Source organism: Pseudoalteromonas sp. P1-26, from assembly GCF_001401795.1.
Classification (GTDB): domain Bacteria; phylum Pseudomonadota; class Gammaproteobacteria; order Enterobacterales; family Alteromonadaceae; genus Pseudoalteromonas.
Genome location: NZ_LKDX01000002.1, coordinates 1 through 57,671 on the forward strand (window position 1 = coordinate 1; position 57,671 = coordinate 57,671).

Sequence of the window (57,671 nt, forward strand, 5' to 3'; positions counted from 1 at the left end):
CTGACCCCATGCCGAACTCAGTAGTGAAACGAAACAGCGCCGATGATAGTGTAGCAGCTGCTATGTGAAAGTAGGTCATCGCCAGGATCCTATTAAAGAAAGCCCGATTCGAAAGAGTCGGGCTTTTTTGCGTCTGGGAGCTGTCAGCTTTCAGCCGTCAGACGTCATCTGAAGCACAGAGATATCAGAGGTTAGATGTCAGTTGAACTGTGTGGTTGTTTAGTACCGAGACTCCCTCAGCAACATCCCCGTAGGAGGCACTTCAGTGCCGAATTAATAAAGCAAAACATTCATGGCTAAAGCCATTCCTACAAGTACACTTTACCTAAAACCTAAAACCTAAAACCTAAAACCTAAAACCTAAAACCTAAAACCTAGAGCCTAGAGCCTAGAGCCTAGAGCCTAGAGCCTAGAGCCTCCGGCAGAGGAAGACGCAGAACCAAACACCCACACCGCGCGGCTGATCGCTGACGGCTGAAAGCTGATAGCTCTGTGTTGGGTTTCGCTGCGCTCTACCCAACCTACGGCAGACCCTCAAACTTTACTCTTTCTAACTCGTATCTTTCCCCTTTCTTACTTACAACTTTACTCTCGCAAACTTGCTTCCCTAACCTTGTTATGCGATAAAGCGTTTTATATTTGTAATACAATTAAGGTGTGCTGTGTCTCGTAAGAAAACGACCAAGTCAAAAGGCTCTTCAGGTTTAAATCGTAAAAATAGTGAAGCATTTATTGCTAAGTTCTCTTCGCATCCAGATACACATCTATGCCCGTCGGGTTTAATGTATAAAGTGATTGATGATGTTGAAGGAGAACGCATATCAGAATTCGATACAGTGGTTATTAACCAACGTATTATGCTTGCTGATGGCAATGTGATTGCCGACAGTTATAAAGCCGGTATGCCCGAAGTGTTCGCTTTATCTGAAGCTATAGAAGGGTTAAGAGAAGGTTTATTATTAATGAATATCGGTTCTCGCTATGAATTTGTGATCCCTCCAGAGCTTGCTTGGGGTAAAAAAGGTAACGGTGGCAAGATTGGCGCAAATGCAGTGCTACATTTTGACGTTCGTTTAATGCGTCTAGCTTAACTCTCTTCGGATGAGTACTTTAGCATAAGTCGACAGGCTACTTAAAACGCGTTAACGTTCACTATTGGTTTACTGAGGAACATTATGGACGCATTTACTTCACGAGTTTACTTTCTTCGCCATGGTGAAATCGCTACGCCTGGAATTCTTTCTGGGCAAATCGATGTTGGTTTATCTGAGCAAGGCCTTGAACAAATGCGCCAAGCCTCTGCCGAGCTCATACATTTAAATGCCATATATAGTTCACCGCTAAAGCGTTGCTCAGTCCACGCTGATTATTTAGCAAATCAACACTCACTGCATGTACACTATTATAACGCGCTAAAAGAGTTTAATTTTGGTGATTGGGATGGCCAAGATTACCAACAGCTTTGGCAGCAAACGAGTAAGCCTCATATTGGTGATTTTTGGCAACACCCTTGGCAAGTAAAAGTGCCCAATGGTGAATCTATGGCTGATTTTTACGCTCGGGTAGAGGCATGGTGGCACACGTTTTTGCAATCATTGTGTGAATCTAAGCATGAACAGTCATTGGTAATAAGTCATGCAGGTGTGATTAAACAAATTCTCGCTATTGTATGTCAGATGCCAAAACAATCAGCCACGCATTTAAATGTTTTTCACCTTCCTTATGCGGGGCTTATTACACTCGATGTATATATAGATGAACAAGGACAAGCTTGGCCTAAAATTGTTTTTTAGCCATCTAGAGCGATATTCATTGAATTATTTACTTAGCCCGCCATAATACTCATATGCTATGGAATGGAGTGAAATTCTCCAGCTGTTCCCGCAACTGTAATCCATCTAAATAATGGTCAGCCAGATACTTAGCACTAACAATTAATCATCGAGCGGGTCAACTCACATCATTTTCTGGTACTTACCAGTGCTTTCTTGTGCGTTGCGATTACTCGCCAAGAGAGAATAAGCTTGCAACAAAATAGCCTTAGCGCTGCGCCATTAATATCAGTGTCTGATTTAAGTTGGGGTACTGCGAATAAAACGATACTTAAATCAATTAACCTTGAGTTAAAAGCAGGGCAGTTTATCGGTCTACTCGGCCCCAATGGGGCAGGTAAATCAAGCCTACTGCGTTGTCTTTATCGTTACTTGAAACCTCAGCAAGGGGTTGTGCTGCTGAGCGGTCAAGATATTTGGCAAATCAGTGCTGATGAATATGCAAAGCAGGTTGCAGTTGTTTTACAAGAGTCTCCATCGCAGTTTAATTTGTCTTTGTTCGATGTAGTGAGTTTAGGCTTAACACCTCATAAGCGGCTTTTCAGCGCCACGTCTGCCAATGATAAGCTGCGAATATATCAAGCGATAGAGCAGGTAGGTTTGTCTCATCATAGTGAGCAAGCATTTGATTCGCTCTCAGGTGGCGAAAAGCAAAGAGCTCTTATTGCACGCTCTATCGTACAACAACCTAAGTTGCTCATCATGGATGAGCCTACCAGTCACCTTGATGTTAAATACCAAATTCAAATAATGGAATTAGCAAAGTCCCTCGATGTGACAGTGCTTGCCTCTTTCCATGATTTAAATCTCGCAGCGAGTTTATGTGATGAATTATTGGTGATTGATGAAGGGCGTTTGGTTTGTCAGGGGCAACCAAAAGCGGTGCTTACTGAGCAGCTGTTGAGTGATGTATTTGGTGTCTGCGCAGCGGTATCTGCTCACCCGCAATCAAGCTCTGATAAGTTTATTCCGCACATCACTTATTTTTATGGCTATCAGACACAGGAGCATCAAAATGACTGATGCAATGCGTTTAAGTATCTGTGTTGTCGTAGGGCTTATTAGTTGTATTTTAGCATTGAGCTTTGGTGCTGCAAATACGCCACTGAGTGATGTTTTTAATGGTTTGTTTAGCCAAGATAGCGATGAATTTGTGCAGCGTATTATTTGGCAGCTGCGTATGCCAAGAACGGTGCTGGCATTTTTAGCAGGCTCAGGGCTTGCTCTGGCAGGACTAATTTTGCAGACCGTAACCCGAAACCCGCTTGCTGACCCTTACTTGTTTGGTATTTCTTCTGGGGCTTCATTTGGTGTGGTGTGCTTTATAGCCCTAACCGGTGTGAGTTTTGGCTTTAGTATGTCAGTTGCAGCATTTGCCGGAAGCTTACTTTCTATGCTGTTGCTTATTGCTATTGCAGGGCGTCGCCATGTTGGTCAAGTTGAAGCCATGTTACTCGCTGGTGTTGCTTTATCTTTTTTATTTAGTGCTCTGACTAGTCTGCTGCTTTATTTTAGCGACCCTCAAGCTATAACCGCTATTTTGTTTTGGACGATGGGCAGTTTTTCTCGTGCACAGTGGGACACTCTTTGGCTGCCGTTTACAGTAATTATTGCCTGTATGACGCTGATGATTGCATTTCGTCGTCAGCTTAATGCAATGCTGCTTGGTGATGAAAGTGCTGCAACCTTGGGGATTCATGTGCAACGCTTTCGGATCATGATGCTGCTGCTAAGTTCATTAATTACAGCTGTGCTTGTTGCTATGTGCGGTGGCGTTGGTTTTGTCGGCCTGATGATCCCACATATTGTGCGCTACTTTTCACCGCAAGGCAGCAGCCATAACTTAGTTATGACCTCCTTGGTCGGAGGTATTTTTATGGTGTGGGTAGATGTGTTATGCCGAACCCTATTGAATAACCAAGAACTACCCGTAGGTGTGATCACAGCCGCTATTGGTAGCGTGTTCTTTTTATTCTTACTTTATTTTCGTAAACAGAGCAGGTAGCTAATGTTTAATATCATGCCTATTAATCAGCGATTTTCAGCTGTAATTCAACAAAAAATAGACCTCAAAACAAAGCCGTTAGGAGCTTTGGGTCAGCTTGAAAGTTGTGCTAAACAATTAACGCTTATTTTTTCAAAGCAACTTGATAGTGAGCAGGCGCTAGTTGCCTTTAAACCTGTTATTTCAAACCCTTCTCTAGTTGTATTTGCGGGTGATCATGGTGTGGCAAGCCAAGGTGTGTCGATTGCTCCTAGATGCGTTACATCTCAAATGGTGGCAAACTTTGCAGCAGGAAGTGCAGCGATTAATGTATTTTGTCGCCAGCTTGGCTGGCAGCTAGAAGTTGTAGACGCTGGAACACTCAGTACTTCACACAATAAAAGTGTGCATAACCAGCGTTTAGGTGAAATCACTGCACCACTAAATACTGAAATGGCCATGTCACTTAGCCAGGTTGAAAAAGGGTTTGCATTAGCCAAACAGCGAGTTCATTCACTCTATGAGCAAGGTTGTAATACCATCGCCTTTGGTGAGATGGGTATTGGCAATACCACAAGTGCTGCGGCATTAATGGCTGCCTTGTTGTCGTTACCTGCTAGCCAATGTGTTGGTAAAGGCACAGGTGTGAGCGACGAGGTTGTTGCTAAAAAAATTAAAGTTGTTGAGCAAGCCCTTCAATTACACCAAGCTCATTTTAGCGATCCGCTAATGACGCTTGCGGCATTAGGTGGTTTTGAAATTGTACAGATCACCGGTGCTATTTTAGCTGCTGCGGAGCTTGGCATGGCAGTGATCGTGGATGGCTTTATTTGTACTGCTGCAGCGCTTGTTGTAACTCACATTAATGCAAACGCTCGTGATTACATGTTATTTGCTCATGCCTCTGATGAACAAGGGCACAAAGCAATGCTCAATGCCTTGCACGCATCACCTTTATTGCAGCTTGATTTAAGGTTAGGAGAGGGCACTGGGGCTGCGCTTGCCTTACCTTTACTGCAAGCATCTTTGGCGTTTTACAATGACATGGCAAGTTTTGCCGATGCCAATGTTGAGCAAGTTGTCTGATATGAGCGCTGAACAACACACTTCTGACTCTACCCCAAGTCAGTTTCAACTATTTTTACTGGCGCTTAGTTTTTTAACGCGTATACCCGTTAAGTTAAACTTTGCAGTATCGAGTCAGGCACTCAATCAGGCCAGCCGTTATTTTGCATTGGTCGGCGTGATTTTAGGTGTAGTTTTAGCGCTGAGTTTTTTACTGCTAAGTTGGTTATTCCCCGCAGCCATTTCAGTTGCCTTAGTTATGGCGTTTAGCTTGATAATCACAGGGGCATTTCATGAAGATGGCCTTGCTGATGTCTGGGATGGCTTTGGTGGTGGTTGGCACGTTGCAGATAAGCTGAGCATTATGAAAGATAGTCGCTTAGGTACCTATGGTGCAGCGGCGCTTGTGATGGCCTTATTAATTAAATACCAAACACTCGTTGCACTTAGTGAAGTAACCAGTACTGTGATTATTGCACTTGTTTTAGGGCAAAGCTTAAGTCGGGTTGTAGCAACAAGTTTAATTGCAGGTATGGACTATGTAAGTCAGGACGCCACATCTAAAGTAAAGCCAATTGCGATGCATTTAAGCACGCAAAGTTATCAAATACTGCTAGCAACTGGCGGTGCGGTGTTAGCAATTGCATGGTTGTTTTTTGGCTTTACTTTAGGGCAATTATTAATCCTCATCAGTGTGCTTTTTGTTACTCGTTTACTATTAAAGCGCTGGTTTGAAAAACAGTTATCTGGCTACACCGGCGATTGCTTAGGAGCAGCCCAGCAAGTATCTGAGCTTGTTACCTACCTTTGCTTGGTGAGTTTATTATGAGCCAGCAAAATACTTTAATTTTAGGTGGTGCTCGCAGCGGTAAAAGCCGTTTTGCTGAGCAGCTGGCAACAAATTCAAACAAGCCGCTTATCTACATCGCCACAGCCAATGCGGGTGATGAAGAAATGACAGCCCGAATTAATAGGCATCAAGCTGAGCGGGCTAAGCATTGGCAACTTGTTGAAGAGCCTTTGTATTTGGCTAAAGCACTACAACAACATAGCCAAGCTGAAAACTGTATTTTAGTGGACTGTTTAACGCTGTGGTTGAGTAATTGCCTATGCCAGCAGGGTGAAGCATTTTGGCTTGAGCAAAAAGCGTCCTTACTCGATGTGTTATCGCAATTGCCGGGTGAGGTTATTTTTGTCAGCAATGAAGTGGGTCATGGCATTGTGCCGCTCGGTGAATTAAGCCGTCAGTTTGTTGATCATTCAGGTTGGTTGCATCAAGCCTTAGCACAGCAAGTTGCACGTGTTGAGTTTGTGATTGCAGGTCTTGCACAAACCTTAAAAAGAGAACAATGATGAAAACAATAATGGTGCAAGGCACGACCTCAGATGCAGGTAAAAGTACTCTTGTAGCAGCACTTTGCCGGATCTTTGCTGAGCGAGGCATAAAGGTTGCGCCCTTTAAGCCACAAAATATGGCGTTAAATAGCGCTGTAACCGCAGATGGTGGCGAGATAGGTCGCGCACAAGCTTTGCAAGCTGTAGCGGCAAAAGTCCCCGCAGAAGTCGATTTTAACCCTATCTTATTAAAACCTAACAGTGATACTGGGGCGCAGGTAATCGTTCATGGTAAAGCGCTGTCGAATATGGAAGCAGGCAGTTATCACGACTACAAAAAAGTGGCGATGGATGCAGTTCTTACTTCGCAGCAGCGCTTAAGTGAGCGTTTTGAATTACTGGTTGTTGAAGGTGCTGGGAGCCCTGCAGAAATTAACCTGCGCGAAAACGATATTGCCAATATGGGTTACGCCGAGGCGGTAGATTGCCCAGTGATCATTATTGCCGATATTGACAAAGGCGGTGTGTTTGCTCATTTAGTCGGAACGTTAGCCTTGTTGTCAGAATCAGAGCAAGCACGAGTAAAAGGCTTTGTGATTAATCGTTTTCGGGGCGATATTGCGTTATTGCAAGGTGGCCTTGATTGGTTAGAGCAATACACCAATAAGCCAGTACTTGGGGTATTACCTTATTTACATGACTTAGCACTAGATGCTGAAGATGCCGTTGCTATAACTAATCAGGTCGATAAACCGCAATTATGCATAGCAGTGCTGCTACTTCCTCATATTAGTAATCACACAGACTTTGATGCACTGCGACTACAACCAGAAATCGATTTACAGTATGTACGTCATACTCAGGCTATTCCAAGTGTTGATCTGATTATTATACCGGGCAGTAAAAATGTACTCAGCGATTTAGCGTTTTTAAAAAATGAAGGTTGGCATAAACAAATAACACGTCATTTACGCTATGGCGGTAAAGTGCTTGGAGTATGCGGTGGGCTGCAGATGTTAGGTAACTACCTTGCTGATCCACATGCAGTGGAGTCTAATTTAGGCAGCGCAGTAGGGCTTGGGCTTGCTGACTTTGAAACGCAATTAGGGCAACAAAAAATACTAAGCCAAGTCTCTGGCATACTTCATTTAAACAATAGCGATAAAGCAATATCTGGTTATGAAATTCACGCCGGGATCAGCCAAGGGCCAGCACTTGAAAAGCCATTTTTGAGCTTTAATGATCACCCAAGTGGATTCAAAGTAGATGGTTTTATTAGTGATGATAACCAAATAGCAGGTACTTACTTACATGGCTTGTTCGATACCCCTGAGGGCGTATCTGAGCTAATAACTTGGCTTGCAACAAATAACCAAATTAAACCAATTGATATTAATTTAAACCGTGAACAGCAGTTAAGCCGTTTAGCAAACGTGGTAGCAGAGAATCTCGATATTGAACAAATCATCAATATTTATGAGAACTTCAATTTAGAGACATAAGGAACAACAATGAGCGAACAGAATCAAGATAAGCACCAACAACGCCAGCAAAAAGTAAAAGAAAAAGTCGACGAACGGATTGCTGCTGCACAAAAAGAGCAGGGTATTTTTCAGGTTATAACTGGCAACGGTAAAGGGAAATCGACTTCTGGGTTTGGTACTGTTGCACGTGCGGTAGGTCACGGAATGAAAGCAGCTGTGTGCCAGTTTATTAAAGGCACATGGGAGTGTGGTGAACGCAACCTACTCGAAAAAGCAGGGGTTGAATTTGTTATAATGAACACCGGTTTTACTTGGGAAACACAAAATAAAGAGTCAGATACTGCTGCTGCGCAAGTGACATGGCAAGAAGCGAAAAGAATGCTGAAAGATGAGTCGATTAACCTCGTTATGCTCGACGAAATAACCTATATGATCACCTACGGCTATATTGATTTAGACGAAGTGCTAGAAGCAGTTAGCTCTCGTCCTGCTATGCAATCGGTGATAATTACAGGTCGTGGTGCGCACCGTAAACTGACCGACTTAGCTGATACAGTCAGTGAAGTCAGAAACGTAAAACACGCTTTTGATGCAGGGATCAAAGCACAAAAAGGGTTCGATTTTTAATATGAGAACCATCAAGTTTGCACTCTTAGGGGTTTTATTTTATTTACCTGCATTGGCTCAGGCTCATGAAATTAAAGAGCCGCAGCGTATCGTTGCCTTAGCACCGCACATCGTTGAAAACCTATTTGCGATTGGAGCAGGAGAGCGCATTGTCGGTACCGTTGACTATGCAGATTTTCCTCAGCAAGCGAATGATATCGAACGGGTCGGCGGCTATTACGGCATTAACATGGAAAAACTGTTGTCGTTAAAACCAGACCTAGTTCTGGCTTGGAAAACGGGTAACAAAGCCGAAGATCTCGCTTACATTGAAAAATTAGGTATTCCGGTAGCGTACAGCAATCCAAATCAGGTTGATAATGTGGCTGATGAACTACGTAAACTAGGCACGCTTACGCATTTGCAAACCAAGGCAAATAAAGTAGCTAAAGAGTTTGAAACTAAACTCGAAGCTATTCGTACAGCGCAAGAAGGCAAACCGAAAGTGTCGGTGTTTTATCAATTATGGCCTGAGCCGATGATGACAGTTGGTGGAAATACTTGGATCAATCAGCTATTAACTATTTGTCATGCGGATAATGTGTTTGCTAATAGCGATACAGACTACCCGCGCATTAGTATTGAAAATGTATTGGTTGCCAATCCAGAGGTAGTGATTATTCCAGATGAAAAATCGAAAAAGCCTCAGCCTAAAATTGATTGGCGACAATGGCCTGAATTACCAGCGGTACAGCATAACCAGTTTATTAGTGTAAACGCAGACTTATTGCACCGTTTTACAACCCGTATGCTTGATGGTTTAACTGATATGTGTGGTAAAATAGATGTTTCTCGTCAGCAAATACAGGCTTCAAAATGATCGATTGGCAAACATTTCTAGATACCGAGCTTGCTAAGCCCTACATGCAAGAAACCTTGCAATATGTGGCCGATAGACGCGCAGCAGGCGTTACCGTTTATCCGAAAGACGAACAGGTATTTTCAGCTTTTGATGCTACACCTTTAAATGAAGTTAAGGTGGTTATTTTAGGCCAAGATCCTTACCACGGAGAAGGGCAAGCCCATGGTTTGTGCTTTTCGGTATTACCAGAGGTTAAAAAATTACCACCGTCTTTGAAGAATATGTACAAAGAGCTGGCAACTGATATCGATGGTTTTGAGATCCCTCATCATGGCTATTTGCAAAGCTGGGCTGAGCAAGGCGTGTTCTTACTCAACACGGTATTAACTGTTGAGCAAGGGCAAGCTCATTCTCATAAGCACCTTGGTTGGGAAAAATTTACTGATACAGTAATTGCGCTTATTAATCAGCACTGTGACGGTGTGGTGTTTGTGTTATGGGGGGCACATGCTCAGAAAAAAGGTAAACACATTGATACCTCGCGTCATCATGTGATCCAAGGCCCGCATCCATCACCGCTTTCTGCACATCGTGGCTTTTTTGGTTGTCAGCATTTTTCAAAGACAAACCAGCTACTTACTGATCAAAATAAAGCGCCAGTAAATTGGTCGTTGCCGCAAATGCAAAAGGCCCTTGCGGGCCTTTAATTAAAAGTCTAATTCATCAAGCTCAATGCTGTCTGTGAAATAGTCTAACTCCTGTAGTTCTTTGCGAAGTCTATGCTTGTCTTTCAAAGCTTCGATTTCGCGCCATTTTCTCTTTTTATTTTTTGTAGAGGTCTTTTTTGTTTTACTAGGACCTTCTAATATTTCTAAAATATCGTCTAGGCTATCCATGAACTTCTCCTATTGATTTTTTGAACCTCGGAAATACCTATACCACAGGCTGCTCAAAAATAGAATAAAAAAGTGACAATACTGTTACAGAAGTGTGATTGATAGATGAATAGATCAAAGGATTAGTTATTTTAGAAACAAAAACGCCACCTAGCGGTGGCGTTTAAAAAATGCTGTAATTTGAATTACATTGCTTTAAAGCGTGCTTCTAATTCAAGCTGTGCTTGTGCAAAAGAGCGAATACCCTCAGCAAGTTTTTCTGTCGCCATAGCATCTTGGTTATGTAACCAACGGAACTGGCTTTCAGTTAGTGGTGCTGGTTTTTCTTCAACAGTAAAGTCGCTCTCTAGTAGGTACTCTTGTGCATCCGTTAATTGGCCTAACTCCTCTAAAAGACCTGGGCTAATCGTTAACTTATCACAGCCAGTAAGTGCGATGATCTCGCCTGTGTTACGGAAGCTTGCGCCCATAACAACTGTTTTGTAATCGTGGCGTTTGTAGAATTCGTAAATGCTACGTACAGATTGCACGCCTGGATCGTTTAGCGGATCAGTTGGTTTTTCCATACCGTTAGCAACGTGCCAGTCTAAGATACGGCCAACGAATGGTGAAATTAAAAATACATTTGCATCGGCACATGCGCGTGCTTGTGCTTCAGAGAATAACAGCGTTAAGTTACACTTAGTGCCTTCTTTTTCAAGCTGCTCAGCGGCTTTGATACCTTCCCACGTTGATGCAACTTTGATTAGGATTTTATCTTTGCTAACACCTTCTTTTTCGTAAAGGCTTAGTAAAGTGTGGGCTTTATCGATAGTCGCTTGGGTATCAAATGATAAACGTGCGTCTACCTCTGTTGAGATATAGCCCGGTACGATTTCGCTAATTTCTTTACCAATTAATACAGCAAAGTAATCACATGCTAACTCAAGTTGTTTAGCTGCATCTTGCTCGGTTTCTTTGGCATATTGCCACGCTTTATCTAAATAAGGCTTATACGCTTCAATTTCACTGGCTTTTAAAAGTAGAGATGGGTTTGTTGTTGCATCTTCTGGTTGGTGCTTTTTGATAGCTTCGATATCACCTGTATCTGCAACAATAGATGAATGCTGTTTAAGCCTTTGTAGTGCTGAAGTCATTTGCTTTCCTCATTCCAAGCAAGTTAAAAGAAAATCCATTATAGCGGCCTTTATGCTGCAACACTATGACAGTGTTTAATAGGTCAAATGTCCTTAATACAGAAAACTAGAACATTATGTATGAAAAGAACAGCGGATAAAGGCAGGACGAAACAAAACGTGCATTTTGATTCAATTAATGTTGAAATTGACATCAAACAAATTACAAGTCAATAGCTAAGTATGATCACTGTTATTTCACCTGCAAAAAATTTAGATTACGAAACACCAGCCACGACCGATAAATTCACTCAACCTGAATTACTCGAGCACAGCGAAGAGTTAATGTCAGTTTGCCGTGATTTAACACCAGCGCAAATTGGTAGCCTAATGAAAATCAGCGATAAACTAGCTGGTTTGAATGCGGCACGCTTCGCCGAGTGGTCACAGCCATTTACCCAAGACAATGCAAAACAAGCCGTGCTAGCCTTTAATGGTGATGTATACGGTGGCTTAGATGCGCAAACTCTAAGCGGTGCTGATCTTGATTATGCACAGTCGCACTTACGTATTTTGTCTGGCCTTTATGGTGTGCTTAAACCATTAGATTTAATGCAAGCTTACCGCCTTGAAATGGGCACTAAGTTAGAAAACCCACGTGGTAAAAACTTATATGAGTTTTGGGGCAGTGTTATCGCCGAAAAGCTAAATACAGTGCTTGCTGAGCAAGATAGCAAATACTTGGTAAACCTTGCTTCGAATGAGTATTTTAAAGCGGTTGATAAAAAAGCATTAAACGCACAAATCATCACTCCACATTTTAAAGACTGTAAAAACGGTCAATATAAAGTGATTAGCTTTTATGCGAAAAAAGCTCGCGGCATGATGGCACGTTACATCATTGAAAATAAAATCACCCAATTAAGTGATTTAAAAGATTTCACTGTGGCGGGTTATTACTTTAGTAGCGATGCAACAACAAAAGAATTAGAGCCTGTTTTCTTACGAGAAGAGCAGAACTAATTTTTTAGTAAAATGAATTAGAAGAGCCGTGCTTAGCACGGCTTTTTTATGGTTTTAATACTCTAAATTAGAAATGGCGTTCATCTTGCTAAGTACTTTGTTGAGCAATTAATTCAACAAGGTACAAAAATGTTAAAAATTCCGACAGTAAGTGAAGCCGAAAAGCTGATAGAAGAAAAACTCGGTGGCTGGGTTGATATCATCATAAGCCATATTCCAAACTTTATTGTCGCAGTAATTATTACTATCGTGTTTTCATTGCTGGCGCGTATCGTTGGGTCAATGCTCAGAAAGCTATTACGCCGCTCGTTAGAGTCATCGCAAATAGCAGACTTAATGTCATCGATAGTAAAAGTCATCGTGTTATGCGTAGGCTTATTTGTAGCCCTTGATTTCTTGGGTCTTAGAGGCACTGTCACCTCATTACTTGCTGGTGCTGGTATCGTAGGTCTTGCAATTGGTTTTGCCTTTCAGGACATGACAGAGAACCTTATAGCGGGTATTGCCATGGGTATTCGCAAACCATTTAAAACAGGTGATGTAATCCGCACCGAAAGCGTGTTTGGTACCGTTAAGGCGATTAACCTTAGAAATACCCTCATTGAGAACTTTTATGGGCAACTTATCTTAGTGCCTAATAAGATTCTATTTAGAAATATACTCAGTAACTACAGTACCTTAGGTGTGCGTCGTATCGAAGTGCCTGTAGGTATTTCGTATGCTGACGATCCAGAACAAGCCGCTGAGGTGATTGTTAAAAAAATCAATGAGTTTGATTTTGTGATTAAACAAGAAGAAACCGCCGTTTACGCCGAAAGCTTTGGTGATAGCAGCGTTAACTTACTAGTTTGGTTTTGGATTAAATACCCCGGCGAAGCAGATTTCATGACCGTTCGCCACAAGGCTGTTGTGGCAGTTAGAAACGCTCTAAGCGAAGCTGACATGACCATCCCATTCCCAATCCGCACGTTAGATTTTGGCATCAAAGGCGGCGAGAAATTAAATGCCATGATAAGCGAAAAACAGCAAGATAAAGACGCTGAGGCACCGCAAACCGATGAGTAAAATTTACTGACTCATCGGCGTGATTTACACAGGGAAGTGTTTGAGGGGTGGGGGAGAGTTTATTTTTGACTAGATAAAGTGAATGGTTTTTGCCTCTAAAAACTTTTTGTCCAAATACAAGCTTGCTCTCACTTTTACTGTTTATTAGAAATGATTGGCGTTTTATTTGTTAGAAATTAACCCTCGCGCGAAATAAATTTCACGCCTACGGTGAGCTATTTTTGACTTAGAGCTTAAAATTTACGGTTTAAAGCTGGGTTCCCGTGTTAGGTTTCGCTACACTCAAACCAACCTACGGGCTTAAAGTTTTTGTCCTACAAAAAAGCGCAAGCAGTTTAACTGTTTGCGCTTTTTATTTATTTGTTATATCAAAGATTAGTGAAGGATACGTGCTCTGATTGTACCTTCAACAGCACTTAGCTCTTTAAGAGCGACTTCAGATTGGTCTGTATCGACATCAATTACAACGTAACCAATTGATTCGTCAGTTTGTAAGTACTGGGCTGCGATATTAATGCCGTGCTGTGCAAACGCTTGGTTAATTTGCGTTAGAACACCTGGGCGGTTGTGGTGCACGTGTAATAAGCGGCTGCGGTTTGCAAGCTCTGGCAGTGATACTTCAGGGAAGTTAACTGCAGTAATAGTTGAACCATTATCTGAGTACTTAGCAAGTTTGCCTGCTACTTCAATACCGATATTTTCTTGTGCTTCTTGTGTTGAACCACCAATATGCGGAGTCAAAATCACGTTATCGAACTCGCGCAGCGGTGATACGAACTCTTCATCATTTGATTTTGGTTCTACAGGGAACACGTCGATTGCAGCGCCGCTCAGCTTTTTATCTCGAAGTGATTCTGCTAATGCATCGATATCAACAACAGTGCCGCGAGAAGCATTGATCAAGATGGCGCCTTGCTTCATTACTTCAAGCTCAGCCATACCAATTAGGTTCTTCGTTTGCGGTGTTTCTGGTACGTGTAAGCTAATAACGTCAGCACGTTGTAGTAACTGAGTTAGGTTATGAACTTGTGTTGCATTACCCAGCGTTAGCTTGTCTTCGATATCGTAAAACTCAACGTTCATACCGATATTTTCAGCCATGATACCTAGCTGTGTACCAATGTGGCCGTAACCAATAATACCTAACGTTTTACCACGTGCTTCAAATGAGCCGTTGGCAGATTTTAACCAACCACCGCGGTGTGCTAGGGCATTACGCTCTGGAATACCACGAAGTAATAATAAGATTTCACCAAGTACTAATTCTGCTACAGAGCGTGTGTTTGAGAATGGTGCGTTAAATACCGCAATACCACGTTCACGCGCACCTTGTAGATCGACTTGGTTAGTACCGATACAGAAGCAGCCGATTGCGACTAGCTTTTCAGCTGATTCTAATACCGCTTCATTAATATGAGTGCGAGAACGAAGGCCTACAAAGTGCACATCTTTAATGCGCTCAATGAGCTCGTCTTCAGGTAAGGATGTTTTTACGTAATCAATATTACTGTAGCCATTACGCTTAAGCGTTTCTACAGCACTTTGGTGCACGCCTTCCAGCAAGAGAATTTTAATTTTGTCTTTTGCTAACGATACCTTACTCATATCCTCATTCCTATTTACTTTATTTGCGGCCCATTTTTGGTGCCGATGATGACTTTATCTGCGCCGCGATGGGCAAATAAGCCGTTTGTTACTACACCAACAATCTGGTTGATTGTTAGTTCTAATTCTTTGGCGTTGCTGATATCTAAATTGTGCACGTCTAAAATGACGTTTCCGTTATCTGTTACAACACCTTCGCGGTAAACAGGGTCACCGCCTAGTTTTACTAGTTCACGAGCTACATAGCTGCGTGCCATTGGGATCACTTCAACCGGCAGTGGAAATGCGCCTAATGTTGTAACTTCTTTAGATTCATCAACAATACAAACAAATTGTTTTGCTACCGCTGAAACGATTTTCTCGCGTGTCAGGGCTGCACCACCGCCTTTGATCATCTCATTGTGTGGGTTGATTTCGTCTGCGCCATCAACATACACATCTAGGCTTGATACATCGTTTAGTTCGAATACTTCAATCCCCAGTGCTTTTAACTTTTCAGTTGAAGCCTCAGAGCTTGAAACCGCACCAGTAATGGTGTCTTTTACTGTATCAAGTGCATCAATAAAGTGATTCACTGTAGAGCCTGTACCTACACCAACAATGGTATTTTCGTTTACAAACTCTAGGGCTGCCCAGGCAGCGGCTTTTTTTAATTCATCTTGCGTCATAATTATGTGCTCAGTTAGCTGTCAGAGAGGGCCTATAGTATACAAACAGTTTGCTTACCATTGGTAGATTTTCTCTGGGGTTATAATGTGTTTTAACGGTACATCCCACGATTCAATTGGCAATGCTGAAACATGCTGACATTGATGGGCAAGGCCTATCAAAATCGGTTTTTGCCAGTTTTCTTGGTAATACCGAGCCAACGTTTTGTCATAAAACCCACCGCCCATTCCTAAACGGTTACCTTGATCATCAAATGCCACTAATGGCATAAGTAAAATATCAAGCTTGTCTAAAGGGCATATTTGACTGCAATTTAACTTGGGCTCCAAGATACCATAGCGGTTTGCAGTCATGGGTGAATTTTCTTCATACCTCTGAAAGTATAAAGTTGTGCCATTGAAGGGGTGGATAATAGGCAGATATAAATGCTGCTCTTGCATCCATAATTCTTTAATTAACAATGAAGTGTCTAATTCGCCATCATTGCTGAAATAAATGCCAATATGGGCGTTTTTAGGTGTTTTTAGCGATTTTAAGTGTTGAGTAAAATTCACTTTTAGCGCAATTGCTGCATTTTTTTGTTGTTCAACAGTCAGTGAATTGCGCTTTTTTCGAATAGATTGTCTGATTTCTGCTCGTGTGTTGCTCATGTCAATATTAGTGTTAACTTTCTAAAAAGGAGAAAAGTTCAGGGAAAAGCTCCACTACACCCAAAATGATCAATAACACAATGACCATTGCAATAAGCGAATAGAGTAGGGTATTTGAGCGTTTTTTAACAGGCTCTGTTAATTCGTCTTCAAGTAGCAAGTCATCTTCTTGCCAGCTATCGTCGCTATCAGCAACGCTGTTATTTTCAAGCTCAGGTAAACGCTGCTCTAAGTCATCAAGTTTTTCTTCTAGCCGAATAAGACTACTGGTGATGTAATCGAGGGCATCAAAAATACGTTCTTCACGCTCTTTGGCCTGTGCAGCTGTATTGTCTGATTGGCTGCTGGTGGCTGCTTGGTTAATCGGTTGGAGCTTGGCTTTAATGCCAACACTGGCGAGTAACTTTGCTTGTTTTAGTGCTTTATCTTGCTCGCTTGGTGCAAATAATGGCTTATGCTCAAACAGGGTCGCAACTTTGTCTTTTGTTGTTTTTAGTTTTGAAGCTAGTTGTTCTGTTGCTTGTACTTGGTCGACACCGGCTTCAAGCCCTGCAAACATTACGCGAAATTTTTCTGCCATTTGCTGATTATCCAAATCCTTAAATCAATGACTTGAGTATATACCCAAAAAGATTAGTGGAAAAACAAAAGCCCGTATAAAACGGGCTTTTTCTATTATGGTTTTGCAAATACGCTGTTTAGTATTTTGCTGCTTTGCCTTCGGCTGGTAGTGATTTCAGGATGAAATCACGTAAGTCATTATTTGATGACTCTAAATCTGCATGACGTAAATACATCATGTGACCACTGCGATAGCCTTTAAAGCTTAAACGATCTTTCATTTTGCCACTTGGATCTAACTGCCACATTGTGTATTTAGCATCAAAGTAGTTTGTTGCACCGTCGTAGTAGCCAGATTGAATCATCACGTTTAAGTATGGGTTTTGTGCCATTGCTAAACGTAAGTTTTCACCTGTGTTGTTGCCTGAGCGATCCCAAGGGTGAACATTACCAAATAGGTTATATTTGATATCGGTTTTGTAGTTAAGCTCTTCACGTAGGTAATAGTTAATCGCTGGCGTGAATGAGTGTAACCATGAAGTAAGCTCAGCCCAGTAATCAGGTGACTCACCTGCATCACGTTTGTCGATACCTAGGTAACGAGAATCTAAACGGCCCACAGTTTGGCCGCGCTCGCGTAATAGCTCTTTCCAGAAGAAGTTATTTGGAATATCAAGGTTATTTTGCTCAACAAACTTTTCAGATAAACCTGCGTATTTTGCTGCTTGCTTAATGATTGCACGTTTTTCATCAGCAGGTAAGAAACCACCTTTAGCAATTGCAGGTAAGAACTTATTAACGGTGAACTGTTCAACTTCAGGTAATAACTCGTCTAAGTCTTTTGCTTGTAAGTCTGCGTTAAGGGCTTTGTGGTACCAAGCGGTTGCTGCAAAGTAAGGTAGGCGGTTAGCAGCTTCTACAGGGCCTTCACGTTTAATACCAATTTCAGTTGGTGATACTAGAATAACGCCGTTGATATACATCCATTGGCGATTTTGTAATTCGTGAGCAAGACCAGAAACACGAGTCGTACCATAGCTCTCACCAATTAAGAACTTAGGTGAACGCCAGCGCTCGTTGCGAGAAACAAAGGTGTTTAACCATTCAGCTAAGTATTTGATGTCAGCGTTAACACCAAAGAACATTTTTTGTTGGTCTGACTTACTTGGCAACTCACCTTTTTCGTTTTCAAGAACGCGCGAGTAACCGGTGTTAACTGGGTTGATATAAACAATATCAGCCACGTCTAAAATTGAGTAAGGGTTATCTTTTACGCCATAAGGTTGAACAGGGTAACCTTCGTCATCAATTTTTAATACACGTGGTCCAGTATAGGCAAGGTGCATCCATACTGACGCAGAACCTGGGCCACCATTAAACGAAAAGACTAAAGGACGTTTTGTTCTATCGTCTACTTTATCGCGGGTATAATAAGTATATTGCAGCGTTGCAACGGCATCGCCTTGCTCATTCCAAACCGGTTGTGTACCTGTGGTTGCGGTATATGAAAAACGCTCACCATTAATGCGGGCTTTGTGCTCTGTTACCACTTTGCTGTCAACGTCAATACGACGTCCGTTATCAGCAAAGCTTGGAGTACTGAAGGTCAGTGTTAGTGCTGTCACTGACAAGCCAATAAAACTAACTAGTTTCATGTTGATTCCTTATTATTCGAATTGCAGCTATTAAAAAGTAAAGCAAACTCGATGACAAACTAATGAGACTAGTGACCAATATTAGCTGTTAAACAGAAAAATAACTGAAAATGCTGAGCTGGTTACAAAAAAGTGCATTTTTTTAGCAAAGATATTTTGCTTAATTATTTAGCTAGATTAAAAAATGGCGTATATTTAGCGTTTTTATAATCTGTGTACACGTGCTTAAGAAAGAGAAGTTGCAATGCAAAGAGTATTAGTAGTTGAAGACAGTAAAGTAGTACAGCAAGTGTTACGTCACCTCGCTGCTCACTATTTAGATGTGGCTGTCGACTTTGCGTGGTCTTTAAAAGAGGGCGTCTCTTTAATTTCCGAGCACGATTACACCTTGGCTTTAGTCGATTTAACGCTACCTGATGCGATGAATGGCGAAGTAGCTAAATACACCTTATCAAAAAACATCCCGACCGTTGTTCTAACATCAAAAATTGATGAATACATTCGCCAGCAAATGTTAGAGCTTGGTGTGGTTGATTACGTGGTTAAAGATAACCGCGACTCATACCATTATGCGATCAAACTTGTTGCACAATTACTTAGAAACGATGGTAGCAAAGCGCTGGTGGCTGATGACTCAGTACTAAGTCGCACTTTGATGAAGCAAATGCTCGAAAAGCAGTTGTTTGATGTACGCGATGCTCAAGATGGTGAACAAGCACTACAAATGCTTAAAGACGATCCTGAAATCAAGCTGCTTCTTACGGACTATGCAATGCCAACAATGGATGGTTTTGAGCTCGTTAAAGCGGTGCGTAATTTCCGCGGCCGTGATGATTTAGCTATTATCGGTTTATCAGGTGCCGGTAAGCATGGTTTATCGGCGCGTTTTATTAAATACGGCGCTAACGACTTTTTAACTAAGCCGTTTATGAATGAAGAGTTTCATTGCCGTGTTATGCAAACCATGGAGCAGCTTGCTTTAATAGCCGATATAAAAGAAAGCGCATACCGCGACCATTTAACTGGCTTGTATAATCGTCGTTATTTTTATCAATACGCAGAAAAACTGCTTAAAAATGTTGAGCAAGAAAACGTATTGGCTTTGCTTGATATCGACTTTTTTAAAAATGTGAACGACCAGTTTGGTCACGAGGCGGGTGATCAGGCGCTAAAACAAGTGTCTTCATTTTTAAAGACTAAGTTTGATGACTTTACTATTGCGAGAATTGGTGGCGAAGAATTTGCCGTGGTACTGCATAATATGGACTTAGCTAAGGCCGAATCGAGACTCAATACCTTTAGAGAGCAGTTAGCAAGCCATGCCTTTTCAATTAACGGTGAGCCTTACTCATTAACCATGAGTATTGGTATGACTCAATTCCAAAAAGTATCGCTTACAGCTGCGATGCGCATTGCTGACAAGGCCTTATATCAAGCCAAACAGCAAGATCGGAACTGCTTAGTTAAACTATAGTTGTGCTAATTGCACCAGCGCTGGTTAATTGTTAAAAAAATGCACCAATAGGGTGCATTTTTTTTGTGCAAAAACCAATTTTTATTTTTAAGTTATTGAAAATAAGCAATAAAAAATAGTGGCACAAAGGTTGGATTGTATAAGCCAACAGGATAACAATAAGCGTCCGAAGGGGGCCACTATGAAAATGATTAGTGCAATAATAAAGCCATTCAAACTTGATGATGTACGTGAAGCATTGGCTGATTTAGGCATTGAGGGGATGACAGTTGTCGACGTTAAAGGCTTTGGCCGTCAACGTGGTCATACTGAGCTATATCGTGGAGCTGAATACCAAGTCGATTTTATTCCAAAAATCAAACTTGAAATTGCAACTCGTAGCGAAAATTGTCAACGCGTTGTTGAAACCATCACAAAAATTGCTTCAACAGGCAAAATTGGTGACGGCAAAATTTTTGTTTACGACTTAGACCAAATCGTTCGTATCCGTACGGGCGAACTTGATGAAGAAGCAATTTAAGGGGGAATTATGGAAAACACTATCGTAGAGTTGAAGTTCTCACTCGACACTTTTTACTTTTTAATGTCGGGTGTTTTAGTAATGTGGATGGCGGCTGGTTTCGCTATGCTTGAAGCAGGTTTAGTTCGTGCAAAAAATACAACAGAAATCCTAACTAAAAACGTTGCACTATTTTCTATTGCCTGCACTATGTTCTTATTAGTGGGTTACAACATCATGTATGTTGATAACGCAGAAGGTGGTTTCATCCCTTCATTTGGCGCATTAATCGGCACTCAAGCTGCTGATGCGGATCACTCTTTAGAGTCTGATTTCTTCTTCCAAGTTGTGTTCGTAGCAACAGCTATGTCAATCGTATCTGGTGCGGTTGCTGAGCGTATGAAGTTATGGGCATTCTTAATTTTCACTGTTGTTTTAACTGGTTTCATCTACCCAATCGAAGGTTACTGGACTTGGGGCGCAGGTTTCTTATCTGAAATGGGCTTTGTTGACTTCGCTGGTTCTGCAATCGTTCACGGTGCAGGTGCTGCGGCAGCGCTAGCTGGTGTACTTTTCCTAGGTGCTCGTAAGGGGAAATACGGTAAAAACGGTGAAATCTACCCAATTCCTGGTTCTAACTTACCGTTAGCAACTCTAGGTACATTAATCCTTTGGATGGGTTGGTTCGGCTTTAACGGTGGTTCACAGCTACTTGTTTCTGACGCTGAAAACGCAACAGCGGTTGGTAAAATCTTCTTAAACACTAACGCAGCAGCAGCGTGTGGCGCAATTGCAGCACTATTCGTATGTAAAGTGTTATGGGGTAAAGCTGATTTAACTATGGTTCTTAATGGTGCACTAGCAGGTCTAGTAACGATTACTGCAGAGCCTGCATCTCCAACGCCATTACTTGCTTGTTTACTTGGTCTATTAGGTGGTTCACTGGTTGTATTTAGCATCGTTGCTCTTGATAAAGCGAAAATCGATGACCCTGTAGGTGCTATCTCTGTACACGGTGTGTGTGGTGCACTAGGTATCATGTTAGTACCACTTTCAAATTCTGATGCAACCTTTGTTAATCAATTAATTGGCTTAGTATGTATCTTAGGATTTGTGTTCATCGCGTCATCAATCGTATGGGCAATCCTGAAAAATACCATGGGTATCCGTGTTACCGAAGAAGAAGAACTAAACGGTATGGATCAACATGATTGTGGTATTGATGCTTACCCTGAGTTTGTATCAGTTCGCAGTAACTAATCTTGGTGCGTGCAAATAGCACGCCCATAACAATATCATTGTGTGTTCAAAACAAAGCTCTACTTAGGTAGGGCTTTTTTGCGTTTAAATAAGTCTTTTCTGATAGGCGAAATCGCTATTTTTTGACTATGCTTAATGTTCATTTCTAACAAGGAAAAACGATGGATAACAAACTCTTGCTTATAATTATTTCGCTATTTTTACCGCCTGTTGCGGTATTCTTAAAAGCGGGCGCAGGTAAAGACTTAGTGATTAACATTATTCTATGCTTTATCTTCTTTATACCTGCTGTGATCCACTCACTCTGGTTGTGTACACGCTAAACGAGTTTAAGTGACTGTTAATTTTACAGGTGTTAATATTGCGCTGTTCAAGGCGTAATCCTGTAAAATTAACTGACCAATAGCGAACTCAATGGCTGATAAAAAAACTCCTGCAAAAAAATCGTCTAGTAAACCGAAGGCGACATCAAAAAAAACTACCGCTAAGCGCTCACGCGCACCTCAAGGGCCAGCTAAAGCTAGTGTATTAAGAAAACTTTGGTCAATTTTTTGGAAGCTTTCACTTGCTGTGATTGTTGCCATGGTGCTGTATCTAATTTATTTAGATGCAAAAATTACTCGCCAATTTGAAGGCAATAAATGGCAGTTACCTGCACAAGTGTATGCTCGTGCAATGAGCTTTTATCCTGGGCAGTATTTGTCTCAGCAAGAGGTTATTTGGGAGTTAAACCGTTTAAATTACTCATCTGTAAACAAGCTAAGCCGAACTGGCCAGTATGTTAAATCAGCTAACAGTATTAAAGTGTACCGCCGTGAATTTGAATTTTATGATGGCCTTGAAGATTCACAAGTGATTGAGCTGCGTTTTTCAGGGCAGAAATTAGCAACTATCAAAGATAAATTTGGTCGTCGTTTAAACAGCGCTCGATTAGAGCCAGTTCAAATAGCTCGCATTGGTAATGATTCAAAACAAGACCGCGAGTTTGTGCCGCTAGATAAATTTCCGCCGATGCTAAAAGACACTTTACTAGTGGTTGAAGATCGTAATTTTTATCAACACCATGGCGTATCTGTGTGGTCAATTATGCGCGCTTTATACAGCAATATTAAAGCCGGACGTACAGTGCAAGGGGGCAGTACCTTAACCCAGCAATTAGCAAAGAATATATACCTTACCCGTGAGCGTTCTCTGGTGCGTAAGTTTAATGAAGCGCTTATCGCCTTGATATTGGATTACCGCTACAGCAAAGATGACATTTTAGAAGCTTACCTCAATGAAGTGTATTTAGGTCAGTCTTACAATCAAGGCGTTCATGGTATGGGCCTTGCCGCTGAGTTTTATTTCTCAAAGCCTGTGGATGAGCTTGAATACGACCAAATTGCGCTTTTAGTGGCTATGGTGAAAGGTCCATCGTATTACAACCCACGTCGTTATAGTGAGCGCGCAATGGAGCGTCGTGATCTAGTACTGCGCTTAATGGTTGAAAATAAATTGATTGATACCCGTGAATATCGTGCGGCATTAAAGCGACCAATTGATATTGCACCAATGAAAGACAGTCTGCAAAAGTCGTATCCGGGTTACTTAGAATTAGTTAATCGAGAATTAAAGCGCCTGCTACCTGATCAGCAAGTGTTAGATGCCGGGGTGCGTGTATTCACCTATTTTGACTTACAAAAGCAAACGGCCATGGAAGAGTCGATTGAGGCAAGTTTACCTTATCTAGAAAGACGCCCTAAAACAGAAGAGCTTGAAGCGGCGATGATCTCTGTTAACGTTGAAAAGGGTGGGGTGTCGGCATTAGTTGCGGGCCGTGACGTACGTTATTTTGGTTTTAACCGTGTGCTTGATACCAAGCGTAATATTGGCTCACTCGTTAAGCCTGCCGTTTATTTAACGGCATTTGAAAGTGGTCAGTTTAATGTTGCTACGTTGGTGGATGACTCACCGCTGCAAGTGACTAATGAGCAGGGGAAAGTATGGCAACCAGAGAACTTCGACAAGCAGTTTCGCGGCCCTATGCCACTATACAAAGCATTTAGTAACAGTATAAATATTCCTGCGGTTAACACGGGCCTTGATGTTGGGGTTGATAAAGTAGCTGATACCTTGAAGCGTTTAGGTGTAGAAGGGCGAATTGATCAATATCCATCATTGTTATTAGGCGCTCTTGAGCTTTCAAGCTTTGAGGTAGCGCAGCTTTATACAACCCTTGCTGCTGATGGTCAGTACCGCGAATTAACGTCTATTTCAGCACTGACAGACTCAGTAGGTAAGGTGCTTTATAAACATGATGTCAGCTCACAAAAACGTTTTGATGATGCATCAATCTACATGACTAAGTATGCAATGAAGCGCGTGACTAAAGATGGCACGGCTAAACGCCTAAATGCTCATTTCCCATCAATTCAGCTTGCTGGTAAAACAGGCACCAGTAATGACTTACGCGATAGTTGGTTTGCAGGTTTTGACCAAAACACCGTGACTGTTGCATGGATTGGTCGCGACGATAACAAGAGCACAGGTTTAACAGGAAGTGTTGGCGCACTAGAAGCTTACATTCGTTACCTTAAGCCACTCAACCCTGAAGCCATAGCGGATACTCGCCCTGCTTCTATTCGTTGGGCCTTTATTAACGAAGAGACTGGTCTGCAAGCGCCTCCGGGTTGCGGCAAAGTAGTGCAGCTACCTATACGTGCCAGTGAGTTTGAGCCTAGACCAACTTGCGTTAGAGATTAATAACACCAACTCGCATTAATACTTAAATAAACGAATTGGCAAAGAATAAAAAAAGCCCCAGCATTGAAAAATGCTGGGGCTTTTTATTAACTTGCTTAACGCTTATTAAAGCTTCGCGAATGCGCGCTCTGCGGCAGCAATGGTGTCGTTGATCTCTTTTTCAGAGTGCTCAGCGCACACAAAGCCTGCTTCAAACGCCGAAGGAGCTAGGTAAACACCTTCTTCTAGCATTAAGTGGAAGAACTTCTTGAAGCGCTCTAAATCACACTCAGTCGCTTGTTGGTAGCTAGTTACTTTTTCTTTATCAGTAAAGAAGAAGCCGTACATACCACCTGCGTAGTTTGTTGTAAGTGCAATGCCTGCTTTTTTCGCAGCGGCTTCAAAGCCTTCACAAATTGCTTTGCTCTTTGCTTCAAGTTCATCGTGCAGGCCTTCAGCACTTAATAGCTCTAAAGACTTTAAGCCAGCAGCCATGGCAATTGGGTTACCTGATAATGTACCTGCTTGATAAACTGGGCCAACAGGTGCGATGTAATCCATGATTTCTTTCTTACCACCAAATGCACCCACTGGCATACCGCCACCGATCACTTTACCTAAACACGTTAGGTCTGGCTTGATGTTGTAGTAAGCTTGTGCGCCGCCTAAAGCAACACGGAAACCTGTCATTACTTCATCAAAAATAAGCACAGATTTGTATTCATCACACACCTCACGTAAACCTTCTAAGAAGCCAGGTACAGGTGGAATACAGTTCATGTTGCCAGCAACTGGTTCAACGATGATACAAGCGATTTCGTCAGCGTATTTTGCGAAAATTGCTTTTACTTCATCAAGGTTGTTAAACGACACAGTTAATGTGTGCTTAGCAAAGTCTTCAGGAATACCCGGTGAGTTTGGTACACCCATAGTCAGTGCGCCTGAGCCTGCTTTTACTAGTAGTGAGTCAGCATGACCGTGGTAACAGCCTTCAAACTTTAAGATTTTGTCACGGCCAGTGAAACCACGTGCTAAGCGAATTGCACTCATTGTTGCTTCAGTACCTGAGCTTACCATACGTACTTTTTCGATTGATGGTACTAGCTCTTTTACTTTTTCGGCCATTAAGATTTCAGTTTCGGTTGGTGCACCATAACTTAAGCCATTTTCAACGGCTTCTAATACCGCTTGCTTAATAGCTGGGTGGTTATGACCCATGATCATTGGTCCCCATGAACCAACGTAATCGATATAACGGTTACCATCAGCATCAAAGGTAAAAGGGCCTTCAGCTTTAGTGATGAATAAAGGAGTACCGCCAACGCCATTGAAGGCACGAACTGGTGAGTTAACACCGCCTGGGATTGATTCTTGCGCGCGATTAAAAAGATCTTGGCTAATTGTCATGAATAGTCCTATTGGGTTGTCACGTTAAATGAGTTGGTTTGCAAGGGCTCAAAGAGCCCAAACGAAGTAGCTTAGCTATTACGTTTACGGCTAAACCAAGGCACGTCGACTTCATATTGCTCAACTTTGTCGGCAACATCTAAGGTTAGAGCAAACAACGCCATGCGAATTAACACGCCATTTTGCACTTGGCGGAAAATCGCTAGGTTGTCGTTGCTATTTAAATCGTTATCTAGCTCGTTTGCTTCTAAACGGCTATCACGAGGAAGTGGGTGCATCAGTACTGAGTTAGGCTTACAGTGTGCGTTGTAAATTGCCTGACTGATACGGAAACCACCACGGTATTTGTTAGCTTCTTCTTGTGAAGGAAAGCGCTCTTCTTGGATACGGGTTTGATAAACAATATCGGCGGCCAAGTTGCCTTCCATTTTATCTACTACTTGAATTTTATGACCTGCGTTATCAACAGCATCTAAAATGTAGTCTGGCATTTGTAAGCCATCAGGTGCCACCATAGAGAATTTAACGTCTTTATAATGACAAAGTAATTTAGATAAAGAGTGCACAGTACGGCCGTATTTTAAATCACCTACTAGGGCAATATGCATACCGTCGATACTTTGGTTGAAACGACCTAGCTCACGTTCAATCGTTAGTAAGTCTAGTAAGGCTTGTGTTGGGTGCTCATTCGGGCCGTCACCGCCATTAATCACTGGCACGTCACACCCGGTGGCAAACTCGGCAACAGAGCCTGCGTCAGGGTGGCGCATTGCGACTGCATCTGCATACGCTGAGATCACGCGTGCGGTATCATACAAAGATTCACCTTTTGCAAGCGCTGAGCTTTGCATGCCCGTTGTTTCACGAACTAAACCACCTAGTAAGTTAAATGCAGTACCAAAACTTACGCGAGTACGCGTGCTTGGTTCAAAGAACAAGTTCGCTAAAATTGCGCCCTCTAAAACATTGGTGCGCTTTTGCTTTTTAGCATAAGGCTCCATTTTCTTAGCAACTGCAAAAATACGTTCAATACAATCTCGATCAAGCTGATTGACCGACAGGATATTTTCACCTTGGAAACTTAGCATGGGGTTTGTTCCTAATCACATTTATAGGGCGCTGGCACTCGGTATGGGAGGCCGCATAAATTTGCGCAGTACTATAGCAAATTTTTAGCGTTCACAGCAGCAAATTATAAGTTAGGTTTAATAATTGCCAGTGCCACTATAGCTAAAAGGATGAGTACCGGAACTTCATTAAAAATACGGTAAAAGCGATCGCTACGTGTATTGCGATCATGCTTAAAGTCAGCCAGTAATTTAAAGCAATAGCCGTGGTAGATATAGAGAATAATCACTAACACCAGTTTGTAGTGCAGCCACATGCTGTATCTAAACCAGTCTCGACCATATTCAAAAATGGTCAGTACGCCAAATACCAATGTTAAGACAGCAAACGGTGTCACAAAAAACAGTAAGCGGCGTTCCATTACTTTCAGCATTGAGTTACAGGCTTTTTCTTCACTCATTGCGTGGTAAACAAAAAGACGTGGCAGGTAAAAAATACCGGCAAACCAAGCAATCATAAAGAATACGTGGAAGGTTTTATAAACTAATAGCGCAGTCATTTAAGCATCCATTTTAATTGTTATAACAAACTGTTGCGAATGGTAAGGATATGTCTGATTTGGTCCCAACGCAAAAGGCCCATAATCTGTTGGTTATCAAGCAGGTTGTAAATATATACCGCACCGCTGCGTTTATCTTTTAATAAGTCAAAAGCATCGGCTAATGTTGCTTGGCTACTAAGGCCGGCAAGGCTGACATATTTGATATTACTTTCTTGGTCAGACATCAGGCTTAAATCATATTCTGCAAGACGATAGCCATTCTCTTCATCATGAACAATCAGCGGGGTTTGGCTATCAAGGGCATCGAGCGACTCTTTAATTTGTTGTTTGTCGTCACTGTAAAGCAGCTTGAATTGCTCATCCATTTCATCCATCACACCTACTTTTTGTAATGCTTCGGTAGCTGGTGATATTTGATATTCAAGCCCTTGGAAATCAAGTTGTTGCATGAAAATAGAGCGGTTACCAAAAAACTGCAACGCCGTGACATAAGCCGTTGAGATCACCAACATGGCTGGCACAATGATCTCGGGGCTTGAGGTCAATTCCATAACCGTAGTGAGAGCTGCCAGTGGTGCGTGTAATGTTGCTGCCAATAACCCTGCCATGCCAAGCATGCTATAGGTACCTGTGATATCAACACCCGGACTAATAAACTGCGCGAAAAAGGCCATTAAGGTGCCCATTAATACCCCAAGTCCAATAACAGGGCCGATGATCCCACCTGGAATACCTAAACCAATGGCAAATAAGGTGGCGAGTAATTTAGCAATCAAGATGGTAGTTAAAAACTGCACATCATCTGGTGATTCAATAGCAATAGTGATAGCACTCATACCAGAGCCCATTGCATGAGGAACCATATAAGCAATTAAACCAGCTATTAATCCTGCTAGTAATAGACGAGGGAACATACTTAGTGGTTTGAAGGTACGGATTATAAGCATCAAGTTTTGGTTAAATGCATAAGCAACAGCGCCAAGTGCCATACCAAAAATGATTAAAAATGGGTAATGCCAACCACTCAATGGGTTCATGGTGATAAGTGCAAGCTCTGAAGCGTCACCAAAGACAAATTGAGTGGCTAATGCGCCGGTAACCGCTGCGAGCATAATGGGCACGAAAATATGCACCTTATACTCCCTCAGTACCACCTCCATGACAAAGATAACGGCTGCAAGTGGGGTGTTAAATGAAGCAGCAATACCAGCTGCAACACCACAACCGGTGAGGGTACGCATTGCATTGTGCGGAAGGTGTAGTTTATCGGCCAGTAAACTGGCACCCGTTGCACCCATATGTACTGAGGGGCCTTCTCGACCGACCGAAAAGCCACTAATAAGGGCTAATGCACCGCCGACAAATTGGTTTACCGTGTTGTAAAGCGGCATATGGCCATAATGTTTTTTAATACGGTGAATTACAAATGGAATGCCAAGACGATAATGCTTAAAGCCTGTTAGGGCGGCGAATAAGGCAATTAGTAAGGCTGCACCAACTGGCAGTATCATCCGCTCATAGGTTGGTAAAGTGGTGAAGTCATCAGGCTTATCTAAAAATAAGCTTTGAAAAAACATGATTGTGAGGCGAAAAAGTATGATCAACACTGCCGCAATTAACCCTGCACTTACACCAAGTAAGCACAATTGCACAGATGTTTTAGGCTTTGCTAGGCGACGTCTTAGTCTCTCAAGCCACATGCATATTTCCTCACAGCACTTTTGAGCCGCAGTTTAGCAAATCAAATTAACTAAGTCGTTGGGATTTTATAATTTTATCTGCATTTTGGGTAAATCTAGCTAATCTTTGCTGTCGTTATTAATTCGCTGCGTTAATTCAGGTAAGCGAGCTGTAATGGCTTTTGATATTTCATCTACCAACGGGGCATGTTTTTTATGAATAACCGTGTTGATAGCCATTTGCCTTAGTACAATTACAGAAAAATCTTTTTTAAAGGTAGTTATATCGTTATTGAGCGCAGGATAAAGTGCATAATCGACACGACCTTTTTTTAGCATAGTAAGCGTATGGCTCAAGTCTTCGTTATGAATGATCTCGGCTTTAATATCAAACTCATTAAGAATTTCGATATCACCAATCGAGCTCATAATTCGGTTGTTTGGGTTGTATAAATTATCTCTATCGCATGGCAGCGCTTTTCGACATAGAAGCACTAAGTTAATAACGCCAAGGCTAGGTTCTACGACAGTAATATTCTCGAATTTACGCATATTACTTTGTGAGCGCACAATATCGCCGTCAACGATGCCTGCATTTAATAACAATACGCCTCTTCGAGATGGTGTTGCTTGCATCTGGACTTTGATATTTAAATCATTATAAACATCACTCATTAACGCTTTAAATGGTGCTACACGCGGAATATCTATATAGGTTAACAACAGCTTTTTTGGCCGAGAGTAATTTGTTGCAGAGGGCTTTGCGTCAGTAAATAAATCATTGAGTAAGGCTATTTTAGCTTTGTTTTCAGCGTCATTGCGTATGCCAATCACTAATGGGGAGTCGGTAAACTGAGTTACTATTTTTGGCTCAGATAGGTTTTGTTGCTCAGCAAAATAGTTAAGCACTTTTGGTGCAGTAATCGCAAAATTAATCTGCTTAGTTTGCAATAAGTGAAATAGTTCTTCATCGTTTGCTGTTTGCACTATGCTGTCAGCATAGGATTGAATTACTTTTTCGACCACACCCGGGTAAATATAAGGCTCAACAACGCCAACTTTGTGCTCATTAAAAAGCTGTTCAAGGTTTTCAAAATCTTGTGGATTAGACTGAGTGGTAATGACAGCTAGTTGAGAATTTAAAATAGTGGCTGAAGCAACAAAGCCGGGCATCATTTCAGATGGCCAAGCAGGGTAATAACCCAGGTAGCCGGTTAACTGGGCTTTTTTTATTGCATTTTGCCAAGGTAAATATTCAACTTCTAGGTTTATCGATTTTTTGGCAAGCGTGTCTCTTAATAGTGCAATAGCATCACCGCCATTTTCCATTTTACTACTTGCATACGGCGGGGCTTCTAAAGAGGTGATTTCCCATGTTTCTTGGTACGTGCTATCAGCAGCTGCAAGCGAGCTAAAAACAAGTACCATAAAATAATAAAAGCGAGAAAGCATGGAAAAAGAATCATTATTAATTGTTCAATAAGTATACGTCTAAATTAGACTTTTTAGCATTATTAATTTGCTTATTTGCAGTTCATAACATTACAACTAAAGCAGTGATGTTTTTGGTCATACATACGCTTATCGGCCATGCTAAGTAATTCGTCAAATGATTGCGCATCGTCAGGATATAATGCAAAGCCAACACTCGCCTCAACGAGCAAGTCACCATACTCTGATTTTATCGGCGCCTTAATCGCACAGATCAATCGTGATAGTGCACGGTTTATTTGTACTTGGTTTTCTATGTCGGTAACAATAACTACAAACTCATCACCACCAATGCGTGCAGCACAATCGGTTTTGCGAGCAGTATCTTGTAAGCGTTTAGCAACTTCTACCAGTACTTTATCTCCCACTGCATGGCCATGGGTGTCGTTAATCGGCTTAAACTTATCAAGATCAAAATACAGACAACCTACCTTAGAGCCTGTGCGCTCAACACGGGCAAATTCTTGCTTGATGAATCGCTCAAGCGCACTACGATTTGCTAAACCAGTAAGGTAGTCTGTTTGTGCTAATTGCCTAATTTTCTTCTCTGCCATGACGCGTTTCGTGATATCGAAGTTAACGCCAATCATGCGGTTGCCGTATATTCTTCCATCTGCATTGATATAGCGTGTTTTGCCAGAGGGTAGAACAATCTGAAACTCTGCGTGAAACTCTTCGCCATTTAAAATTGCGAGTTTTAGCTTGTTAGTCACGTCTTCATATTCATCTGGATGCAAGCTATTTGCCCATGCTGAATAGTCCCCTTTGAATTCTGATTTTGGAATTTCAAATAAGGTATGCATCCAGTCATCCCAAATCAGTTCATTAGTGTCAAAATTCCACTCCCATATACCAATATGAGCAGCATCTGCAGCCATAGACATGCGTTGGTGTAAGCTTTCAAGCTCGGTTTTTGCTTGTTTTAATTCAGTAACATCTTCAGAAACGTCCAATAAATATTGCGCTTTACCATTACTGTCTTTAATTGTGAGTTTCCGTGTTCTTAAATAATGAGTATTGTCATCAATAGTAACCGGCTTTTCCTCTATAGTTAGAGTGTCATCACTTTTCAATACATCCCGATCGGTTTGCACGAAACTGACTGCTTGTTCATTACTGAAAATATCAAAGTCATTTAAACCGATTAGTTGGTCTTTATTTTTACCAAGTAGTTGCTCACCCGCTTTATTTACATGGCTAAATGTAAGATGCTCAGCTTCTTTTACAAACAACATGATGGGTAAATTATCGAAAATAGTTTGTGTAAAGGCTTCTTGGTTTCGAATATCAGAGAGATCTTTTATTGTCGCCACATAAGGACCTGACTCTTTTTTACCAATTGAGCTGATTGTTAATGTAATGGGAAATCGTTTTTTATTGGCTCGTTGTCCTTTTAAGAGCCGACTGCTACTTTTACCCGCCGTTTTTTTACTGAGCTGTGAATCTCTGAGGATTTCATCAAGTTCTAACGATCTTTCGGGGATCAGGGTACGAATATGTTTGCCTATTAAATCATGCGGCTGATAGCCAAAAACTTGGTTAACAGCCGGGTTTGCAAATTCAATTTTTCCTTCATTATTAAAGCTAATTACCACATCTTGTACGGTATTAAGTACTGCTTTTAGTTTTGCTGATAATAAGCTCCTTGCTCTGAGCTCAACAGCACCCAATACAAACAGACTTAATGCCACCAGAATAAAAATAATAAGTTGTGCTAACGTCGAGTAGTCGTGGGTTGTAACATAGGTGGTGTATTCAGTTTCAAAAACAGACATCGAAATCATGCCGATGTAATGCATTCCCGAAATTGCACTGCCCATTATCAAAGCCACCACCAAGTTCATCCGTGTTTGATGAACCCCTTTAGCAAGTCGAAAATCATTAATTTTTAATGCGATACCTGACAGTACAATAGCGACGATAATAGATAAAGAGAACAACCAAGGCTCATAAGCCATTTTTGCAGGCATCACCATCGCCATCATGCCAACAAAATGCATCGAGCCAATCCCAGCACCCATTAGCACACTTCTAAATAGTAGCCCTTTGTCGGTTTGTAGTGCTGGTGATAGTACGATGTAACTGGCAAACACACTTGGCAAAATTGATATCAAGGTAATGCTAATGTTGTATTCAATAGGGATGGGCAAGTTGTAGGCAAGCATACCCACAAAGTGCATACCCCAAATACCTATACCTAAAAAACACGAAGCCATGATGGTCCATATCTGACTTTCATTCTTTAGATAAGAGTGTTTGATACGAGCTGATAATAAAAAAGAGATATACGAAGCAAATACGGCTGTGAGGATTGAAGCAAAAGCAAGGAGTAAATCGTATTCAGCTGGAATGACTTGCGCACTGCTTAAATTATCAGTTATAAAATGCAGCTTGAAATGCTCTATCACAATTATCTTCCCTCAGTGCAAACTCATGCCAGCCCAAATGTAGTACAAATTAACTTTAGTCCAAGTCGAATGGCTTAGCCAGTTGCCCTCACCATAATTGAGATGCTCTTCTGGTGATACTTGATTAAAACACTCGGGTATTAGATAATTGCGGCCAATATAGGTTTTGAGGGTTTTGGTATGTCAGATGAGTTGCCAATCAAGTTCAGCGATGCAGCAGCTGTTCGTGTTAAACAGTTAATCGAAGAAGAAGAGAATCCAGATCTTAAACTACGTGTTTATGTAACAGGTGGTGGTTGCTCAGGTTTCCAATATGGTTTTACTTTTGATGAAAAAGCTAACCCTGGCGATTTAGAAATTGTTAAAAATGGTGTAACGCTTGTTATCGACCCTATGAGTATTCAGTATTTGGTCGATGGTACCGTTGACTATACTGAAGGGCTTGAAGGCGCACGCTTTTTTGTTAATAACCCGAATGCAACAACAACCTGTGGTTGCGGAGCCAGCTTCAGCGTTTAACGAATTATTTAAAAAAGCCACTTTATGTGGCTTTTTTATTGCTTTAATTTCTCATAATATCTTGCCTCTGCTAAATTTTACGCATTATTAGAAGGAATTTTGCGTTGCCAAATATAACTACAACAATAGAAAAGAAACCCTATATTTTAGCTATCGCCATTGTTTTGGTGATTGTACTGTGGATGCTGTCTGGGGATAGCAAAGCAGATCAAAAAGCACAGCAAAGTGATGAGCAAGTTCAAGAGCGCTTGCCTAAAGTGCAAGTGATGCCGTTGGTCGCTAAGAATATTAATAAAAACCTAACTTTTTATGGAAAGTCAGAGCCTGACAAAATCGCGAACATTAGCGCTAGGCAAGCAGGGCAAGTACTCGAAATTTTGGTTGAAGAAGGTCAGTTTGTAAAACAAGATCAGGTTATTTTACGTCTCGATAAATCTGATTTAGCCGCCCAAATCACATCAGCAGAAGCCTTAGTTGCCCAGTATCAAACTGAATACGAAGGCGCGCTTAAACTTAATCAGCAAGGTTTACAAAACAAAGTATTGACCATGCAAGCACAAGCTATGTTGCAACAAGCAAAAGCAACTTTGGTAAGCCTTGAATTAAAGCTAGAGCGCACTGAAGTACGTGCTGCTTTTGATGGCGTTATCAACAAACGTTTAGTCGAAATTGGTGATTATGTTGGCATAGGCGACCCTATTTTGCAGCTCGCTGATTTAGACCCGTTAATTGTCAGAGCCGATGCGACTCAAAAAGAAGTGCAAGGCTTAGAAGTTGGGCAAACTACCTTTGCTCATGTGTTAAATGACAAAACCTATCCGGGTCGAATTCGTTATATTGCCTCTGTTGCTGATGACAGCACTAATACATTTCGCATCGAAGCGGCGTTTGAAAACCCAGGTATGAAATATAAAGCAGGTTTTTCGACTCAGCTTAATATTGAGTTGCCAACTGAGCCTGCCATGTTATTAAGCCCGGCTTTTATGGCCCTAGATGAACAAGGTAATATCGGCGTAAAAGTCGTGAATGACGACAATATTGTAGAGTTTAAGTCAGTAAATCTAGCTAAAAGCACCGAGCAGGGCGTTTGGCTTTGGGGTTTAGGTGAGCAAGCGAATGTTATTACCCTTGGTCAAGGTTTTGTGCGTGCCGGTGACAAAGTTGAGCCTGTGTTTACTGAAGCAACGAGCAACTAAGTATGAAAAACTTAATTGAAGCGTCGTTGACTCACACGCGTACGGTTTTATCTATTTTCATCTTGTTGCTGATCTCGGGGTGGGTGACATATCAAACCATCCCTAAAGAAGCGAATCCTGATGTCACTATTCCTTTTATTTATGTGTCGATTATTCATGACGGTATTTCCCCTGAAGATGCTGAGCGGCTATTAGTTAGGCCAATGGAGATTGAGCTACGCTCGATTGAAGGCGTAAAAGAAATGTCAGCGGTGGCAAGTGAAGGACATGCCTCTGTGACCCTTGAGTTTATTGCGGGTATGGATCCCAAAGAAGCCTTAGCTGATGTACGAGATAAAGTTAGTTTAGCTAAGGCAAAACTGCCTTCTGAATCAGAAGAACCAGAAGTTCATGAAATCTTGATGGAAGATCAGCAGCCAACCATTACATTAACCTTGTCAGGCGATGCGCCAGAGCGAGGTTTACTAACCCTGGCCCGTAATCTAAAAGATGAACTAGAAAGCATTTCTAGTGTATTAGAAGTTGATGTAGGTGGTGACCGCGAGGATATGGTCGAAATTGAGGTCGATCCATTGGCGATGATTTCTTATGGCCTTGAACCGAATGACATTATTCAACTGCTATCAAATAACAACCGCTTAGTTGCTGCTGGCACCCTTGATACTGGTAAAGGCCGCTTTGCTGTAAAAATCCCATCGGTATTTGAGACGATTCAGGATGTGATGGAGCAACCTGTGAAAGTTGTTGGCGATAGGGTGGTGCGTTTTATGGACGTAGCAAAAATTCGCCGAGCATATAAAGATCCAACCTCAATCGCACGTATTAATGGCCGCCACGCGGTTTCGCTGGAAGTAAAAAAACGTGCTGGCGAAAATATTATTGATACGGTCGATCAAGTTAAAAAAGTGGTGAATGAGGCCAAGGAAATTTGGCCTGAGCATATACGAGTGGATTACACCGGCGACATGTCAAAAGACGTGAAAATGATGCTCTCTGATCTGCAAAATAATGTGCTGTCTGCTGTATTGTTGGTAGTTATTGTGATTGTGGCGGTACTTGGCGCGCGCACCGCCTTCTTAGTAGGTATTGCCATTCCTGGTTCATTCTTAACCGGGATTTTAGTGATCTCTGTATTTGGTTTAACGGTGAATATCGTGGTGCTTTTTGCACTCATCATGGCTGTCGGTATGCTGGTGGACGGTGCTATCGTTGTCAGTGAGTTTGCTGACAGAGCGATGAGTGAAGGCAAACCACGCAAGGCTGCTTATAAACTAGCTGCTGAGCGAATGGCGTGGCCAATCATCGCTTCTACGGCAACGACATTAGCTGCCTTTGCACCGCTAATATTTTGGCCGGGAATGATGGGCGAGTTTATGAAATACTTGCCGATTACGCTTATTGCCACCTTGACTGCGTCATTACTTATGGCATTGGTTTTTGTGCCAACCATCGGTGGATTAATAGGAAAATCAAGGCCGCTTTCTGAGCAGCAAAAACATGATTTAGAGTTAGCTGAGTCTGGTGACTTAACACAAATTAAAGGGATGCTTGGGCGTTATATTCGAGTGCTTGATTATGCAACAGAGCGTCCTTGGTGGAGCCTTGCTGCTGCAATCGTGTTTTCTATTTTGGTGTTCTTTGCATTTGCTGTTTCTAAGTTAGGGGTTGAGTTCTTTCCTGATGTTGAGCCAAATGGCGTCAATATCAAAGTACGCTCTTACAGTGACTTATCTATTTTTGAAAAAGACGTGATCATGAAAGACATTGAGTCACGCATTTTAAAAGTGGAAGGTATTAAAACCTTGTATGCCCGTACTGGCGGTAAAGATCAGGTAGGCACGTTTAGAATGAATCTAAAAGACTGGGATGAGCGCCCACCTGCAGAAGATATAATCAGTCAAGTTAACGAAATCACGGCAAGTTATGCTGGTGTCGAAATTGAACTTCGTAAAGATGAAAACGGCCCCGGTGGTGGCAAAGCGCTGAGTATTGAACTCAGCTCTCGATTTGTTGATGTGCTTAACAGTGAAGCAAAACGAGTAAGACAAGCTATCGAAAATGATGGCGCGTTTCGAAATGTTGATGACAGTGCTTCAAAACCGGGCATTGAGTGGCAACTTAAATTGAATCGTTCGGATGCGGCTCGTTTTGGTGCGGATGCCAGTATGCTAGGGGCGAATGTTCAGCTTATTACTAATGGTTTAAAACTAGGGGAATACCGCCCCGATGATGTTGATGACGAGATTGATATTCGCGTACGCTTTCCTCATGACAAGCGAGATTTAGGACGTCTTGAAACGTTGCGTGTAAAAACTATGCACGGGCAAGTGCCAATTAGTCACTTTGTTGAGCGCCAAGCAGCCCCTAAGGTCGATACAATTCGCCGTGTTGATTCTCAGCGCGTTGTTACCGTTAATGCAGACATGAAACCGGGTGAACAACTTGCTAAAGCGTTGCCACGCTTACAAGCGCAACTAGAGGAGCAAGGGTTAGATCCGCGCGTGAAAATTAAAGTGCGTGGTGAAACCGAAGATCAAGATGAATCAGAAGCCTTCCTTGAGCAGGCTTTTGTGGTTGCCCTGTTTGTGATGGGGATCATTCTGGTAACGCAATTTAATAGCTTTTATCAGGCATTTTTGATTTTAAGTGCTGTACTGTTTTCAACTGTGGGTGTGTTCTTAGGTTTAACCGTATTACAGCAACCGTTTGGTATCGTGATGTCAGGCATCGGGGTTATCTCGCTTGCAGGTATTGTAGTTAATAACAATATTGTATTGATTGATACCTATAATGTTTTACGTAGCCAAGGTCTTGCTGCAAAAGATGCGATTTTACGAACCGGTGCTCAGCGTTTAAGGCCAGTACTGTTAACGACTGTGACCACCATTTTGGGATTAATGCCGATGGTACTGCAAGTGAATATTGACTTATTTAACCGCCATATTGATTTTGGTGCGCCATCTACTCAGTGGTGGGTGCAATTGGCCACGGCTGTTGCGGGTGGTTTAACATTTGCCACAGTATTGACACTGGTACTTACGCCTTGCTTGTTAATGCTACGAGATCGTCGTCGGTAATCGGTAAATTCGTTACTGATTAATTAAAAATGAGTGACCCTAGTGTTGGGTCACTTTAATCATCAGTAAAAAGAAGCCTAAAACTAACGCAGAGGCGATTGAAATATACACAAACCCTTTTTTACCTTGCTTAATTGGTACACGATTGTGTTTTAAAAACAGGTACCATGCGACACACAGTACAATTGGCAACAAAAATAATATACGAAACATTTCCTAGCCTTTTTCAGTATTTACATACACTTTAAGCATAAATATGCAGAATTTAAAGTGATACTTTCATCTTGTTACACTTCCAATTGATCAATTTTTTGGTACAGTAAACCAGTTAACTATAGAGCACATGCTTTAATTTTAGCTACACTTAGTCTTGTATACTAAAAAGGTCCATTCCTAAAAGGTGGACATTTGTATAATTAATCATTCAAAGTGAAAATTATTAGTATATAATGTGTCCAAGAGTGAGACGGGCAAATTTCACTCTTAAATTATTAACTTGAATCATCTAGTAGGAGATGTATTTTATGATGGGTAAAACAGTTTCTTCTGAAGAAAACTCGAAACTAACAAAATGGCTTAAAACTAAACGCCACGAGAAAGGTCACACAATGCGTAGCCTTGCACAGGTTTTAGGTACGCCACACTCTTTCATTGGTAAAATTGAAAACCAAGAACGTCGTTTAGATGTTATTGAATTCATGCGTTATTGCGACGCTTTAGAAGTTGACCCATACGAAGGTCTTAATCTGCTAAAAGACGCTTAATTATTCATTACTAAAAGCGAAACGCCGCTTTTAAAGTAATATAAATAGTGCAAGGAAGCGCTATTTAAAGTCTCTCCCTTGCATCATCCTCTCTTTAATCACATACGTATCAGATTTGTTAATTGTTTTGGTGATAGTTGTTTTCTAACGCATAAAGCTTATGACGAATTAAGAATAAAAATACCAGTGATGGGATCACCATCAATGCAGTTAGCACAAAGAACATCGCCCAGTTTCCACCTAACCAGTCATCAATAACCACGCCGCTGTAGCTCGACAGTAAAGTTCTGCCTAAATTACCCAATGAAGCAAGTAGTGCATAGTGGGTCGCACTAAATGCTCTGTCGCATAACATTGATATAAACGCCACCATGGCTACCAGTGACCAAGCTTGGGTAAAACCATCAATAATAATAGCAAATGCATACAGACTCAGTTTGGGGCCTGCAATAGCGATCCAGGCAAAAGCTAAGTTTGAAGCTGCCATCGCAATACCGCTAATAAACAAGCCTTTTACAATGCCATAGCGTTGATTGAATAAGCTTCCTAAAAAAGTAAAAGCGATGGTGAGCACTGCAGTGCCCACTTTTGAGAAGGTCGCTATGTCACTATTTGAAAAGCCGACTTCTTTATAAAACACGATAGACATTCGCCCTAAAAAGGCTTCACCGATTTTAAATAAGAAAATAAAGGCCAATAATGCCAATGCTGTTTTTACGCCATTACGGGCAAAGAAGGTTCTGAAAGGATCAAAAACGGTTACAGCAAGCCATGCAATCACTTTAGCAAAGCGAGTCTGCGTACTACCAGCTAGCTTTTGTTGATAGGTTTGTTCAAGCTCAGCTTGAACAGCATCACGGTTTGATTCGGGTTCTTTTGCCCACAATACGCTGCTCATTAATAGCAGCATTACCACAGATAAGAAAAAGTAAACTTGTGGCCAATCAATTGAAGGGATGTCGGCCATATAAAATGGCAGGGCGCCTAATAGGGCGTAACCGCTCCACCAACCTGAAGTGGCCATTGCAGCTGCTGCGGTGGCTTTGTGGCTTTCGTTTTCGGCTAAAGTGTCGATACGAAATGCATCAATAGCAATATCTTGAGTCGCAGAAGCGATAGCAATAACTAAACACAGCGCGGCAGCAAACCAGAGGTTGGCCTTGATATCGAGCCCAGCAAGTGAAAAGGTGCCAATAAAAATCACTGACTGGCAAAGTAAAATCCAGCTACGGCGCTGGCCTAGCCAGTTAAATAAAACAGGTAACTTTACACGGTCAACGAGCGGTGACCATAAAAAGTTAATGCTATACGCACCAAACACTATGCCAAATAACCCGATCATACTGCGGCTTAAGCCTTCGTCTTTTAGCCAAGCCGACATGACAGAGCCAATCAATACCCAAGGAAAGCCACTGCTGATACCAAAGATGAATATATTGATTAAACGTTTATCTTTGAAGTACGAGAAATACTCTGAAATAGAAAGGGGTTTTGTCATAGTGTTGCCAGTTTAAGGGGCGTGCGCCCCTATTTATTATTGATTAGCGTCAAGCACTTTTACGTTTAAGATAACAACAGGATCTTTGGGTACAAAGCTGTAACCGATTTTTTCGTTAAAAGCGGTTTCGACACGCATGATTTTGTCTAGTGTGTCATAGCCATCCATGACCATACCGAATACGGCAAAGCCCCAGTCGCGACCAGGATTAAGATGATCGTTATCGTCCATATTAAAGAAAAACTGACGAGTACCTGAGTGAGGTTTACGGTCTTGATATGCCATTGCGATGCTATACATATCGTTTTTTAACCCGTTGCCACTTTCATTAAAAATAGGGTCACCTTCGTACAGACCATCATAGTCTTTATCGTAACCACCGCCTTGAATAACAAAATCACGTTCGTTGTCTTCATCACGTTCTACACGGTGAAACACACTACCTTGATAGCTACCGTCGGCAACGTAAGTTAGAAAGTTATTTACGGTTATTGGTGCGCGTGAACGATCCATTTCGACCACAATACTGCCAAGCGTAGTGACAATTTCTACGCGTGGAAACATATTATCTTTTTGAATAAATTTACCCTCAGTCGCTGCGAATGAACTGTGAGCAAAAAACAATATAAAACTAAGTAATAAAATACGCTTCATAGTTAACCTTCTAAATAGGCGATTAATTCTGGGTCAGATACAATGCGGGTAATTATTTGCTCAGTCAACTTATTAAGCTGACCTTCTACTTTTGCACGGTCATGGCTGAGTGGCCCTTCTAGGTTTGCATTACCACGGTATATCTTGCTGAAAGTGCTTGAGTTTCTGATTACTCTTAAGCCTAATTCAATAGTTGCGTCACTTGTGTGAGTCATCATCTTTTCAGTAACAACTGCTTGTAGCTTAAGAATATCTAATTCAAAGCGTGTTGTTGCCAAGTTTGAGATACTCGCCCCATTACGGCTTAACGCACTGTCTAGAGCGCTTTTCACTGAATCAGTAATACCTGGGCTGGCAAGGGTTTTAGTTTTATCTGATTCAATAATTTTTAGGGTCACGTTGTCGCCGCGTAAATCAATTACGCTAGTACTAACGCTAGTACTAAGGTTTGAAATTTTGCCGCCTTGATAAACGGGGTTTAAAATTAATTGATTGGGTTGGTTGCTACATGCCGCAAGCGCAAGCACCGCACATAAAGGAAGTATTTTTTTCATTTAGTTAGCTCCATTAATTATTCTTTGTTGCACTTAGTACGACAAACTTTTTGTTAGACCCTAACAACTTACAATTGCCGAACATGCGTTTTAACTTTTCATGATAGTCTAGATGACGATTACCAATAATTCTTAATTCACCACCGTGCTTTAATGTGTGTTTTGCCTGTTTGAACATTTGCCAAGCAATATGATCAGTAACCGCTTGCGCTTGGTGGAATGGCGGATTACATAAAACGAGGTCAACACTGTTAGGTTGAAAATCGGTTAAGCAATCGTTTTGGACAAACTCACACTGCTCTAATTGCTCGGGTAGATTGTGAGCGACGTTTAATTTAGCTGATTCAACGGCCATAAACGACTCATCAACGAAGGTCACATGGGCTTTAGGGCAACGCTTTAAGGTCATTAAGCCAACAACACCATTACCACAGCCTAAATCAATGATGCTGCGAGCTTTACTTGTTTGTGGCAAATAGTTAAAGAAAAAGCGCGCGCCAATGTCTAATGAGTCTCGAGAAAATACATTGGCATGATTTTGAATTTCAAACTCACTTCCTTCAAGTGGCCAGTTAACAGGGAAGGGGGCAACTTTATTAAGACCACTGGTTTTACTGATAATTAAGCGGGACTTTTTAACCGCTAAGCTGGTTGATGTTTCACCGATATACTGACTAAAAGCCTTTATAGTTGAGTTGTGAATGTCTTTCGTTTTTCCAGCTGCAATAACATCAATGTCGGCAGGTAAAGCTGCACTGATTGCGGCAAGTTGATGCTGAAGATAGCCTAAATTGCGTGGCACTTTTAATATCACTAAATCAACCTGATTAGGTAATGCTGCTAATGAGTCCAGTTGCGTTAAAGAATCTGTTGATAACTCATTAGCTTGTAAATTATAGCGGGTAGCTTGATGACCAATATACGAGTCGTTAACTGAATAAACTGTTAACGTATTAAAGGCACAGGCTAAAGCGCCAAAACTGTCATTGAGTATCAGGATTGAATTTGCATCTGGATAGTGCTCTTGTACATAATTGACAAGGTACTCATCGCCTGAGTCCCACGCTTGAAGACTGCGATTCTTTTGATCTAACGGAAAGCGTTCTAGGGTATAGGTGTTATCACCGAGCTGTGCTTGGGTGGTCATCATGATTTTACGAATGTATTAATGTATAGGTAAATTCTAACATGCAACAGCCAAACGCCAACCCTAATCATTTACCTGATGGGTTTTCTTACCAAGCTAATGCATTGAGTGCACAAAAAAGCCTCGAATTATTTTACTTTCTTCAGCAGCAGCTAAATTGGCAACAACCAACTATAAAAGTGTACGGAAAAAGCCATGTGATCCCACGTTTGCAATGCTTTATTGCTGATCAGAATGTAAGTTATGGCTACTCGGGTTCACAGTTAATCGTTGAGCCATGGCCGGAGGTGCTTGATGCTATGCGTGTACGCTTAACAAGAACTTTGCAGATACCATTCAATGCGCTTTTAGTTAATTTGTATCGAGATGGTCATGATTGTATGGGTTGGCATAGTGACGATGAGAAAGAACTTGGGGAGCAACCGACAATCGCTTCTGTATCACTAGGGGCCGAACGGATATTTAAAATAAAGCACAAACATAATAATGAACAACATAGCATTGTGCTGCAAAGTGGTAGCTGTTTAATCATGAATGGTTTTAGCCAGCGCGATTACCAGCATAGCTTGCCAAAACAGCAAAGACTCAAACACCCTCGAATTAACCTTACCTTTCGTTCAATCATATAAAATCATTGGCAAAATGACTCATGCCCTTGATATAGTAGCTGCCAATTATTTTCTTATTAAAGGTCTATGACACATGTCAATGCAACAACAAATAGAGCAAAAGCTTGCTGCGGGTATCGAATGTAAACACCTGAATGTTGTCAATGAAAGCCATATGCATAGCCGTGGAACTGAATCGCATTTCAAAGTGGTGGTTGTGAGTGAAGAATTTGCGGGTAAACGTTTACTTGCCCGTCACCGTCAAATTAATGAGCTATTAAAAGATGAATTAGCAAACCATATTCATGCATTAGCAATTCACACATTTACTCCAGAAGAGTTCAGTGAACAACATGGACAGGCACCTGAATCACCAAAATGCTTAGGTGGCTCAAAGTTCGACTAAATTAGCAGGACAGCCACCTAAAGTTAGAAGGACAGTCACTCAAAGTTAGAAGGACAGTCATTCTAAGTTAGAAGGACAGTCACTCTAAACTGCTTGTCAATTGGGGTTTTAAGCTCGAAAGATTTAAGTGGGTCTGAAAAGTTTTACTGATCAGACCTGTATTTTAACTATTAGCCTTTAAACTAGCGCTAATTTTTATTGTGATAGATATAGGATGATCAATGGTCATTAAGCCGAAAATTCGTGGATTTATCTGCACTAACGCGCATCCAGTAGGGTGTGCTGAGCACGTACAAGAACAAATTAATTATGTGAAAGCGCAAGGACCACTGAGCAATGCACCTAAGAATGTATTAGTGATTGGTGCGTCTACAGGTTACGGCCTAGCATCACGTATCACAGCTGCATTTGGTGGCGGTGCCAAAACGTTAGGTATTTTCTTTGAAAAAGAAGGTAGCGAACGCAAAACGGGTTCTGCAGGTTGGTACAACACAGCAGCATTCCAAACAGCTGCTGAAGAAGCAGGTTTATGGTCTAAAAATATCAATGGCGATGCGTTTTCTAACGAAATCAAGCAAAAAGCAATTGATACTATCAAAGCTGATCTAGGTAAAATTGATTTAGTTATCTATAGCCTTGCGTCACCTCGTCGTACTGATCCAAATACGGGTGAGACTTACTCATCAACACTTAAGCCTATTGGCTCAGATATCACTACGAAGAACCTAAACACTTCAAAGCGTGTGATTGATGAAGTAACCGTTGAAGCAGCAAGCCAAGAAGACATCGACAATACAATTAAAGTAATGGGCGGTGAAGATTGGGAAATGTGGATTGACGCATTAAAAGAAGCGGATGTGCTAGCAGATAACTTCAAAACAACCGCTTACACATATATCGGTAAAGAATTAACGTGGCCAATTTACGGTCATGCGACAATTGGTAAAGCGAAAGAAGATCTTGACCGTGCAACACAAGCAATCAAAGAGTCTACAAAAGGCTTAAATGGCGAAGCGTATGTTTCCTCATTAAATGCGGTTGTGACACAAGCAAGCTCGGCAATTCCAATTATGCCTTTATATATCTCTGCTTTATTCAAAGTAATGAAAGCAGACGGTACTTACGAAGGTACCATTGAGCAAATTCATTCACTATTTACTGAAAACCTTTACGGTGAAACACCACGTTTTGACGAAGGTGGTCATTTATTCCAAAACTACAAAGAGTTAGAAGATGATGTTCAAGCTCGTGTACAACATGTTTGGGATACAGTGGATACAGATACAATTGACGAATTAACGGACTACGTGGGTTACCACAATGAATTTTTACGTTTATTCGGCTTTGGTATCGACAGCGTAGATTACGAGCAAGATGTGAATCCTGATGTTGCGATTTCACAATTAATCGATTAATTGCTAAACAAACTTGATTTTGTAAAGTCGCTTTTTTAAGCGACTTTTTTGTTTCTGGATGAAAATAAAACATCATCAATAGCACTTTGGTCTATATTGAATTTTATTCAAAAGGTTTTTGTAGTCTAAATAACCGTATCTGTCGTATAAATTTCATATTTGCTCTCGCATAGTCACCCTGATTGATGTTAAAATTCGGGCAATATATGTGAGGAGTTTACTGCGTTGCTTGTTTGGGGTGTTAAACAGGCTATTCTTTGATACTTAGAGTTTAACTTGAGCATATCAAATGGCGACGTGGTTGGTACGATTTTTCAGTTTCTTTCCGTTAATGTAATGCAAGTGCGTATGATCAACATAAAAAAAGGTCTGGATTTACCGATAGAGGGCGCACCTCAGCAAGTTATTCACGATGGTTCTGCCGTCAAACGTGTAGCTGTGCTAGGTGAAGAATATATTGGTATGCGTCCAACCATGCATGTTCGCGTGGATGACCAAGTCAAAAAAGGCCAGGTACTTTTTGAAGACAAAAAGAACCCAGGCGTCTTATTTACTGCACCAGCTTCTGGGGTAGTTAAAGAAATCAATCGTGGTGCTAAACGTGTGCTGCAATCTGTTGTTATTGAAGTTAATGGCAGTGAGCAAATCACCTTTGACTCTTTCAAGGCCGACGAGCTTTCGGGCTTAGACCGTGAAAAAGTTAAAGAAGTACTAGTTCAGTCAGGTCAATGGACAGCACTACGTGCTCGCCCATTCAGCAGAGTAGCTGCTTTGGATGCAAATCCTAGCTCTATCTTTGTAACGGCTATCGACACTAACCCGCTAGCTGCAGATCCTGCAGTAATCATTGCTGAGAACACTCAAGCATTTGAAGCTGGTTTAGCTGTGGTATCTCGTTTAACTGACGGCAAAGTATTTGTTTGTAAACAAGCTGGTAGCCAAGTGCCTAGTTCATCAATCCCTCAAGTAGAAGTACATGAGTTTGGTGGCAAGCATCCGGCAGGTCTTGTTGGTACACACATTCATAACTTAGACCCAGTTTCTGCAAGCAAGCAGGTTTGGCACTTAGGTTACCAAGACGTAATCGCGTTTGGTAATTTATTCCTAACAGGTGAAATCTTCACAGACCGTGTTGTTTCTCTTGCTGGTCCACGTGTTAAAAACCCACGCTTAGTGAAAACTCAGCTAGGTGCATCTTTAGATGATTTAGTTGCTGGTGAATTAGAAGACGGTGATAACCGTGTAATTTCTGGTTCTGTATTATCAGGCGCTATCTCTCAAGGTCCACACGCGTTCTTAGGTCGTTACCATGTTCAAGTATCTGTATTACTTGAAGGTCGCGAAAAAGAGCTATTCGGTTGGATCGCACCAGGTGCTAACAAGTTCTCAGTAACACGTACCTTCTTATCTCACCTTGCTCCTAGCCGTCTATTTAACATGACGACTTCAACAGGTGGTTCGAAGCGTGCCATGGTTCCAATTGGTAGCTATGAGCGTGTTATGCCTTTAGACATCCTACCTACACTATTATTACGTGATTTAATCGCACGTGATCTTGATGGTGCTATTTCGTTAGGTGCGCTAGAGCTTGATGAAGAAGATTTAGCATTATGTACCTTCGTTTGTCCAGGTAAATACGAGTACGGTTCAATCCTACGCGATTGCTTGACTACGATCGAGAAGGAAGGCTAGAGAGATGGGTTTAAAGAAATTTCTAGAAGATATTGAGCCGCATTTTGAACCGGGTGGTAAACACGAAAAATGGTATGCGCTTTACGAAGCTGCAGCGACTATTTTCTACACGCCAGGTTATGTAAATAAAGGCAAAACACACGTTCGCGATAACATCGACCTAAAACGTATGATGATTTTAGTGTGGATGGCGACGTTCCCTGCAATGTTCTTTGGTATGTTCAACATCGGTCATCAGGCCGCTGGTGCTTTAGCGCAAGGTTTTGAACTAGCAAACACATGGCAAGTTGGTCTGTTCCAATTATTCGGTGGTGAATTAACTGCTGACTCTGGTTGGGGCGCGAAAATGTTTTACGGTGCCTGCTTCTTCCTACCAATATACGCAGTAACGTTTGCTGTGGGTGGTTTCTGGGAAGTACTATTTGCTTCAGTGCGTAAGCACGAAGTAAATGAAGGTTTCTTCGTAACATCTGTATTATTCGCACTAATCCTGCCTGCGACGATTCCTTTATGGCAAGTTGCACTAGGTATTACGTTTGGTGTTGTAATCGCTAAAGAAATCTTTGGTGGTACAGGTCGTAACTTCCTTAACCCTGCTCTTGCCGGTCGTGCGTTCTTATTCTTCGCATACCCAGCGCAAATTTCAGGTGACACAGTATGGACAGCAGTAGATTCATTCTCTGGTGCAACTATGCTTGGCCAAGCTGTTGTTGGTTCACTTGATTACAGCAACATGGAGCTATGGTGGAATGCGTTCTACGGTTTCATTCAAGGTTCTATGGGTGAGACGTCAACACTAGCACTATTAATCGGTGGTTTATTCCTAATTTACGTGCGTATCGCTTCATGGCGTATCGTACTAGGTGTATTCCTAGGTATGGTTGCAACGGCATTCTTACTAAATACAATTGGTTCAGAAACCAACGCTGTATTTGCTATGCCTTGGCACTGGCACTTAGTTCTTGGTGGTTTTGCATTTGGTATGTTCTTCATGGCAACAGACCCAGTATCTGCATCATTCACAGACAAAGGTAAGTTCGCTTACGGTGCGTTAATCGGCTTTATGGTTGTAATGATCCGTGTTGTTAACCCGGCATTCCCAGAAGGTATGATGCTAGCAATCTTATTTGCTAACTTATTTGCACCATTATTCGATCACTTTGTAGTGCAAGCTAATATCAAGCGGAGGTTGGCACGTAATGTCTAGTAATAACGAATCAATCGGCAAAACGCTAACCGTTGTTGTTGCACTATGTTTAGTGTGTGCAATCATCGTATCGTTTGCTTCAGTTCAGCTTCGTCCTTTACAGCAAGCTAACAAAACACAAGATATTCAACGCAATATCTTAGCGGCTGCAGGCATTGAAGTATCAGGTACTGTGTCAGATACCTTTAACTCAAAAATTGAAGCACGTGTTGTAGACATGAACACAGGTGAGTTTGTTGAAGGTGCTGATCCTAACTCATTTGACTTCGAGAAAACAAAATTCGACCAAGCTCGTAGCTTTGCGTTGAAAGCAGAAGGAATTAAAGACATCGCTGGTATTCAGCGTATGACAAAAAATTCACCTGTATATATTTCGAAGAAACCTGATGGTTCTACAGACGCAATCATTCTACCAATCCAAGGTTATGGCCTTTGGGGTGTAATGTACGGCTTCTTAGCGCTTGAAAGCGATGGTGAAACAGTTAAAAACATCAACTTCTTCAAGCACAACGAAACGCCAGGTCTAGGTGGTGAAATCCAAAATCCACAATGGACTGCTAAATGGCAAGGTAAAGAGTTACCAATCAATATCATGAAGAGCGGTGCGAAGAACGAACATCAAATCGATGGTCTTTCTGGTGCAACATTAACTTCAAACGGTGTTGATCACACAGTTGACTTCTGGACTGGCGAGCATGGCTTTGGTCCATTCCTTGCGAAAGTACGTGAAGGAGCGTTGAAATAATGGCTGATACTAAAGAAATGAAGTCGGTCCTATTTGGCCCGGTATTCGCAAATAACCCGATCGCATTACAAGTACTAGGTATTTGTTCTGCGCTAGCGGTAACATCAAGCTTAAAAAATGCACTAATCATGTCAATCGCATTGACACTAGTAACTGCGTTTTCTAGCTTGTTTATTTCGTCAATTCGTAACCACATCCCATCATCTGTGCGTATCATCGTGCAAATGACGATCATCGCATCACTTGTAATCGTTGTTGACCAAGTACTGCAAGCATTCTCTTATGCAACTGCTAAAGAGCTTTCAGTATTCGTTGGTCTAATCATTACAAACTGTATCGTAATGGGTCGTGCTGAAGCATACGCAATGAAGTCACCACCGTTAATGTCTTTCTTAGATGGTATCGGTAACGGTTTAGGCTACTCAGTAGTACTACTAACTGTTGGTTTCATCCGTGAGTTATTCGGTAAAGGTTCACTATTCGGTGTTGATATTATTCCATTAGTTCAAAATGGTGGCTGGTATCAACCAATGGGTCTATTGATTTTACCACCGAGTGCATTCTTCATTATTGGTTTATTCATCTGGGTACTTCGTACCTTCAAGAAAGACCAAGTAGAAGCAAAAGCGTAAGGGGCGAGCAGTGGAACATTATATTAGTTTATTTGTAAAAGCGGTTTTCATTGAAAACTTAGCTTTAGCCTTCTTCCTAGGTATGTGTACTTTCCTTGCTGTATCAAAGAAAGTAACAACGTCAATCGGCCTAGGTGTGGCAGTTATCGTGGTACTAGGTATCTCAGTACCTGTAAATAACTTGGTTTATCACGCTGTTCTTGCACCTGGTGCATTAGAGTGGCTTGGCTACCCAGAAGCAGACCTTAGCTTCTTACGTTTCTTGACTTTCATCGGTGTTATTGCAGCACTTGTACAAATTCTTGAAATGGCATTAGATAAGTTCTTCCCTGCACTTTACAACGCGTTAGGTATCTTCTTACCACTGATCACAGTTAACTGTGCGATCTTCGGTGCGGTATCTTTCATGGTTGAGCGTAACTATAACTTCGGCGAGTCTGTTGTTTATGGTATCGGTTCAGGTGTGGGCTGGGCACTAGCAATTACTTTACTTGCTGGTATCCGTGAAAAAATGAAGTACTCAGACGTTCCTGATGGCTTACGTGGTTTAGGTATTACTTTCATCACTGTTGGTCTTATGGGTCTTGGCTTTATGTCATTCTCTGGTATTTCACTTTAATAGGTAGCGAGGATAAATCATGAATGAGATTTTCTTAGGCGTTGGTGTTTTCATCGCTATCGTTGTTATTTTAGTTTTAGTTATCATTGGTGCTAAATCTAAATTAGTAGCAAGCGGCGATATCATCATCGGAATTAATGGCGACCCAGAAAAAGCTATTAAAACATCTGCAGGTAGCAAGCTATTAGGCGCGCTAGCTGATTCAGGTATCTTCGTTTCATCTGCATGTGGTGGCGGTGGCTCTTGTGGTCAGTGTCGTGTACACATCAAAGAAGGTGGCGGCGATATCTTACCAACAGAACTTGATCACATCTCTAAAGGTGAAGCTCGTGAAGGCTGCCGTTTAGCGTGTCAGGTAAATGTTAAGAACGACATGGAAATTGAACTTGAAGAGTCAATTTTCGGTGTTAAGAAGTGGGACTGTACCGTTATCTCTAACGATAACAAGGCAACGTTCATCAAGGAACTTAAGTTACAAATTCCTGATGGCGAGTCAGTACCTTTCCGTGCCGGTGGTTATATTCAAATTGAAGCACCAGCTCACCACGTTAAGTACGCTGATTTCGATATTCCAGAAGAGTATCGTGGCGACTGGAACCACTTCGGTTTCTTCGATCTGGAGTCTAAAGTAGACGACGAAACAATTCGTGCATACTCAATGGCTAACTACCCAGAAGAAGAAGGCATCATCATGCTTAACGTGCGTATCGCTACGCCGCCGCCAAGAGACCTAAGCCTTCCATGTGGTAAAATGTCTTCGTACATTTGGTCATTAAAAGAAGGTGATAAAGTGACTATTTCTGGCCCATTCGGTGAGTTCTTCGCGAAAGACACTGATGCAGAAATGGTATTCGTAGGTGGTGGTGCAGGTATGGCACCAATGCGTTCACATATCTTTGACCAACTTAAGCGTTTAAAATCTAAGCGTAAGATGAGTTTCTGGTATGGTGCGCGTTCTAAGCGTGAAATGTTCTACGTAGAAGATTTCGACGGCTTAGCAGCAGAAAACGATAACTTTGTATGGCACACAGCACTGTCTGATCCACAACCAGAAGATAACTGGGAAGGTTACACAGGCTTCATCCATAACGTACTTTATGAAAACTACTTGAAAGATCATGAAGCGCCAGAAGATTGTGAGTTCTACATGTGTGGTCCTCCAATGATGAACGCGGCTGTTATCAACATGCTTAAAGATCTTGGTGTAGAAGACGAAAACATCTTATTAGATGACTTCGGTGGCTAACACCATACACAAAACAATAAGTTTTGGTTAGAATACAGGCCTCGTAACACTCAGTGTTACGAGGCTTTTTTATTTCTATACCTAACCCTGTGGTATCTAAAAGGTGAATGCTATGAATAGAGTGTTTTATCGCCAAGGCTTGATGGCCTTTTTTCTATTAACTATGACTTTACTCATGGCTGGCTGCAGCCAAGCTGATAAGGCTGAAGAGCTTTATTTTGAAGGTAAGACAATGGGCACCACTTATCATATTAAGGTGTTTGCAGAGTCTTCAAAGGTTGCAGGTGTTGATTTACATCCTGAAATTAAGCAAGTGCTTAAAGGTGTAAATCAATCTATGTCAACTTACATTCCCGATTCAGAAATTAACCAGTTCAACCAGTTACCAGCAGGGCAGGTAATGCCAATAAGCGCTGATTTTAGAAACGTGGTCGCTGAATCAATTCGCCTTGGCGAATCAACAAAAACGTTAGATGTGACTATGGGGCCACTTATTGACTTGTGGGGCTTTGGTCCAGATAAAAAGCCGACTAAACGCCCAAGCGATGAAGCTTTGGCTGCAATGGTTGCCAAAATTGGTGTTGATAAGCTTGAACTTACAGATGCTGGCCTGATGAAAACAATTGATGGTTTAGAGCTGTCGTTTTCTGCTACAGCAAAAGGCTATGGTATTGATAAAGTCGCAGAAGTGATTGAAAGCCATGGTTTCACTAATTATATGGTTGAGATTGGTGGTGAGCTTCGTGTGTCGGGTATTAAGCCAAATAATATTACTTGGAAAATAGCTATTGAACAGCCTGATGCTGAACCAGGCGTGCGTAAAGTACATAAAGTAATTGAGCCGGGTACTAATGGTATTGCGACATCGGGCGATTACCGAATTTTTTACGAAATGGATGGTGTAACCTATAGCCACTTAATTGACCCTGTAACAGGCATGCCGAGCCGTCATGATTTGGTATCAGTTACTGTTTTACACCCATCAGCGATGACTGCAGATGGCTTAGCGACGGCAATCACTGTGATGGGCATGGAAAAGGCGCAGAAATACGCCGAAGAGCACGATTTGCCAGTGTATTTAATTGGTAAGTCAGACAATGGCTTAGTAACTTATTCAAGCCCTGCATTTAAACCATATTTGTAGCAGGGCAAGAAGCAGTGCATACCCAAGCCATCTCAAGATGCAGAATTCAGCGTTTCACAGGTGTTTAATATCAAGGCGTTACTTTGCAACAATGGCAGTCCCTTTTAAGAAGTAACAACGATGAGACTAAGCGCCTGTGAAGCGCCCAAAGGGTTGGTTTAAAAGCGATTTATACTGCGTTATTGATTTTAACAATAGAACCACTATTGCTTGCAATCAATGCCTTGCCTAAATCGCTTTTAATTCCAACTGAAACTCGCACCTTGAGGTGGTTTGGGTATATAATACATGCAGCCTAATTAGTTGGGCTCGATTTAATTGCTGACGATAGGGGCAAAGCAATGTCACTTTTTCTTCTTACATTTGGTCTACTCATTTTAATTGTGGCAGCGATGGCTGTCGGCATGATTGTGCAAAAGAAATCTATGGCCAGTAGTTGTGGTGGCCTAGGCGCCGTTGGTATCGACAAAGCCTGCGACTGCGACGACCCATGTGACAAGCGTAAAAAGCGCATGGCAAAAGAACAAGTCTGGAAAGAGAATCAAATTCTTTAACCACAAAAAAGCGCCCAAAGGCGCTTTTTTAATACTTAAATTTTACAAGGACAGTCACTGTATTTTTATATAGACAGTCACTTTTATCTGTTAAATTACTCTTGCAGCAAAGAAGATTTTGTCTAAACTTTAGTTACAGCTAATGCATTTCAAATTATCAGTTCAAGGAGTGAACGATGGCTTTAGCAAGGAAGCGGCAAATCTGTTTGTCGAACACTAAGTATTATCACTGCGTATCCCGTTGCGTTAGACGCGCTTACCTTTGTGGAGAAGACGCACTCACTGGTAAATCATATGAACACCGCAGAGGATGGGTTGAAGAGCGCCTGCTTTTTCTTGCAAAGGTATTTTGTATTGATGTGTGTGCTTACGCAGTGATGAGCAATCATACGCATCTTGTTCTTTATGTTGATGATAAAAAAGCAAATAGGTTATCGGATAAAGCCATTCTTTTACGCTGGTTTAAGCTCAGTAAAATGACGCCTTTAGGTCAAAAGTTCCTTCATGGTCAGCCTTTAAGTGACGGCCAACAAGTCTTCTTAAAGAAAGAGGTTGCAGAATACAGAGCGCGTCTTTCGAGCATTAGTTGGTTTATGCGAATGCTTAATGAATATATAGCTAGACGTGCAAATAAAGAAGACGAGTGTACAGGTCACTTTTGGGAAGGGCGATTTAAGAGCCAAGCATTGCTTGATGAGTCAGCACTTTTAGCATGTATGGCCTATGTTGATTTAAACCCTGTTCGTGCTAAAGCTGAGAGCACGCCGGAGCAATCGGACTATACCAGCTTTAAAAAGCGATGCCAGAGCGCGAAGGAGTCAAAGCAACCTAAATTACTAGCTCGTTTTATTGGTGGCATGAGTAAGTATAAATCAAAGGGTATACCTTTTGAGTTAAAGTCATACTTGTTACTGGTAGAGAAAACTGGGCGTTGTATCAGCGCGGATAAGCCTGGATATATAGAGCATCATTTACCTCCTATTCTTGAAAGGCTGAATTTCGAACCGGAAAAATGGTTAACACTAACAACTCAATTTGAAAATTTATTTCGTGGAGCTGCAGGTCAAGTGGGTGCTATTGAAAGTTATTGCAGTAAAACTGCTCGTAAGCGACGAAGTAACCTAACAAGTTGTAAGTTATTACTTTCTAGTTAACCTTAAATTTCTCTCGACTTTTATTTTTTGCAAACTCTTGCAGCTAACTTGTGCTTTTAATTCTCATAAAGCTAAATCTTTTATCTTGGTTTTTATTATTAGATTAAGCTAATAGGCTAGCTCGACTACACAACTATTATTTTAGGTTACAAATTTAAGGTATTTGTAGATTTAACAGGCATTTTTAAGAGTGCCTGTCCTTTTAAATCGTGTTTAATCTAAATTAATTAGCTCAGCCCCTAAAACTGCGTACTTATTTTTGCCATTTGCCTGTAAGAAAAAGGCGGCAGGTGCATTAAGTGAAGGTATTGATGTAAATACACTTTTGCATGCGTAAACTGGCCAATTTGTGGCGTTTTCTAGCATATTAATATCGCCAGAAAAGCAACTATACCCTTGTATTAAAAGCTTTTTATATTTATTTTCGGTAAGCGTTAACGGCTCATTTAATACAAAGCTGTTACCTACCTTAAAGTTCAGGCTGCTTGCATCTAAACTGGTGTAACCTTGGCGGATACTGCTTATATCACCCAATTCTTTAATTATGGGTGACTGTCCTTTGTTGTTTATAGCAATATCTATCTGGTAATCACCAAGTTCACTCTTTACTGTTACATCGTCTATTAGTAAGTCTACCCAATTGTCTTTAGCATTAAATGGAATAGCGTGGTACTGGGCCATTTTAGCGCTTTTCCATTTCTGTGAAGTTATTGAGTCAATAGCCTTTTTATATAAAACACGGTTAACTTTACGTGCTATTTGGCGATTTGGGTCGTTTGGGTAAGCGCCTGATTCAATTAATATAGTTCGGATACCTTTTTCGGAAAAAGTATCTCCAAAACTGCGATACGAGTAACTGTCGTTGTACTTGCCTAAGTGCCCTGGGATCATTGATTCAACCGTTTTGGCTAAGTGGGCAATAAACTGCATAGCCTCACCACGACTTTTATTTACTTCTCTTGCTTCATTATAGGCGGGTGCTAGCACTGAAATAGTGGCTTGTTTTCCCATTTTACCTGCACCGTAATATGCATTCTGATCATGTAAATTAAAACCAAAGTCAGGTTTGAATTCATCTGCTGCAGCCATGAGTATTTGCCCTTCTTTTGTGCGAAGGGCTTTAGCATCACGATTTAAATCAATACCTTGTGCATTATGACGGGTCTGAGCTGCGGCGCCGTCTGGGTTCACCATAGGGATAATGAGAAGAGTTATTTTTTGTTGCCAGCTTTCTAGCCATTGTGCGTTTTCATATGTGGTTATAAAGCTTAAAAAATCCATTAATGCGGCAGTAGCCGTGTTTTCATCGCCGTGCATTTGGCTCCACATCATCACTTTGATTGGGCCGGTACCAATTTTGATAGAATTAAGTGCCTGTCCTTGGAATGAGGTGCCGATTTGTTTTAATGTGACGCTGGGGTGTTTTGCTGCGCTTTTTAAGTGGGGTTCTATATCGGCGTAGTAAATCGCAGGTTTATCTAAGCCAGCTACAGCGGTATCTTCAATCGTATTTGCAAGTGTACTGGTACTTAGTGCTAAAAAGGCTGTGGCGAGTGCGTATTGGCGCATAACTATCTCTTTTATTCTTTATTTTAGTGTTGTTAAGAATATTATATTTTTAGTGGGTTGGCTAATCCTTGTTCAGTAATAAAGCTTTGATTGCTACTGACTAAGTATGCTTTAAATCGCTATTTTTATGCTATTTTCTTTTTCTTCATTGCTTTTCGCTATATAAAATACAGTATTACTTTTAACTACTTAGCTTTAATTTGTTTGGTTTTTTACAGTTTATTATCAAATGGCTAAACAATACTTAACCGTGTGCTGTTAAATTCTACTTGTACCGTCTGTTGACTTTGTTATACTCCACATCGAAATTTCAGTAATTACTGAAACTTTATTGATGAAGATCATGTTACCGCATTTAAAAATAGGGTAAGTCATTTACCTGAAATGCAGTAAAAGCGATAAAAGGCGAGAGTTTTGCGAGCAATTAGTCAGTCACAAGATGTCAAACAGTCTAGCTTAGCTAGATTGCAATTGGCTGCGCGTGCGTTTTTTGCTGGTAAAGAGCTAATGTCAGTTTTAGCCTTGTTGCTGATTAATTCAGCGATGCTAATCAACGGTACATTAGAAGATGCTCAAGGGCTAAGAAGCTTATTAAGCGAAGGTGCTTTATACGAAACACCATTGCTTAACGTGTTGAGTTTTTTAGCTTACCCAGTGGTGTCTTGCCAATTACTGATTGGTTTATGCTGGTTGGTCTTCCATTTCTTCCCTGCGCGTCGTGCAGGTGTCATTTTACGTAAAGCGGCCTTCGCTGCGCGTGAAACGATAAAGTCTTTAGTAGTACACAGCGCTCATGGCTGTCGTGCTCCTCCTCGTGTAAGTGGTTGTCTGTAAATAAGCTTTGTTGCTTAAGTTCAGCCATTTTAGTCATTTTCTAAGTTGTCTTTACTAAGCACCTAGTGGGTTTTTTACGCCCAAATTTCAGTCAGCCAATCTAAAATCCCTCACTTTTTAGCGTGCCTATTTGTCGTGCCCGTTATTCAGCCGAGGGATATCTGTAGCATCTGTTGCAGAAAAGCGTCGTGTTCTTATTTCGACAAGTGTTAACTTTTAGGTTGTAGGATATTCCTTTGTCAATTCGAAACCTTTGTAATATTGCTCTAGCGTCTTTAGTGCTGGCTTTGTCTGGCTGTAAAGGCGGGGTACTCGATCCAAAAGGTCAAATTGGTGTCGACGAGAAGTATTTAATTATCGTAGCTACGGTGTTAATGCTGATTGTTGTAATTCCAGTTATTGCCATGACAATTTATTTTGCATGGAAATACCGTGATGGACGAGATCAAGAAATTTACGCTCCAAAGTGGGCGCACTCTAATAAGATTGAAGCTGTAGTTTGGACCATTCCTATCATCATCGTTGCGATTTTAGGTGTGATCACGTGGCAGTCAACGCAACAACTTGACCCATATAAACCACTTGAGGGTAAAGGTAAGCACCTTACTGTTGAGGTTGTTTCTTTGAACTGGAAATGGCTATTCATTTATCCAGAGCAAGGCATCGCCACAGTGAATGAGCTTGTTTTTCCTGCCAATGTGCCAGTGCAGTACAAGATCACCTCAGAAAGCACCATGAACTCGTTTTTCATTCCACAGCTTGGTAGCCAAATTTACTCAATGGCCGGTATGGAAACAAAGCTTCACTTAATCGCTGATGAGCCGGGTACTTTTAAAGGCTTTTCTGCTAACTACAGTGGTGCAGGTTTCACTGGTATGAAGTTCGATGCCATTGCAACAGCCACAGAAGCTGATTTCGATGCTTGGGTAAACAAAGTAAAAAATACCGGTTCTGCATTGACTAAGCAAAGCTATGTTGAACTTGCAAAACCAAGTGAATACGACCCAGTTAAATACTATGCCAGCGTAGATAAAGATATGTTCCATTCAATCGTAATGAAATATATGCAAGCGCATGGCTCTCACGGTGCAATGCAACACGCTATGCCAGAGCACTCAGCTCATAAGAAGCACAGCGAGGACGAGGAATAATCATGTCGTTGTTAGGTAAATTAACATTAGACGCAATCCCGTTTCATGAACCAATTATCATGGTTACCATGACGGTTGTTGCTGTCTTAGGTCTGTTAGTGGCAGGCTTAGTAACAAAATATAAAAAGTGGGGCGTGATTTGGCACGACTGGATCACCTCAATTGACCATAAGCGTTTAGGTGTCATGTACATCATTCTTGCGCTTATCATGCTTTTCCGTGGTTTCGCGGATGCCATTATGATGCGACTGCAATTAGCAATGGCTACCGGCGGTGCAAGTGGTTACTTACCACCAGAGCACTATGACCA

General features: G+C 41.5%; 56 protein-coding genes and 1 riboswitch (1 of these 57 running past the window's edge). Of the genes, 37 read left to right on the forward strand and 19 right to left on the reverse strand.

Annotated elements, in window-relative coordinates; all coding sequences use genetic code 11:
* Nucleotides 1-662: 662 nt before the first annotated feature.
* The 11 genes from AN394_RS01325 (at nucleotide 663) to ung (ending at nucleotide 9,875) form a co-directional block, all read left to right on the forward strand.
* Complete coding sequence (locus AN394_RS01325) at nucleotides 663-1,091, forward strand: FKBP-type peptidyl-prolyl cis-trans isomerase (protein WP_054562340.1); 429 nt, start codon at nucleotides 663-665, stop codon at nucleotides 1,089-1,091.
* Nucleotides 1,092-1,175: 84 nt separating this feature from the next.
* Complete coding sequence (locus AN394_RS01330) at nucleotides 1,176-1,793, forward strand: histidine phosphatase family protein (protein WP_054562339.1); 618 nt, start codon at nucleotides 1,176-1,178, stop codon at nucleotides 1,791-1,793.
* A 12-nt stretch (nucleotides 1,794-1,805) separates the two neighbouring features.
* Nucleotides 1,806-1,944, forward strand: a riboswitch (cobalamin riboswitch).
* 80 nt (nucleotides 1,945-2,024) lie between these two features.
* Nucleotides 2,025-2,855: an ABC transporter ATP-binding protein gene (locus AN394_RS01335; RefSeq protein WP_054562338.1), complete on the forward strand. Its 831-nt coding sequence runs from the start codon at nucleotides 2,025-2,027 to the stop codon at nucleotides 2,853-2,855.
* Nucleotides 2,848-3,837 (forward strand): iron ABC transporter permease, encoded by a 990-nt coding sequence (locus AN394_RS01340; RefSeq protein WP_054562337.1) that lies wholly within the window; start codon nucleotides 2,848-2,850, stop codon nucleotides 3,835-3,837. The genes AN394_RS01335 and AN394_RS01340 overlap by 8 nt, the downstream gene beginning before the upstream one ends.
* A 3-nt stretch (nucleotides 3,838-3,840) precedes the next feature.
* Nucleotides 3,841-4,902 (forward strand): nicotinate-nucleotide--dimethylbenzimidazole phosphoribosyltransferase, encoded by a 1,062-nt coding sequence (gene cobT, locus AN394_RS01345; protein ID WP_055020641.1) that lies wholly within the window; start codon nucleotides 3,841-3,843, stop codon nucleotides 4,900-4,902.
* Nucleotides 4,856-5,710, forward strand: coding sequence for an adenosylcobinamide-GDP ribazoletransferase (locus AN394_RS01350; protein ID WP_235575479.1), 855 nt, complete (start codon nucleotides 4,856-4,858; stop codon nucleotides 5,708-5,710). The genes cobT and AN394_RS01350 overlap by 47 nt, the downstream gene beginning before the upstream one ends.
* Nucleotides 5,707-6,234 carry a bifunctional adenosylcobinamide kinase/adenosylcobinamide-phosphate guanylyltransferase gene (cobU, locus tag AN394_RS01355; protein WP_054562350.1) on the forward strand — a complete coding sequence of 176 codons (528 nt, stop codon included), beginning with the start codon at nucleotides 5,707-5,709 and terminating at the stop codon, nucleotides 6,232-6,234. The genes AN394_RS01350 and cobU overlap by 4 nt, the downstream gene beginning before the upstream one ends.
* Nucleotides 6,234-7,718 (forward strand): cobyric acid synthase, encoded by a 1,485-nt coding sequence (locus AN394_RS01360; protein ID WP_054562334.1) that lies wholly within the window; start codon nucleotides 6,234-6,236, stop codon nucleotides 7,716-7,718. The genes cobU and AN394_RS01360 overlap by 1 nt, the downstream gene beginning before the upstream one ends.
* A gap of 9 nt (nucleotides 7,719-7,727) precedes the next feature.
* The gene (gene cobO / locus AN394_RS01365; protein ID WP_054562333.1) at nucleotides 7,728-8,327 is read left to right on the forward strand and encodes a cob(I)yrinic acid a,c-diamide adenosyltransferase; all 600 of its coding nucleotides are present in this window, start codon (nucleotides 7,728-7,730) and stop codon (nucleotides 8,325-8,327) included.
* Nucleotide 8,328: 1 nt separating this feature from the next.
* Entirely contained in the window at nucleotides 8,329-9,186 is an 858-nt protein-coding gene (locus AN394_RS01370; RefSeq protein ID WP_054562332.1) for a cobalamin-binding protein, read from the forward strand.
* Nucleotides 9,183-9,875, forward strand: coding sequence for a uracil-DNA glycosylase (ung, locus tag AN394_RS01375; protein WP_054562331.1), 693 nt, complete (start codon nucleotides 9,183-9,185; stop codon nucleotides 9,873-9,875). The genes AN394_RS01370 and ung overlap by 4 nt, the downstream gene beginning before the upstream one ends.
* Here ung and AN394_RS01380 read toward each other — a convergent pair whose 3' ends face one another.
* Nucleotides 9,876-10,064: a DUF3545 family protein gene (locus AN394_RS01380; RefSeq protein ID WP_054562330.1), complete on the reverse strand. Its 189-nt coding sequence runs from the start codon at nucleotides 10,062-10,064 to the stop codon at nucleotides 9,876-9,878.
* Between the two features lie 185 nt (nucleotides 10,065-10,249).
* A complete protein-coding gene (gene tal / locus AN394_RS01385) occupies nucleotides 10,250-11,200 on the reverse strand; it encodes a transaldolase (protein WP_054562329.1) in 951 nt (316 codons plus the stop codon).
* A 222-nt stretch (nucleotides 11,201-11,422) separates the two neighbouring features.
* Here tal and yaaA point away from each other — a divergent pair, with 222 nt between their 5' ends.
* Both yaaA and AN394_RS01395 read left to right on the forward strand, forming a co-directional pair.
* The gene (yaaA, locus tag AN394_RS01390) at nucleotides 11,423-12,202 is read left to right on the forward strand and encodes a peroxide stress protein YaaA (protein ID WP_054562328.1); all 780 of its coding nucleotides are present in this window, start codon (nucleotides 11,423-11,425) and stop codon (nucleotides 12,200-12,202) included.
* Nucleotides 12,203-12,331: 129 nt separating this feature from the next.
* Nucleotides 12,332-13,267, forward strand: coding sequence for a mechanosensitive ion channel family protein (locus AN394_RS01395; RefSeq protein ID WP_054562327.1), 936 nt, complete (start codon nucleotides 12,332-12,334; stop codon nucleotides 13,265-13,267).
* Between the two features lie 375 nt (nucleotides 13,268-13,642).
* Here the strand turns inward: AN394_RS01395 and serA are convergent, their stop codons facing one another.
* From serA to AN394_RS01420, 5 genes are all read right to left on the reverse strand, one after another.
* The gene (gene serA, locus AN394_RS01400) at nucleotides 13,643-14,872 is read right to left on the reverse strand and encodes a phosphoglycerate dehydrogenase (protein WP_055020642.1); all 1,230 of its coding nucleotides are present in this window, start codon (nucleotides 14,870-14,872) and stop codon (nucleotides 13,643-13,645) included.
* Between the two features lie 14 nt (nucleotides 14,873-14,886).
* Nucleotides 14,887-15,540: a ribose-5-phosphate isomerase RpiA gene (gene rpiA / locus AN394_RS01405; protein ID WP_054554255.1), complete on the reverse strand. Its 654-nt coding sequence runs from the start codon at nucleotides 15,538-15,540 to the stop codon at nucleotides 14,887-14,889.
* Nucleotides 15,541-15,594: 54 nt separating this feature from the next.
* Nucleotides 15,595-16,191, reverse strand: coding sequence for a 5-formyltetrahydrofolate cyclo-ligase (locus AN394_RS01410; RefSeq protein ID WP_054562325.1), 597 nt, complete (start codon nucleotides 16,189-16,191; stop codon nucleotides 15,595-15,597).
* A 13-nt stretch (nucleotides 16,192-16,204) separates the two neighbouring features.
* Complete coding sequence (locus AN394_RS01415) at nucleotides 16,205-16,771, reverse strand: hypothetical protein (RefSeq protein ID WP_054562324.1); 567 nt, start codon at nucleotides 16,769-16,771, stop codon at nucleotides 16,205-16,207.
* Between the two features lie 118 nt (nucleotides 16,772-16,889).
* Nucleotides 16,890-18,407, reverse strand: coding sequence for a S10 family peptidase (locus AN394_RS01420; RefSeq protein WP_055020643.1), 1,518 nt, complete (start codon nucleotides 18,405-18,407; stop codon nucleotides 16,890-16,892).
* A gap of 244 nt (nucleotides 18,408-18,651) precedes the next feature.
* Between AN394_RS01420 and AN394_RS01425 the strand changes: the two genes are divergently transcribed.
* From AN394_RS01425 to mrcB, 5 genes are all read left to right on the forward strand, one after another.
* A complete protein-coding gene (locus tag AN394_RS01425; protein ID WP_054562322.1) occupies nucleotides 18,652-19,881 on the forward strand; it encodes a diguanylate cyclase in 1,230 nt (409 codons plus the stop codon).
* Nucleotides 19,882-20,062: 181 nt separating this feature from the next.
* On the forward strand, nucleotides 20,063-20,401 hold the full coding sequence (locus AN394_RS01430; protein ID WP_054554260.1) for a P-II family nitrogen regulator: 339 nt from the start codon (nucleotides 20,063-20,065) through the stop codon (nucleotides 20,399-20,401).
* A gap of 9 nt (nucleotides 20,402-20,410) precedes the next feature.
* Complete coding sequence (locus tag AN394_RS01435) at nucleotides 20,411-21,640, forward strand: ammonium transporter (protein WP_054562321.1); 1,230 nt, start codon at nucleotides 20,411-20,413, stop codon at nucleotides 21,638-21,640.
* A gap of 161 nt (nucleotides 21,641-21,801) precedes the next feature.
* Nucleotides 21,802-21,963: a YqaE/Pmp3 family membrane protein gene (locus tag AN394_RS21580; protein WP_082401591.1), complete on the forward strand. Its 162-nt coding sequence runs from the start codon at nucleotides 21,802-21,804 to the stop codon at nucleotides 21,961-21,963.
* A gap of 91 nt (nucleotides 21,964-22,054) precedes the next feature.
* Complete coding sequence (gene mrcB, locus AN394_RS01440) at nucleotides 22,055-24,382, forward strand: penicillin-binding protein 1B (RefSeq protein ID WP_055020644.1); 2,328 nt, start codon at nucleotides 22,055-22,057, stop codon at nucleotides 24,380-24,382.
* A 105-nt stretch (nucleotides 24,383-24,487) separates the two neighbouring features.
* Here the strand turns inward: mrcB and hemL are convergent, their stop codons facing one another.
* The 6 genes from hemL to AN394_RS01470 all read right to left on the reverse strand — a co-directional run bounded on the left by hemL (nucleotide 24,488) and on the right by AN394_RS01470 (nucleotide 32,976).
* Complete coding sequence (hemL, locus tag AN394_RS01445) at nucleotides 24,488-25,768, reverse strand: glutamate-1-semialdehyde 2,1-aminomutase (protein ID WP_054562319.1); 1,281 nt, start codon at nucleotides 25,766-25,768, stop codon at nucleotides 24,488-24,490.
* 71 nt (nucleotides 25,769-25,839) lie between these two features.
* Nucleotides 25,840-26,856: an aspartate carbamoyltransferase gene (locus tag AN394_RS01450; protein ID WP_054554265.1), complete on the reverse strand. Its 1,017-nt coding sequence runs from the start codon at nucleotides 26,854-26,856 to the stop codon at nucleotides 25,840-25,842.
* 104 nt (nucleotides 26,857-26,960) lie between these two features.
* Nucleotides 26,961-27,395: a CopD family protein gene (locus AN394_RS01455; RefSeq protein WP_054562318.1), complete on the reverse strand. Its 435-nt coding sequence runs from the start codon at nucleotides 27,393-27,395 to the stop codon at nucleotides 26,961-26,963.
* Nucleotides 27,396-27,415: 20 nt separating this feature from the next.
* Complete coding sequence (locus AN394_RS01460) at nucleotides 27,416-29,098, reverse strand: chloride channel protein (protein WP_054562317.1); 1,683 nt, start codon at nucleotides 29,096-29,098, stop codon at nucleotides 27,416-27,418.
* A 99-nt stretch (nucleotides 29,099-29,197) separates the two neighbouring features.
* Nucleotides 29,198-30,529: a transporter substrate-binding domain-containing protein gene (locus tag AN394_RS01465; protein ID WP_055020645.1), complete on the reverse strand. Its 1,332-nt coding sequence runs from the start codon at nucleotides 30,527-30,529 to the stop codon at nucleotides 29,198-29,200.
* A gap of 71 nt (nucleotides 30,530-30,600) precedes the next feature.
* Nucleotides 30,601-32,976 carry a diguanylate cyclase domain-containing protein gene (locus tag AN394_RS01470; RefSeq protein ID WP_054562314.1) on the reverse strand — a complete coding sequence of 792 codons (2,376 nt, stop codon included), beginning with the start codon at nucleotides 32,974-32,976 and terminating at the stop codon, nucleotides 30,601-30,603.
* Nucleotides 32,977-33,156: 180 nt separating this feature from the next.
* Here AN394_RS01470 and erpA point away from each other — a divergent pair, with 180 nt between their 5' ends.
* The 3 genes from erpA to AN394_RS01485 all read left to right on the forward strand — a co-directional run bounded on the left by erpA (nucleotide 33,157) and on the right by AN394_RS01485 (nucleotide 37,768).
* A complete protein-coding gene (gene erpA / locus AN394_RS01475) occupies nucleotides 33,157-33,495 on the forward strand; it encodes an iron-sulfur cluster insertion protein ErpA (RefSeq protein ID WP_054562313.1) in 339 nt (112 codons plus the stop codon).
* 104 nt (nucleotides 33,496-33,599) lie between these two features.
* Complete coding sequence (locus tag AN394_RS01480; protein ID WP_055020646.1) at nucleotides 33,600-34,691, forward strand: efflux RND transporter periplasmic adaptor subunit; 1,092 nt, start codon at nucleotides 33,600-33,602, stop codon at nucleotides 34,689-34,691.
* Nucleotides 34,692-34,693: 2 nt separating this feature from the next.
* Entirely contained in the window at nucleotides 34,694-37,768 is a 3,075-nt protein-coding gene (locus AN394_RS01485; protein WP_054562311.1) for an efflux RND transporter permease subunit, read from the forward strand.
* Nucleotides 37,769-37,807: 39 nt separating this feature from the next.
* Here the strand turns inward: AN394_RS01485 and AN394_RS22140 are convergent, their stop codons facing one another.
* Nucleotides 37,808-37,981 (reverse strand): hypothetical protein, encoded by a 174-nt coding sequence (locus AN394_RS22140; RefSeq protein ID WP_200907862.1) that lies wholly within the window; start codon nucleotides 37,979-37,981, stop codon nucleotides 37,808-37,810.
* A 311-nt stretch (nucleotides 37,982-38,292) separates the two neighbouring features.
* On the opposite strand from AN394_RS22140, the gene AN394_RS01490 reads away from it, so the two are divergent.
* Nucleotides 38,293-38,532: a helix-turn-helix transcriptional regulator gene (locus tag AN394_RS01490; protein WP_054562310.1), complete on the forward strand. Its 240-nt coding sequence runs from the start codon at nucleotides 38,293-38,295 to the stop codon at nucleotides 38,530-38,532.
* A gap of 118 nt (nucleotides 38,533-38,650) precedes the next feature.
* On the opposite strand, the gene AN394_RS01495 is transcribed toward AN394_RS01490, so the two are convergent.
* From AN394_RS01495 to AN394_RS01510, 4 genes are read right to left on the reverse strand one after another with little or no spacing between them, the layout of a single operon-like run.
* A complete protein-coding gene (locus tag AN394_RS01495; protein WP_054562309.1) occupies nucleotides 38,651-40,030 on the reverse strand; it encodes an AmpG family muropeptide MFS transporter in 1,380 nt (459 codons plus the stop codon).
* A 36-nt stretch (nucleotides 40,031-40,066) separates the two neighbouring features.
* The gene (locus tag AN394_RS01500; protein ID WP_054562308.1) at nucleotides 40,067-40,684 is read right to left on the reverse strand and encodes a peptidylprolyl isomerase; all 618 of its coding nucleotides are present in this window, start codon (nucleotides 40,682-40,684) and stop codon (nucleotides 40,067-40,069) included.
* A gap of 2 nt (nucleotides 40,685-40,686) precedes the next feature.
* Nucleotides 40,687-41,238 (reverse strand): YajG family lipoprotein, encoded by a 552-nt coding sequence (locus tag AN394_RS01505; protein ID WP_055020647.1) that lies wholly within the window; start codon nucleotides 41,236-41,238, stop codon nucleotides 40,687-40,689.
* A 13-nt stretch (nucleotides 41,239-41,251) separates the two neighbouring features.
* Nucleotides 41,252-42,385, reverse strand: a complete 1,134-nt coding sequence (locus AN394_RS01510) for a methyltransferase (protein ID WP_054562349.1) — start codon at nucleotides 42,383-42,385, stop codon at nucleotides 41,252-41,254.
* A 41-nt stretch (nucleotides 42,386-42,426) separates the two neighbouring features.
* Between AN394_RS01510 and AN394_RS01515 the strand changes: the two genes are divergently transcribed.
* The 12 genes from AN394_RS01515 (at nucleotide 42,427) to AN394_RS01570 (ending at nucleotide 53,807) form a co-directional block, all read left to right on the forward strand.
* The gene (locus tag AN394_RS01515; RefSeq protein ID WP_054562306.1) at nucleotides 42,427-43,014 is read left to right on the forward strand and encodes an alpha-ketoglutarate-dependent dioxygenase AlkB; all 588 of its coding nucleotides are present in this window, start codon (nucleotides 42,427-42,429) and stop codon (nucleotides 43,012-43,014) included.
* Between the two features lie 73 nt (nucleotides 43,015-43,087).
* Nucleotides 43,088-43,399, forward strand: coding sequence for a BolA family transcriptional regulator (locus tag AN394_RS01520; RefSeq protein ID WP_054554277.1), 312 nt, complete (start codon nucleotides 43,088-43,090; stop codon nucleotides 43,397-43,399).
* A gap of 221 nt (nucleotides 43,400-43,620) precedes the next feature.
* Entirely contained in the window at nucleotides 43,621-44,814 is a 1,194-nt protein-coding gene (fabV, locus tag AN394_RS01525) for an enoyl-ACP reductase FabV (RefSeq protein WP_054562305.1), read from the forward strand.
* Nucleotides 44,815-45,162: 348 nt separating this feature from the next.
* The gene (locus tag AN394_RS01530; RefSeq protein WP_054562348.1) at nucleotides 45,163-46,506 is read left to right on the forward strand and encodes a Na(+)-translocating NADH-quinone reductase subunit A; all 1,344 of its coding nucleotides are present in this window, start codon (nucleotides 45,163-45,165) and stop codon (nucleotides 46,504-46,506) included.
* A 4-nt stretch (nucleotides 46,507-46,510) separates the two neighbouring features.
* Nucleotides 46,511-47,713, forward strand: a complete 1,203-nt coding sequence (locus AN394_RS01535) for an NADH:ubiquinone reductase (Na(+)-transporting) subunit B (protein WP_054554279.1) — start codon at nucleotides 46,511-46,513, stop codon at nucleotides 47,711-47,713.
* On the forward strand, nucleotides 47,706-48,458 hold the full coding sequence (locus AN394_RS01540; RefSeq protein ID WP_054562304.1) for a Na(+)-translocating NADH-quinone reductase subunit C: 753 nt from the start codon (nucleotides 47,706-47,708) through the stop codon (nucleotides 48,456-48,458). Before AN394_RS01535 ends, AN394_RS01540 begins: the two co-directional genes overlap by 8 nt.
* Nucleotides 48,458-49,090, forward strand: coding sequence for an NADH:ubiquinone reductase (Na(+)-transporting) subunit D (locus AN394_RS01545; protein WP_054554281.1), 633 nt, complete (start codon nucleotides 48,458-48,460; stop codon nucleotides 49,088-49,090). Before AN394_RS01540 ends, AN394_RS01545 begins: the two co-directional genes overlap by 1 nt.
* 10 nt (nucleotides 49,091-49,100) lie before the next feature.
* A complete protein-coding gene (gene nqrE, locus AN394_RS01550) occupies nucleotides 49,101-49,709 on the forward strand; it encodes an NADH:ubiquinone reductase (Na(+)-transporting) subunit E (RefSeq protein ID WP_016708692.1) in 609 nt (202 codons plus the stop codon).
* Nucleotides 49,710-49,728: 19 nt separating this feature from the next.
* On the forward strand, nucleotides 49,729-50,955 hold the full coding sequence (gene nqrF, locus AN394_RS01555; protein WP_054562303.1) for an NADH:ubiquinone reductase (Na(+)-transporting) subunit F: 1,227 nt from the start codon (nucleotides 49,729-49,731) through the stop codon (nucleotides 50,953-50,955).
* A gap of 112 nt (nucleotides 50,956-51,067) precedes the next feature.
* Nucleotides 51,068-52,099, forward strand: a complete 1,032-nt coding sequence (locus AN394_RS01560; protein WP_055020648.1) for an FAD:protein FMN transferase — start codon at nucleotides 51,068-51,070, stop codon at nucleotides 52,097-52,099.
* Nucleotides 52,100-52,440: 341 nt separating this feature from the next.
* Nucleotides 52,441-52,653 carry a (Na+)-NQR maturation NqrM gene (gene nqrM, locus AN394_RS01565; RefSeq protein ID WP_055020649.1) on the forward strand — a complete coding sequence of 71 codons (213 nt, stop codon included), beginning with the start codon at nucleotides 52,441-52,443 and terminating at the stop codon, nucleotides 52,651-52,653.
* A gap of 176 nt (nucleotides 52,654-52,829) precedes the next feature.
* A complete protein-coding gene (locus tag AN394_RS01570) occupies nucleotides 52,830-53,807 on the forward strand; it encodes a transposase (protein WP_055020650.1) in 978 nt (325 codons plus the stop codon).
* A 213-nt stretch (nucleotides 53,808-54,020) separates the two neighbouring features.
* Here AN394_RS01570 and AN394_RS01575 read toward each other — a convergent pair whose 3' ends face one another.
* Nucleotides 54,021-55,376: a M14 metallopeptidase family protein gene (locus AN394_RS01575; protein ID WP_055020651.1), complete on the reverse strand. Its 1,356-nt coding sequence runs from the start codon at nucleotides 55,374-55,376 to the stop codon at nucleotides 54,021-54,023.
* A gap of 414 nt (nucleotides 55,377-55,790) precedes the next feature.
* Here AN394_RS01575 and AN394_RS01580 point away from each other — a divergent pair, with 414 nt between their 5' ends.
* The 3 genes from AN394_RS01580 to cyoB all read left to right on the forward strand — a co-directional run.
* Entirely contained in the window at nucleotides 55,791-56,210 is a 420-nt protein-coding gene (locus AN394_RS01580; RefSeq protein ID WP_055020652.1) for a hypothetical protein, read from the forward strand.
* 236 nt (nucleotides 56,211-56,446) lie between these two features.
* Nucleotides 56,447-57,361 (forward strand): ubiquinol oxidase subunit II, encoded by a 915-nt coding sequence (cyoA, locus tag AN394_RS01585; RefSeq protein ID WP_054562298.1) that lies wholly within the window; start codon nucleotides 56,447-56,449, stop codon nucleotides 57,359-57,361.
* 2 nt (nucleotides 57,362-57,363) lie between these two features.
* On the forward strand, nucleotides 57,364-57,671 hold the beginning of the coding sequence (cyoB, locus tag AN394_RS01590) for a cytochrome o ubiquinol oxidase subunit I (RefSeq protein ID WP_055020653.1). Its footprint extends 1,681 nt past the window's final position; only the first 308 of its 1,989 coding nucleotides appear in the window; the start codon lies at nucleotides 57,364-57,366; its stop codon lies off the right edge, out of view.

Coding starts and splice junctions, on each gene's coding strand:
- AN394_RS01330 (WP_054562339.1), top strand. CDS start 1,176: ATGGACGCATTTACTTCACGAGTTTACTTTCTTCGCCATGGTGAAATC.
- AN394_RS01340 (WP_054562337.1), top strand. CDS start 2,848: ATGACTGATGCAATGCGTTTAAGTATCTGTGTTGTCGTAGGGCTTATT.
- cobT (WP_055020641.1), top strand. CDS start 3,841: ATGTTTAATATCATGCCTATTAATCAGCGATTTTCAGCTGTAATTCAA.
- AN394_RS01350 (WP_235575479.1), top strand. CDS start 4,856: ATGACATGGCAAGTTTTGCCGATGCCAATGTTGAGCAAGTTGTCTGAT.
- cobU (WP_054562350.1), top strand. CDS start 5,707: ATGAGCCAGCAAAATACTTTAATTTTAGGTGGTGCTCGCAGCGGTAAA.
- AN394_RS01360 (WP_054562334.1), top strand. CDS start 6,234: ATGAAAACAATAATGGTGCAAGGCACGACCTCAGATGCAGGTAAAAGT.
- cobO (WP_054562333.1), top strand. CDS start 7,728: ATGAGCGAACAGAATCAAGATAAGCACCAACAACGCCAGCAAAAAGTA.
- AN394_RS01370 (WP_054562332.1), top strand. CDS start 8,329: ATGAGAACCATCAAGTTTGCACTCTTAGGGGTTTTATTTTATTTACCT.
- ung (WP_054562331.1), top strand. CDS start 9,183: ATGATCGATTGGCAAACATTTCTAGATACCGAGCTTGCTAAGCCCTAC.
- AN394_RS01380 (WP_054562330.1), bottom strand. CDS start 10,064: ATGGATAGCCTAGACGATATTTTAGAAATATTAGAAGGTCCTAGTAAA.
- tal (WP_054562329.1), bottom strand. CDS start 11,200: ATGACTTCAGCACTACAAAGGCTTAAACAGCATTCATCTATTGTTGCA.
- yaaA (WP_054562328.1), top strand. CDS start 11,423: ATGATCACTGTTATTTCACCTGCAAAAAATTTAGATTACGAAACACCA.
- AN394_RS01395 (WP_054562327.1), top strand. CDS start 12,332: ATGTTAAAAATTCCGACAGTAAGTGAAGCCGAAAAGCTGATAGAAGAA.
- serA (WP_055020642.1), bottom strand. CDS start 14,872: ATGAGTAAGGTATCGTTAGCAAAAGACAAAATTAAAATTCTCTTGCTG.
- rpiA (WP_054554255.1), bottom strand. CDS start 15,540: ATGACGCAAGATGAATTAAAAAAAGCCGCTGCCTGGGCAGCCCTAGAG.
- AN394_RS01410 (WP_054562325.1), bottom strand. CDS start 16,191: ATGAGCAACACACGAGCAGAAATCAGACAATCTATTCGAAAAAAGCGC.
- AN394_RS01415 (WP_054562324.1), bottom strand. CDS start 16,771: ATGGCAGAAAAATTTCGCGTAATGTTTGCAGGGCTTGAAGCCGGTGTC.
- AN394_RS01420 (WP_055020643.1), bottom strand. CDS start 18,407: ATGAAACTAGTTAGTTTTATTGGCTTGTCAGTGACAGCACTAACACTG.
- AN394_RS01425 (WP_054562322.1), top strand. CDS start 18,652: ATGCAAAGAGTATTAGTAGTTGAAGACAGTAAAGTAGTACAGCAAGTG.
- AN394_RS01430 (WP_054554260.1), top strand. CDS start 20,063: ATGAAAATGATTAGTGCAATAATAAAGCCATTCAAACTTGATGATGTA.
- AN394_RS01435 (WP_054562321.1), top strand. CDS start 20,411: ATGGAAAACACTATCGTAGAGTTGAAGTTCTCACTCGACACTTTTTAC.
- AN394_RS21580 (WP_082401591.1), top strand. CDS start 21,802: ATGGATAACAAACTCTTGCTTATAATTATTTCGCTATTTTTACCGCCT.
- mrcB (WP_055020644.1), top strand. CDS start 22,055: ATGGCTGATAAAAAAACTCCTGCAAAAAAATCGTCTAGTAAACCGAAG.
- hemL (WP_054562319.1), bottom strand. CDS start 25,768: ATGACAATTAGCCAAGATCTTTTTAATCGCGCGCAAGAATCAATCCCA.
- AN394_RS01450 (WP_054554265.1), bottom strand. CDS start 26,856: ATGCTAAGTTTCCAAGGTGAAAATATCCTGTCGGTCAATCAGCTTGAT.
- AN394_RS01455 (WP_054562318.1), bottom strand. CDS start 27,395: ATGACTGCGCTATTAGTTTATAAAACCTTCCACGTATTCTTTATGATT.
- AN394_RS01460 (WP_054562317.1), bottom strand. CDS start 29,098: ATGTGGCTTGAGAGACTAAGACGTCGCCTAGCAAAGCCTAAAACATCT.
- AN394_RS01465 (WP_055020645.1), bottom strand. CDS start 30,529: ATGCTTTCTCGCTTTTATTATTTTATGGTACTTGTTTTTAGCTCGCTT.
- erpA (WP_054562313.1), top strand. CDS start 33,157: ATGTCAGATGAGTTGCCAATCAAGTTCAGCGATGCAGCAGCTGTTCGT.
- AN394_RS01485 (WP_054562311.1), top strand. CDS start 34,694: ATGAAAAACTTAATTGAAGCGTCGTTGACTCACACGCGTACGGTTTTA.
- AN394_RS22140 (WP_200907862.1), bottom strand. CDS start 37,981: ATGTTTCGTATATTATTTTTGTTGCCAATTGTACTGTGTGTCGCATGG.
- AN394_RS01490 (WP_054562310.1), top strand. CDS start 38,293: ATGATGGGTAAAACAGTTTCTTCTGAAGAAAACTCGAAACTAACAAAA.
- AN394_RS01495 (WP_054562309.1), bottom strand. CDS start 40,030: ATGACAAAACCCCTTTCTATTTCAGAGTATTTCTCGTACTTCAAAGAT.
- AN394_RS01500 (WP_054562308.1), bottom strand. CDS start 40,684: ATGAAGCGTATTTTATTACTTAGTTTTATATTGTTTTTTGCTCACAGT.
- AN394_RS01505 (WP_055020647.1), bottom strand. CDS start 41,238: ATGAAAAAAATACTTCCTTTATGTGCGGTGCTTGCGCTTGCGGCATGT.
- AN394_RS01510 (WP_054562349.1), bottom strand. CDS start 42,385: ATGACCACCCAAGCACAGCTCGGTGATAACACCTATACCCTAGAACGC.
- AN394_RS01515 (WP_054562306.1), top strand. CDS start 42,427: ATGCAACAGCCAAACGCCAACCCTAATCATTTACCTGATGGGTTTTCT.
- AN394_RS01520 (WP_054554277.1), top strand. CDS start 43,088: ATGTCAATGCAACAACAAATAGAGCAAAAGCTTGCTGCGGGTATCGAA.
- fabV (WP_054562305.1), top strand. CDS start 43,621: ATGGTCATTAAGCCGAAAATTCGTGGATTTATCTGCACTAACGCGCAT.
- AN394_RS01530 (WP_054562348.1), top strand. CDS start 45,163: ATGATCAACATAAAAAAAGGTCTGGATTTACCGATAGAGGGCGCACCT.
- AN394_RS01535 (WP_054554279.1), top strand. CDS start 46,511: ATGGGTTTAAAGAAATTTCTAGAAGATATTGAGCCGCATTTTGAACCG.
- AN394_RS01540 (WP_054562304.1), top strand. CDS start 47,706: ATGTCTAGTAATAACGAATCAATCGGCAAAACGCTAACCGTTGTTGTT.
- AN394_RS01545 (WP_054554281.1), top strand. CDS start 48,458: ATGGCTGATACTAAAGAAATGAAGTCGGTCCTATTTGGCCCGGTATTC.
- nqrF (WP_054562303.1), top strand. CDS start 49,729: ATGAATGAGATTTTCTTAGGCGTTGGTGTTTTCATCGCTATCGTTGTT.
- AN394_RS01560 (WP_055020648.1), top strand. CDS start 51,068: ATGAATAGAGTGTTTTATCGCCAAGGCTTGATGGCCTTTTTTCTATTA.
- nqrM (WP_055020649.1), top strand. CDS start 52,441: ATGTCACTTTTTCTTCTTACATTTGGTCTACTCATTTTAATTGTGGCA.
- AN394_RS01570 (WP_055020650.1), top strand. CDS start 52,830: ATGGCTTTAGCAAGGAAGCGGCAAATCTGTTTGTCGAACACTAAGTAT.
- AN394_RS01575 (WP_055020651.1), bottom strand. CDS start 55,376: ATGCGCCAATACGCACTCGCCACAGCCTTTTTAGCACTAAGTACCAGT.